Source organism: Cyanobacteria bacterium FACHB-DQ100 (assembly GCA_014695195.1).
GTDB lineage: Bacteria > Cyanobacteriota > Cyanobacteriia > Leptolyngbyales > Leptolyngbyaceae > Leptolyngbya.
The window spans coordinates 1-57671 of record JACJNW010000026.1; the positions used below are offsets into that span (position 1 = coordinate 1).

Genomic DNA, 57671 nt, shown 5'->3' on the forward strand with positions numbered 1-57671 from the left:
TCGCGCTGCAGATCAAGGGGCAATGCCAGCGCCGATCAACCATACAAAAAAGTGCCAAGCTTGCAGCCTGCAAAGAATCTGCTTGCCGTTTGAGGTCAGATCTCTGATGCAAGTCCCGTAATCACGCTCAACGATCAGTATTTGCGAGAAGCTATGACTATTCTGTATATCACTCAACCGGATGCCGTGTTGAGTAAATCGCACGAGGCGTTTACAGTTTCGCTCCGACAAGACGACGGGAGTTGGCAGAAAAAAGCGGTGCCAGCTCAAACGGTCGAACAAGTTGTTCTGATGGGCAATCCCCAGGTTACAGGAGATGCATTCGTGTATGCTTTGGAACTGGGAATGCCGATTCATTATCTGTCGAGTTTTGGTCGATATTTGGGCAGTGCGCTTCCAAGCTACTCCCGCAATGGACAATTGCGCTTAGCACAGTACGGGCTTTATCTCGATTCAGCACGGCGGTTGGCTTTGGTGCAAGCGATCGTGACGGCTAAAATTCATAACCAGTACGCTGTGTTGTACCGACATGGACAGGCTGACAATCCTTTGAAGTCGCGGAAGAAGCAGGTCGATGCTCAAACAACGATCGACAAAGTGCGAGGGATCGAGGGGATGGCAGCGCGGGAATATTTCGCGCTTTGGCAATCGATGTTGGGCAAAGGGTGGTCTTTTAAGGGTCGAACTCGTCGTCCGCCGACTGATCCAGTGAATTCGTTGTTGAGCTTTGCTTATGGATTGTTGCGGGGGCAGGTGACAGCGGCGGCGCACCTGGCGGGGTTAGATCCGCACATCGGCTATTTGCATGAAGTCCATCATGGTCAGCCTGCGTTGGTGTTGGATTTGATGGAGGAGTTTCGACCGTTAGTGGCAGATAACGTGGTGTTGGCGGTGTTGAACAATCGGGAGATCCAACCCAAAGATTTTACTGAAAGTTTGGGAGCGTATCGCTTATCGGATGAAGGGCGAAAGCGGTTTTTGCAGGCGTTTGAGCGCAAGATGAGTGATGAGTTTAAGCATCCGGTGTTTGAGTACCGCTGCACCTATCGACGTGCGATCGAGCTACAAGCTCGGTTACTGGCTCGTCATCTGCAAGAGAGTGTTCCTTACAAGCCATTGATGCTGCGATGAGCACCCTTTTCTACCTGATTATCTACGACCTGCCGGATAGCAAGGCTGCGAATAAACGGAGAACTCGTTTGCATAAGATGCTTTGTGGTTATGGGGAGTGGACGCAGTACAGCGTTTTTGAATGTTTTCTAACGGCAGTTCAGTTTGCGAAGCTGCAAACTCAAGTTGAAAAGTTGATTAAGCCAGATGAGGATTCCGTCCGGATTTATGTTCTAGATGCGGGAGCGGTGAAGCGGACGATGACCTATGGGTCAGAGAAACCTCGTCAGAATACGGCGATTATCCTGTAAGACTGCTTGATTGTGAGATGAGGCTGTGGAATGGGGCTTGTGTTCTGATTCATTTTGCTGCTCAGCTTCAGGACTGCTGTATGATGATGAGGCAGACATTTTTTGGCAAACCGAAGCGGGGGCTAAAACCCTGGGGGGTTCGCCAAAATCGCCAGAACCTTGAAAAATGAATAGTTTTGGAACTTTAAAGTCATTCACGCTGCTTCAGAATCTACAATTTTGGGTGGCTAATTTGACTTCGCTCAAGACCCTTGCCAAAATCGCTTCTGAAATGGTTGCGAAATCTGGCTTACAGAGGGCGGGGTCGCAAAGCTCTGAATCCCGGCAACGGGACTGAAACATTCGGTAGTACAAGGGGCTGAGAATTTAGCCTTAGAGTCGCAAAGCTCTGAATCCCGGCAACGGGACTGAAACTTCTGATCGGATGTCTGTTGCGCGAGAATTTGCTGGTCGCAAAGCTCTGAATCCCGGCAACGGGACTGAAACAATAATGGGCAGCGAGGCGCGAACTTCGGATCGTTAACTGGTCGCAAAGCTCTGAATCCCGGCAACGGGACTGAAACATCTATCTGTTAACACGCAGGCTCAAGAGCGCGGGTCGCAAAGCTCTGAATCCCGGCAACGGGACTGAAACAACTAACGAAACTGAATGAGCATTTATCGCTCAAACGTCGCAAAGCTCTGAATCCCGGCAACGGGACTGAAACATCATTAGTTAAAGCTGAAAATAATTTAGCTGCTGCAGTCGCAAAGCTCTGAATCCCGGCAACGGGACTGAAACAACTTTTAAGGAAAAGAAGAAAAAAGCTACATTTATTGGTCGCAAAGCTCTGAATCCCGGCAACGGGACTGAAACCTCTCAACTCACTTCGATACTTCTTCCATTCTTCCTGGTCGCAAAGCTCTGAATCCCGGCAACGGGACTGAAACTTCGTTAAGCTTTGCTGTGTAATCCACGTCCACTTGGTCGCAAAGCTCTGAATCCCGGCAACGGGACTGAAACACACACCCCCGATTGGAAAATACCCGCTGAATTGAGTGTCGCAAAGCTCTGAATCCCGGCAACGGGACTGAAACTTAATTATTTGGTAGGAACGATCGAAATCTATTTGGTCGCAAAGCTCTGAATCCCGGCAACGGGACTGAAACAATTATCCCAAGCTTTCAACTTTTGAATCACTTTTGGTCGCAAAGCTCTGAATCCCGGCAACGGGACTGAAACGAAGAACACTGAGCGCTCATCCTGTACAACGTACCCGCGTCGCAAAGCTCTGAATCCCGGCAACGGGACTGAAACTTGGAATGCAAATTGCAAAGCTTGAGAAAAACGATGTCGCAAAGCTCTGAATCCCGGCAACGGGACTGAAACTCTGTTTGCCGGATAACAAAACGGGCATCCTCTCCCACGTCGCAAAGCTCTGAATCCCGGCAACGGGACTGAAACTCCTTAAAGTCCTTCAGGCGGTACTGGAGAAGCTCTAGTCGCAAAGCTCTGAATCCCGGCAACGGGACTGAAACGCGTTTACCGTTGTAAAACCTGCTGGGACGCCATAGGGTCGCAAAGCTCTGAATCCCGGCAACGGGACTGAAACATCGTAATGGCTCCTAGGGTGATCGTTAGGACTTCCGTCGCAAAGCTCTGAATCCCGGCAACGGGACTGAAACTCGAGGACTAAAAGCCTTCCCGTACTTCTGAGAAGTCGCAAAGCTCTGAATCCCGGCAACGGGACTGAAACTTCTTGTCATATGTGGACATATAGATCAGCTTTCCGTCGCAAAGCTCTGAATCCCGGCAACGGGACTGAAACGCAACATAGCGAGTCTGAGGAATAAAGCGTAACAGTGGTCGCAAAGCTCTGAATCCCGGCAACGGGACTGAAACTCCTCAACTGGTGGCGATACCTCAGTTTGCGGACAGTCGCAAAGCTCTGAATCCCGGCAACGGGACTGAAACTCTAGCTCGATTGACTTTACGACTTTGCAAGGATCGAGTCGCAAAGCTCTGAATCCCGGCAACGGGACTGAAACATCTTGACTGAGCTTTTCTTCTGCTGCCTGCTGCATGTCGCAAAGCTCTGAATCCCGGCAACGGGACTGAAACCAGAAACCTGTTGGACGATGTAGCTTACTTTCCCGCGTCGCAAAGCTCTGAATCCCGGCAACGGGACTGAAACCTCCCACTCTGTACCAGAAACGATTACAGGAACAGTGTCGCAAAGCTCTGAATCCCGGCAACGGGACTGAAACACGATCTAGCTTATGCGGTTCTGCAACTGCATAAAAAAGTCGCAAAGCTCTGAATCCCGGCAACGGGACTGAAACTCGTTTAATGCGTCCCTCCCACGCAATTGGTCAATTGTCGCAAAGCTCTGAATCCCGGCAACGGGACTGAAACAACAAAAGGAAAGCGATGGCAAAGAGTAAGAATGACAAGTCGCAAAGCTCTGAATCCCGGCAACGGGACTGAAACACGGTAACAGCGATCTTTGAAACTTCTTCTAGTTGGCGTCGCAAAGCTCTGAATCCCGGCAACGGGACTGAAACCTGCTGATCGATCCGGTCGATCGCTGAATCGCTCCCCCGTCGCAAAGCTCTGAATCCCGGCAACGGGACTGAAACGATCCGTTTGAGAGGCGAGCCACGGAACTACATTTCCGTCGCAAAGCTCTGAATCCCGGCAACGGGACTGAAACATACTGCGAGGGCTGCAAGAAACAAGGGGAGAAACCCGTCGCAAAGCTCTGAATCCCGGCAACGGGACTGAAACAACTGGCTAACCCTTTTGGGACTCCTAGTAGTGATCAAGGTCGCAAAGCTCTGAATCCCGGCAACGGGACTGAAACTTCTTAGGTATACGAGATCTGGTCTACGATAAGCTCGTCGCAAAGCTCTGAATCCCGGCAACGGGACTGAAACTGACAAAAGATCATGTGCCTGCTCGACTGCCTCTCGATTGTCGCAAAGCTCTGAATCCCGGCAACGGGACTGAAACTTAGAGTTAATCACGGCAACATTCTGCGCCGCTTTTCCGTCGCAAAGCTCTGAATCCCGGCAACGGGACTGAAACACTTCTCTTTCACTATGGGAGATCGCTCCCTCATCTGGTCGCAAAGCTCTGAATCCCGGCAACGGGACTGAAACATGTGATGCTTTGCCCGCACTGTCTTCTGCGGGTTTGGTCGCAAAGCTCTGAATCCCGGCAACGGGACTGAAACCAAAGCGATCGCTTTTAGCTGTCTATCGTGCGGAGGTCGCAAAGCTCTGAATCCCGGCAACGGGACTGAAACGCACAATCCAAACCCCGTCACAGTGATCGATTCTGGTGTCGCAAAGCTCTGAATCCCGGCAACGGGACTGAAACAGGGGATGAGCTTGATCGCCTGCCTGCATTCACACGTCGCAAAGCTCTGAATCCCGGCAACGGGACTGAAACACGGTTGAATATTTGCCAATTGATGCGGGGGCGATCGCGCGTCGCAAAGCTCTGAATCCCGGCAACGGGACTGAAACACACGATCGCTTTCACAGAACTGATTGATCAGCAAAAGTCGCAAAGCTCTGAATCCCGGCAACGGGACTGAAACTCGTTAGCGCTGATATTCCTAAAACTCTCGATTATACTTGGAGTCGCAAAGCTCTGAATCCCGGCAACGGGACTGAAACAACGTTCTTGCGCCCCTCATCGATCACCCGTTGGCGAGTCGCAAAGCTCTGAATCCCGGCAACGGGACTGAAACTTTGAGTAGAGGAATTATAGGTAACACAAACAAACAGTCGCAAAGCTCTGAATCCCGGCAACGGGACTGAAACACGAGACATCTTCAGTACCAGGAAGATAAATTTCTCGGTCGCAAAGCTCTGAATCCCGGCAACGGGACTGAAACCAATCTTCCTTAATCATTAACAAATAACTAAATGGCGCTTGGTCGCAAAGCTCTGAATCCCGGCAACGGGACTGAAACTTTTTTATAAGTCTTGAATTCGTGCGCGGCTTTCAAGTCGCAAAGCTCTGAATTCCGGCAACGGGACTGAAACACGCATTTCAATCACGGCACGATAGCGATCGGGAGTCGCAAAGCTCTGAATCCCGGCAACGGGACTGAAACATTGCAACGGTTTGATCGACCGAGAAATCGATCGAATAGTCGCAAAGCTCTCAATCCCGGCAACAGGACTGAAGCAGACATTTGCAGTATGATCCCAATCGCTAAGCAGCACAATGTCTCGCCCATTCAAGGTTTCGTCACTTTTGGCATTTCTCGCTGTTGCTTAGAGGTGAGAATCAGCGATAGCCGCGATCGCGCTCTAAGTCGGCAATTACTTTCTCCCAGATCCACTGCTCTGGCTTGTCGGGATAGCGCTCCCGTCCATGTTTAATCAATCGCTCCACGGTTCGACGATCGCCCTGCACTAATCGATAAAGTTCATTCTGGGTTCTCACGGAGACTTTACGAAGATTCTCTCTTCGCCTTGCCGCCTCTTTCTGGATGGCATCGAAATTAATTTCAGACTGAGGAGTTGGAGCAGGCTCTACGGATTGAGCGGGTCGCTTCTGTCGGTTAATCTCCGGATTTGGTTTTGAGTTGATGAACTTAGGCTTGGATGGGGCTTTTAGCGTAGTGGACTGAATTGTGCTAAAAAATCGCTGTGCTTGAGCGCTACGCTCTGACTTTCCGGTGTGGCAGAGGTTGAGAACGGTTTTGGCTTGATGGTTGGTTTAGGTTGTGAGCCTAGCTGTTGAAGTAACCACCACAAAAACCACAGCATCAGAAGAGACAAAATAATTTCAGGCATTGGGAAGTCTGAACTAACACCATAAGCCTTCTCTAACATCAGGGAGGACTTTCCTGCTGTGATTTAAATTCAGTAGCCAGGGATTACTAGAAGCACGCCGCAAAGCTCTAAATCCCGAAAACGGAACTGAAATCAAGGATTCGCGCTTTATATCGCTGGACGGCTGATGTCGCAAATCTTTACTACTCAACTGCTGGGTACTGCTGCATCAAAAGTTCAGTAGGGAACCAGCCATGCTCAGCATGAAGAGTATGATGAACCCCTCTAATATCCGTTGCAGCTATCACCAAATTGGTTGCTTTTGCCCAATCAAACCAAGCGTGAAAGCCAGTAGGAAGGCTTGAGGGCAGAGCGTGAGGAGCAGGTAAAGTCCATCCCTCCGAAATTGCCTGATACAAATATCCCGCCGGATTCTGGATCGCTCGTCGCTTTTGCTGATGGTGCAGGTAGGAGATTGCTGGTTTTACTTGATCGGGAAACTGAGAAATTGCCCTTACTAAACTGGAAGGTAAGCGATAGCCAGGAGAAAGAGAGATTGCTTGAGCCACTGCATCTATGAGTTCTGGGAACAGTGCAGGTTGAATTTCTCGATGTTTCCCAGAACTGGGAGGAGGGGGGGTCTCTGCTTGAGAGCTTGCACCCTCCCTATCAGGCTCTGAAGCGCACTCTGTTTCTTCCACATCATCAGTATCTTTCAGGCTTTGATCGGTTTGTGCAACAACGGTTTGTTGTTCTGAAAAAGTCTTTGAAGAAGTTTCTGTATCTGTTGTGCGATCAATTGATGCTTCGACCTGATCACGGTTCACACATCGAGGTGTGATCAGATCGCACAAGTCTTCAGCAAAGCTTACCAACTGCTCATAATCAATGCGGTAGAACATGACTCGTCGGTATGATGTGACCCAGTGCTGAGCTGTTTGAATTAATCCCAACTTCTTGAGATTGGAGATCGCTTTTCTCAACCCGTACTCGCTCATCCAAGGAAACTGCTGCTGCCAAGCTTTGAGAGAGTTGTAGATCCACTTGATACCGTCAATGATCCACCCGGTTGTTTCCGAGTTGAGCGCCCAGTAGTGGATCTGTTGGAGAAGAGCTGCCTCATCAAACCCGGTCCCGGATCGTCCGAGCATTTGCTTCAGCAATCCGGCTAAGCGCGGTGGAATCGGGATGGAGTAAGCTTCGAGAGTTTTATGGCTCATAACCCGCTCCTTGCATGGGTCGATGATGCGTTAGCGAGTTCTGGGAAACTACTCGATCGAGCCGTCGGCTTGTTCCCCGAACCAGTTGCTTGAGCCTGAAAATCTGATTCTCTACCTGCTGACGCTCTTGTTCTAGCGCTTTTATCTGCTGCCCCCGAACAATTGCAGCTCGAACCTCGCCCACCGCTCCACGGCAAAGGTGCTTCGTCTTCACTTTGGGCTGTCCCGATTTTTTGCGATCGCCTGTCAGCCAGCGCAGTTGATAATAGGTGTACTGCTTACCGTTCTTCGATTTCGTGTACGTCTCGATCCAGCCATCTCGATTGATGTCACCTGCGATCATTACAGCTTGAATCGCTCCTGTTAGACGATCTCGTTCTTGCTGCAAACTCGTGAGTGCAATTAGATAATCAGGAAGCCAATCCAGTTCTGGGAATTCTTCGAGATTTAGCACCAGTGGAGTTCCCAGAACTGAGGGAAGAGCGGTCTGAAAACTCGGGCAACGATCGATGGCTTCAGAGGTAAAAATCTGCATTAAAAACTGACCTACGACAGCGGCAGGTTCCAGAATGAAGCGAGGGCGCGATTCCACAGCCTTACGCTGGAGCGATCGCGCTTTCTAAGACAATTTCAAAACAGCGCTAAAACGGTAATGCAGCATCATGCAAGTCTTTGGAGACCAGCACAATCCACAAGCCGTCGCCATAGCTCAGAGCAACGCTGCCAAAGCCGAAGCGTTCTTGGTCTCTTTCCCAAGATACGATCGACAAGAATGCAGAATCGAGACTGGGACTTCGAGTAAAGGCAATCAACGAGGGGCAAGGTGGTGTAGAACGGCAACCCTCGACGTAGCCTTTGAGATAGTGCGGATTGGTTTGAAACTGTGGATGGGGAACGCGGCGATTTAGCCCATCTCGATAACCAGCACTGAAAAGTTGATCTGGGGCAGGGGATGTCACTTGCCGGAGATGTCTTGGTATCATAGATCATGTGTCTGTAAACGACATTTAGAGGGCGATCGCTTAGTTTTCGAGGACGGGGCGATCGCTTTCTCATTGGCTCCCTCTGCATTTTTCAACCAGGCTTGGGACTGGCTAAGGCTGCATTATTTGCAACTGAATTCTCTGGATAAAGTCAGGTTCTATTAGACTGATAAGGCTGAGTCTTGAGAGAACAAATGCAAGCTCTATTAAAAACAGCGCAGTCTCGGCATTGATAAGCCGCTAATTTTCTCGCTGCTTGTGCCATACCTTTCCCCCTATGCTTCACTGTAGGTTTGTCGGATGGCTTCTTCCCAAAGCTCTTTCGGAGCGCGGCGCACAACTTGCAATAATCCGAATGTTTCCAAAGAGAGATCTAACAAAGCGAAGGCTTCTGCCATGCTGCCGCCTAAATACCCACTTGATAGCTCCAGGTGTCCAGGAGATCGCTCCATAAACTCGTCGAACGTGAGCGGGTTTGATTCCAGTTGAATTCGAGGATTTACAGCGTCAGGAATTGCGATGACTGATTGATATCGGTAGCCTGAAGGACTCGATTCACGATGATTCCACGTTAAAGAAACGCGATCATCTTCAATTTCTAGCTCATCACAGCTCTCGGCAAGTTGTCTGACTTCTTGGGCTGTCGTAAAGCCACCTCTGCCAAAGCTCAATTGGGCGGTTGTCGCGTGCTGATTCAGCCAATTCTCTAACGTTTCTAAATCTGAGGGGGAAGGCATCTCGTAACCTCCTATAAAACTCTGCTCGCTGCTGACAGTAATGCGCTTATTGCGCGATCGCGTTGCGAAATTCTCGAAACGCATCGACTCTTGAGGTTTGAGCCATCAAAACACATCGAGCCAACAGGTCAATGTCAAGATCAATGAGTGTCGGGAGTTCGCTCCGATCAATTCTTTCGTAGCCGCTGTCTCGCAGATGGTAGAGCGTAAAAACGCCATCTTGCCAGAACCAAACTTCAGGCACACTCAAAGCTTGATACCGTTCTAACTTGCTGGTTCCGCCACTGGTAAATACGACCTCAATTGATAAATCAGGCACAGGCTTCTTTTGCCCTAGCCAATAGGATTCATCTGCTTGAGCCGATGCAATTCCCTGCCGCTCCTGTGTCATTGAACCAGCAGGAATAAATTCAATTCCCCGCTCTGTAAGGAAAAGTTCGATAAGGAACCCAATGATTGTCTTGAAAAATTCGTGGTCTTCTCCAGGCATCAGAATCTCAATCGTGCCGTTGTAGTAGAACAGTCGCACACCCGGAGAGTTTTCAAAGCCTTGTTGAATCAGCTTGAACTGCTCCCAAGTGCGATCGTGATGAATAAGGTATTGGTCAGTGGTTCTGCTGAGTAGCTGCATTGCGAAAGTTTCCTCCATTGCTCAAAGCGATTTCGTTTGGCTTGGTCAAATCTTTCCCTCCTTCTCAGCCTGTTCGATGACTTGTTTAATTAGTCGTTCTAAGAAATTACTAACACTGCGATCTTCCAGAGCAGCTAAGCGCTCTAGCTTTTGCTTCAACTCCTCATCGAGATAGGTGGCGACTCTGGCTTTATCGGTGGGCACGTCAAATAAACACATCTCTGCTTCTCCATTGTCTACTTCAAACCAACTTTTAATCTAGGTAGATTACTTTTATTTACTTTATGCTACCATATTCGCAAGCGAACGGGAAACGAATCGCAGCGAATATCTTGACATCCCGTGACCTTGCCTGAATTTTGACGAAGGAGACTACGAACAATGACACAAACGTCTGCTCCGCTTGACCCCACAACTGCTGGAGTCTTCGATCGAATCGACCCTACGATCGCTCAAAATCGTTCTGACCTCCACTCAAAACCATCGGATACGAACGTCGCACCGCTCAAAAAACAAGACGGGTGCGACTCAGATAGCTCATGCGAATTGCCTGAATCGCCGCCCTCCGACGCTGATGACTCATCGAAGATTGAGCATTGGAAACCCGCAGACCCTCAATTCTGTAAAGAAATTGCCACGTACTACGGGCAGTCGAAACGCACAATTCAAAAGTGGTTTGTCGATTTACGAGAAATTGCGCCCTGGTTCAGTGAATCCGAGTTACGACTGGAGGACGATCGCTACACTCCGCTTGCCGTTGAACTGCTTGGAGAGCGCTACTTTGCGGGTTCAAAAAAGAAGTGGGCGCAAACATTACTGGATCGATCTGCCGATCAAATTGAAACATGGACTGCGGCTCAATCCGATCCAGCGCTTCATCCTGATGTGTTGCCTCCCCAAGATGCCCCTACCCCAATGAACGGATCTAATGAAGCGCTCTGGTGCAATCGTGGAATGGTTTTACATTTCGGCTCAGATCTCGATCTCCCGTCAATTCCTGGGTTAATCCCGATCACCGGAGACGCTGCTTATTTAGCTCAGATGCAGCAACGACTCCAAACCTTTGAGCAATTGCAGCAGCAAGCGATCGCACAAATGCACACTCAATATGAGCAGGCCCAAGCGCTCAATGCCCAGTATCACGAAGCGATGAGCCTCAGCGATCAGCTACTCCTGCAAGAGTTTCAACTCAGAGGAGTACAACTCGGCTACGCTGCTCTGCAAGTCAAACAAGAAGCCTTCAAAGCAACGATTCAGGCGGCGGAAGCTGGAACCCTATCCACGCCGGGAAAGCCTCAACCCGAAACGACTCGATCTTTATAAGCCTAATTCCGGATAAGGGATACTCGCTTCAGCATCGCAGATTTCACGAAAACGACAAGCTTTTGCTGGAAAAGATACATCGATGTTCCGCGCTAGTGCAAGGCTCCGTTATTTTGCGCTATCAACATCATTGCTGATGCCGCCTTTGGTTTTTTTGACTCGCATCGCCCGCCCAACAGAAGAGACTATACCTCGCTTTATTTGCACTACTTGTAAAGCAATGGTGCTCTACTTGCAAAGCAATTCAGTCCTATAAAAACACGCCCTTTCGTCTCATTGCTTCACCATGAATGCAGACACCCGCGCCTTGATTTCACAGCAATACCAGACGATCGAAACCGTGCGGACGCAGCCGATGGACGGAATGGCCTATTGCCAAAAATGGGTGCCTGTCTTCTACGGACTGTACCCCGGCGAATCGGGTTTCAAGTCCAAGTGCCTTGCAGAACTATCGCGGGTGACAGGCACGCAAGCAGACACGATTCGAGCCACCTGGGGCACCAACTTCCAGAAGACACCGGGGTATGCAGCATTACTGCTACGCACGACCGATTTGCTGAACCAAGTAATCGTCGGAATCCGGCTTCCACCCAATTTTCCAAATTAAACGCATGATTCCATAGCAAAACGCTTGCTCAGTCAAAATTGGTCATTTTTAATAGCTGCATGAGCGCTGCAGCCTGCAATATTGCAGACCTAGCGATGCAATCTCGCTGAAACTCAACGGTACTGTCTCTGATGCAGAGACGCAGATAGCCTGAACCCTCTCTGCAACGCGAACGCACTATCCCTGCAACCATTCCGAACCGACCATGAAATGGAAGCCCAGATCATACAATCCTGCCCCGATGATTTCATGCTTACGCCTGAATTTGAGCCCACGCGCAAGCAGTTGGCAATTCTCGCCGACTGCTCGGTGCGGACGATCGACTACGACGTGGCGTTGTTAAAGCACCTCGTGCCCAAAGAGTTCAAATACATCGCTGGGCAAGAGATATTCACCCACGAGCAAAAACGAGCCATCTTGGGCGTGCGCAAGCTGTTCAAGAAGTTCAACAACGCCGCCCAGGTCAGAGATCACATCCTTAGAAATGGAGTCCCTCTCGTATGAGACGTGAAGAATCCGCCGAATCTCTCGGGATTCAAATCCTGCGCTTAAACGCGATCGCCGAAGCGCTCGGCGTTCCTTATGACGCCATCGAGCTAGATGAACCGCTAATCGAAGAAATTGGGGTCATTGCCGCCTATATGAACGAACACGCTGTCAGTGACCCGGCGATGGCTATCCAAGCTGTGCAGCTGAACCGCAATGCCGCCAATATGCCGCAAACTTTCGGACAAGAGAGCCATCATCAAGCCGACATGGAGACCGTACATCAAGATGTCGCCAACCGCTGGGTAACCATCCAGGTCGCCAGCAACATCGGCTTAGGATTGGCGATTAACAACGGGGGCGTTGACCCCAAGTACCTAACCCCGGATCACCAGCAAGCCCTGAGCGATTCAGAAAATTTTGCCCGATCGATGGTCAACCAGCGATTCAAAGGCACAGCCACTTTTTTGAAGCAGGTGGCGACCGGCAGGCGGCAATTGGAAATGCCCGTGGTGCAGAATTCACCGAGGGTTATCTCGCAGGCCTCCGAAGCGGTGCCCTCATCAGCGCGATCCACCGCGCCGGACAAGCTCAAACCCAGCTTGCCTACTTGAAGACCGGACAGCACTTGTTCTATGGGGTCGTGCTGACGACGCTCGGCGCTGTCCTCTTCGTTCCCTCGATCGCGTTTTCGCTACCGGTTTATCTCAGCGGGGCTGCGATCGGTCTATTAACGCGATTTTGTTTCACCTCAACCGGAGAACAGTAATGGCACCGTACACACTGCACGCGCCCCTACAGCACCCTGAAATTCTCGATGCGCTGGAACTTCATGCCCTGAGCGACACCGGAAAATGCGACTTGATCAGCGTGCAGCCACAAGCGATCGAGTTGGGGAGGATTTGGTAAGGAACCCTAGGCATAAATGCCGGGGCTTTCAAGACTCCCCGACCCTTCGGGCGGGTTAAGAAAGCCGAACCTTACCAGCCTAAGCCTTTCGAGGACTACGTTTTCAAGGTCACGATACCTACAAATGCGTCGCTAGTTTGTAGCTCTATCGCTGGTTGTTAAACATCTGTAACGGGTTAAGGAAGTGCAGCCAGCACGACAAGCTTTGAAAACATTGGCGAAGCGAACATTACCCAGAAATGGAGACTTTCAATGTCCAACTTTGTATTTGTTCTCGATACTCACAAACGACCGCTAGACCCGATTCATCCGGGTACAGCGCGTCACCTTCTCAATACTGGGAAAGCTGCGGTGTTTCGTCGCTATCCATTCACCATCATCCTGAAAGAAGCTTGTCTCGATGTGCCCGTACAAGGCTTGGAACTCAAATTAGATCCGGGTTCCAAAGTTACAGGAATTGCAGTCAAGCGCGGCAACAAAATCATTTTTGGAGCCGAATTGCAACACCGGGGGCAACAGATTAAGGATGCGTTGTTATCTCGTCGTCAATTGCGACGTTCTAGACGGAATCGCAAAACCCGCTATCGGCAAGCACGATTTCTCAATCGGACTCGCCCCGATGGATGGTTGGCTCCATCGTTGCAGCATCGTGCCGATACAGTACTCACCTGGGTTAATCAATTCCGTAGACTTGCACCCATTACGAGCATTGCTCAAGAGTTAGTCAGATTTGACCTGCAACTGATGCAAAATCCTGAAATCTCAGGCGTGGAGTATCAACAGGGAGAATTGCAAGGCTACGAGGTGCGCGAGTACCTGTTGACCAAGTGGAATCGGAAATGTGCTTACTGTGGAGCGGAAAATGTACCGCTCGAAGTTGAGCATATTCAGCCTCGTTCTAAGGGTGGTTCCGACCGAGTTTCTAATCTGGCGCTTGCCTGTCATCCTTGCAATCAGAGCAAGGGAAATCAGGACATTCGAGACTTTCTATCGGGAAAGCCTGATCTATTGAATCGCATTCTCAAACAGGCTAAATTACCGCTGAAAGATGCGGCTGTGGTCAACTCAACCCGATGGGCATTGTTCAACGCCCTGAAAGCAACAGGCTTGCCAGTGGCAACCGGAACGGGCGGACAAACTAAGTTCAACCGCACCCGATTAGACCTGCCTAAATCTCACTGGCTTGATGCGGCGTGTGTGGGACAGGTTGAATCACTGGAAGTATTGACCTCGAAACCGTTGCTGATTGCAGCAAAGGGACATGGAACCCGGCAGATGTGCCGAACTGATAAGTTTGGTTTCCCGTCGCGCCATGTTCCCAGAAACAAGTTTGTTAAAGGCTTTCAGACTGGCGACATCGTAAAGGCGATAGTCACCACTGGAAAGAAGGTCGGTACTTATGTGGGGCGTGTGGCAGTACGCTCCACGGGCAGTTTCAATATCTCAACTGCTCAAGGATTGGTGCAAGGCATCAATCACAAATACTGCAATCCAATTCACAGAAAGGATGGTTATAGCTATGCGTTTTGAGACTCTGCCTGCTACCGCAGGCGCGGGAGGGGCATTCTCCTCCCCATGTGTGAACCCAGGGGTTTCCGCGCCCCTCCCGAACCCTCGGAGGTTCTGATGAACCCACCGATTATCCAAGATACGCCCCAAGACACCCATCCGAGAGCAGCACCCGCTGCGCCACATCCGCAATCTGAGCCGCCCGCGCCGAGCTGGTTTCGCTGGGGTCTGCTCAACCTGATTCGTCTACGATCGCTGCACTTTCATCAGGTGTTCTGGATACTAGCAGCAGCCACGCTGGTGTTTTTATTGGTGCAGCTCGCCAACAGTCGCGGCAGTACGAACAGCACCCGGATTTCCACCCCCGCTGCCCAAACGTTCAAAGACCTGCAACTGGCGCAGTCGATCCAGATTGTGCTGGGAAAACCCGTCAAAAACGAGGCAGGCGAACTCGTGAGCGTTTCTGAGCCCAAGCTGCGGCTGCAGGCGGGACTGCGGGTGAAGCAGTGGCAGGACGGCGAGCTGGTGGCGAAGCAGGCAAACATCACGATTTTGGCAATGCTCAAGGGCATGACTGATCCAACGCATCCCTGCTACCAAAAGTCCCGCCCAGACTGTCTGCAAATCGTCCGTCGCTTTAACGATCGCGATCGCGTTAAAGCCTCGAACAGGGAAGACCTTAAAGGATTAATGCGCGCCAGCCAGGTTGAGGAAAGCCTTGACCTGATTGCCCAGAGCGACCCGCCGCCCGCCAAGTTTGACGATGACCTCTATACCCTCGCCGTTGCCACGATTCGCTCAGCGCGCAGTGAGCTTCAGCAGCGATCGTCGGGGGGACAAGCCAAAGCCTTGATTGACGCTGTTGTAAATGGAGCAGAAACCGATGACTCCCGCTCTGAGCTTGGCGCATCCCGCCGTGAACGTCGCCCGTAACTTGATCGAAGCGTTTCTCCTGGAATTCGGAAAAAACTTTGAATCCTTTCTCACGCTTGCTGATTTACTCGATTTTCGCAGTGTGTTGTCGTGCTACTCGTCGATGCGGCTTGGCGCAGGGGAAGAACACTATACGGTTTTGCAGGCATTGCAAGATGCACCACCGCCAGAGAGCGATATTGAGTCTCCCATCATTGACGCAGCCGTGCAGTTTCTGTTCGACAACGATGCTGCACCAGCCGTAGCCGAATACTTGATTGGTCGCATTACCCAAACCATTGCCCAGCGCTTTTGATCTATGTTTCCCGCACCCTGCGGGAAGTGTTTGCCATGACGATTCCGTTTACGTCACTGAAGAGGTTGAGCATTTGATCATCATCTTCACAGCGCACAACGCCGGAGAGAACGATGCTCACATTCGGATCAACGCACTCATCAACCAGATTCAGCGCGGCATCTTCGCCGATTAATCGTTATTCATCAGGGTGCCTTGTCATGTCTCCTCTGCTTAAAAATCTACTCTCGGTGCTGTGTCTGCTCGGTGCCTGCGGGTCCGGTCTCAATGCCGCGCAGGTACAATCCGTGCTGCCAGCCGATGCGCCGATCGAGATTATGCAGGACGGCACGGTGCCGATTGAGCAGCAGTCCAACACGCTGGGCTTTGGACTATCGGGCTTGCTGTTTGTGCTGGCGATCGCCATGCAGCTAGAGACCTTGTTTCCGCGTGAAGGCAAGACTGTGGAGACCCCGTTGCCGCAAAGCCAACCGCCACAACCCGCAGAACCGTTGACGGCTGAGATCGCCGTGCAGCAAACGCCCGCAGCCAGCACCGCTCCTAATGCAGCAGCCACCACGCCGCTGATCCAACCCCCGATCGCGGTGACCCCGATAATTCACCCGATAATTCAGGACACGGATAGCTACGCGGTCGCAACCCCGCCTCCCCCAAGCGTTGTGCAGGCACCGGAAGACATTCTGACGAAATTCGCCGCCTCGCCGCTGGGACTTGTGTTTACCGCGCCGCCTGGCACCGGCAAAACCTGTACCGAACTAGGGTATCTAGCGAAATTGTTTGAGTTATATCCTGACGCGATCGTGCGGGTGGTGAGCCGCAAACAGGATTCGTTTCTGGGTCTTGCATCAGTGCCGCGCTGTGTCGAGCTGATTGACCCGGAGTTTGAGACCTTTTTCGCCGCGATTACCTGGGTTCACAGCATCTTGCATCAGCGGCTGGCCATGCCGATCAATCAGCGCGGCGGATTTCAGACGCAGCCGGTTCGCCAAGTGATCAGCGACTATTACAGCACCGCTAACAGCCTTACCCAGCAGCGCAAGTACCGCGATCGCTGGGAGGAAGCCAAAGCGAAGCTGGGGGACATCAACACGCTCGGTCGGGAGGTGAATGTGAGCGCGGTGATTGATACGCACTCTTTCAACACGGCCGCATTGGGTGTAAGCGATGGCAATATTCGGGACTGCTTGAACATCGCTGCACTGGGCAAGATTACCCGCGACGGAGCGGGACGGGAAGATGGCGGTTACGGATCGATTTACAAAGCCATCAATAACAAGCTGGTAGTCGATGACGACACGCTCCGGCAGCAGTTGTTGAAACGCGATTTACCTCCACTGCAGCAACAGAGCGATCGCACCGGGCAACCTGTGCTGTTTACAACAATGGGAACGCCACGTCTGCTGCTGCTGCCGGATTTGCGCTGGGCAGAAACCTACCAGCTGCCGCGCGAGGTGCTGAAGCGTTTGGCCAACAAACTCGGCACAACATTACCGGAGGAGAATGCTGCATAACCGATTATGTGGGGAACGCGCCCCGCCGCCTGAAAACGGCTGTGATACGAACCGTGAGTTTCAAAACACTGTAATTTTTTGAGGATACTGTGATGCCGACAAGACGAACAACGACGGTGCAGCCGCCCGTCATGAGCGCGCCGCAGCCGACCTCCTACGGAGGCGGTGAACAGATCTTGATGTATGCACCCGATGGGCACGGCGTTCTAGTAGGTGAAGACGCGATCGTGTATCGAACCTACCGCGATCTCAACCCCCACACCAATCCAAATGCCGTCATTGATTGGGCCTGGCAGGGCAGCTCAATTCTGTTCCGCCGTCCGATTCGCTCGATTACCGGCGGCGCATTGATTCTGATCGTGCTGATGGGGGGATGGAACCTGTTCACGGGCACCTTCCTGGTCGCGATCGGAGCCGCAAAACCCGTTTCACTTTCCCAGGTCAAAGATAAAACCTCGATCTCGCACGTGTCTTATGCGCTGGGGTCCTCGTTTGGGGCACCCATAGCCCGCGGCACCACCGCGACGCTCGTGAACTTCGCCAAGGAAACCACACCTCAAGTGGTGTGGGTCGAAGATCGTAAAACCGCACCGAAAGGTGACGACCTGGAGCAGGCGTTGACCGAAGTGCGCTACGTTCGTCACTCGGAGCGCTAGGAGGGGCGATGAGAAAAGGGAATTTGTTGATTTGCCTGATCTGCGGGGTAACGCTGCTGGCTGAATGGTCAGTTCCCGGACAACTGCTGTTTGGGTTCCCTTTTCTCACTGAACCCTGGCAAAATCTGGCGAAAGTGCCGGCATCCGCATCCAAGGTACGCGATCAGACGTTTGCGGAACTCGACAAGCGCCGACCGGCAATGCCGAGCGACCCGATGCTAACGCCGGCAGCACCAAAACCTGCCCTTGATAAAACAACGCTCGACCAGCTGCGAGGCACTGATGCACATCCCCGGCTACCTGCAAAAAGCACTCAATGAGGCAAATCCCGATGTGCGGGCGCAGTTGACGCTGGAGATTGCTCGATCGCGCCATCGCACCCTGTTCTGGCTAAACGTCTGGATGCACACCGAGTCCGGGGTCACTCTGCTGTTTACGCTGTTTACGCTGGCGGTATTGTCGATCGGCTCACTCAACCAGCGCACCACCGATTGGTTTCTCACCCTGAAGCTATTTGGCGGCGCAGCGGCAACCTTCTCCAAACCGTCACCCGTCAATACTGCCAAGTCTGCGTCGTTCGATCCAGAGCGGGGCAAGCGCTTACGAGTTGGCGATACGGTCGCAGGCTTTGAAATCACTAGCGGTTTCGGGCAAAGAGTTCATCCTGTGAACGGCAGCAAGTCCTTTCACAACGGCGTAGATGCCGCCCTGCCGGTTGGCACCGCGGTCGTCGCGCCATTTGAGGGTGAGATTGAACGGGTGACGAACGATCTGTGCGGCTGGGGACTGCGGTATTACAGTCCCTCGATGCCAGGGCATCGGGTAGGGCTGTGTCATCTATCTCGTCAACCGCAAGCGGGCCAAGTCAAAGCGGGAGCGACGATCGGGCGGAGCGGGGGGATGCCCGGTAGCAAAGGGGCAGGGAGTTCCACAGGTCCACACCTGCATTTTGCGCTGTTCGATCGCGATGGCAATCCGGTTCATCCCACGCAGGAACTCCTCACAAAATTCTTGAGGGCAAGCAATCTCAGCAGCACGCCTGTGTCAGGTTCACGCAAGGAGGAACGACGATCACGACTTACGAGCCAATCGACAAGGACGTGATTCGACTGCTGTACAGCCCTAACATCAAGCCGGGAATGACCTTCAAGCAGGTTCAGAAAGCACCGATGAAAGCGTCTGCTGAGTCTTGATTGCTGCACCAGGCATCAAAACCGAAGGATCACCCCGCAACCAGCACCCTCCCTAAACACAGCATTATTTGGCTCCCCAACTTTATGCGTTACACGCCTTATGACTTCAACAACATCAAACTGCTCAGCTTCGCCGCTGTATGCAGTTTGGCACTGGTTGGGCTAGCAAACACGAACACGGGGGTTGCTGTACTTCACAAAGTTCAGCAGGTGCCGGCGACGCTGACTCGGCTACTGGCAACTCCTACCGCTAAGGGCGCGGTGGCCATCTGTGCAGCTGAAGGAAACTGTACCGCTACTGGACAGTTGACTCGGTATGCTGCGGGCCATTCCGATCCCGGCAACGGGGCGTGGAATGTTGGACGCTTCAGTTCTCAGCATGGCGATAGTCCCGGCGAGGCAGACCAAAAACAACTGGCGCGTCTGCGATCTCAAGGGGAAAGGCTGTTGAACACGGCAAAACGCGAGAAGGTGTCCTTAAACGTAGAGGAAATCATTAATGCAGTTGATCTCGCCAATCAGTCCCCGCTCGCTGCTCTTGATCCGCAGGGCGGCTACGTTCACCGACTGAAGCAGTGTCGGCATCAAGGCAAACAAGGCAAGGCAGCCGTCTTATGCGCCCGGACCAGGAGTTATAGGAATCCGGTCACGGGTGTATTGGAAGCACCGGGCCTGGGCAACTCTCCCGCACGGGTGAACCGCGACCAGCAGCGGCGCATCGACGCGATTAGCGACGTTTTGGAAGCTGATCGATGAACGGTAGTCCCCCGTCAGTTAGATTGAAATGTCGCTCTTTAGGTTGAAACGTTTGTTGGCTAAGTTGAAAGTTTGAATTTATCTTGGCGTAGCAAATTTATCTCGCTCGTGCAATTATCAGTCATCGGAGGTGCATCAGCTACACTGAGAAAATGGTGTACGCAGCGTTAGATTCTGCTAAATCGATTGACAAACAGGCTGTAAATCCTGATACACAACTTCACTTCATAATTAAGAAAAGATTATTAGAACCTTAAGAGTAGTTGCTGTGCTCCAGAATTAATCCGAAAAAATAACACATCTCTAACCTTTGGACGAGTCGATGATTTGGGGGATCACCAACAATGAACAGTCGTGAGGAATGAGCAACGTCTAGCTAAAGGCATATTTCACTGTAACGATTGTTTATTTTTACATTTTACAAGCGACTAGGAAACGATGAGGCTCAATTTTGCGCTGTCATCATGAGCAAATAATTGCTGTCATTCTGCCCTACTTCGTCAGACTGATGGTACAAGTCATTTCTGGAAGTAGCAGACGAGATGAATCAGAATCGCCAATATCCCTTGCAATTGTATGCTGAGAAAAATGAGGGTGGTGAACGTCACGCCACTTGGCTAGAGCTATTTTTCGATCTAGTCTTCGTGATCGCGATCGCGGAACTAGCCCATGCGCTGCACGACCATTTGACGTGGGCTGGCATCGCCAGTTTTGCTGCACTCTTTGTGCCCGTCTGGTGGCTGTGGATCGACTTCAGTTACTACGCCGATCAGTTTGATGTCGATCGCGGCTTCTACCGACTAATTATGCTGGGTGTGATGTTTGGCGTAATTGTGCTGGCACTGGCGATCCCCGAAGTACTGGAGGGCAGTTCTGCCGTTTTTGCGACCATCTATACAGCACTGCGAGCGGTCATTATCTTCTTGTATTTCCAAGCCTGGCGCTTTGTCCCCGAATCACGAGAACTCACTGCCCGTTACACAACCAGTTTCTCCATTGCTTTTGGCTTCTGGTTAGTCTCGATTTTTGTGCCTGAACCGCTGCGCTTTGTTCTATGGGGCGTTGCCCTATTCATTGAAATTAGCAATGGACCCATTACCTACGCCACGATTCGCACGGTTCCTGCTCAGACATCCCACATGGATGAGCGCTTTGGCTTATTCGTCATCATCGTCCTGGGGGAGGCTATTCTGGCAGTCTCGACTGGGGTTGATGAGACAAACTGGCAGGGCACAACCGTTCTGGCTGCGCTGAGTGGATTCATCACGGCTGTGAGTTTCTGGTGGCTTTACTTTGAGCACGCCGATGCTTCTGTCATCAACTGGGCACTGCGAGGGGGTAGACGCGCCTTACTCCTTTCCTACATTTATGGCTACAGTCATCTGCTCGTCTTTATGGGCATTGTAGCTGCAGGAGTGGGTACGCAAGTGGCGATCGAAGCTACAGCAGCGGCGGAAGCTTTGTCGCTCCCGGTACGAGTTGAGCTGTGTGGGGGTATTTCCCTATTTATTCTTGGGCTCACTATCGTGCAGTGGGCTGCCCCGCAATCGCTCCCTGCTCAGGTCATCAGAGTACGGTTGTTAGTGGCATTGGGTTGTGCTGTCTTGATCGGCTTGGGCTATCTGGTTACTCCAGTTGTACTGACCATCATCTTTGCCGTTATTTTGGTCGGTCTAGCTAGCTTTGAATCCCAACGAACTCTACCTGTCTTTAAACAGGAAGATTGATCATCGTCCGGCTTTTAATACCCTTCCATCTCTTAACTAAGGAATCTCCCCCATGCCTAATCACTCTCAAAAAGTTTGGTTTATTACAGGTAGCTCTACGGGCTTTGGTCGATCGCTTACTGAAGCAGTTCTTCAACATGGAGATCGCGTCATTGCCACTGCGCGTAAACCTGAACAGTTAGATGAGCTCGTACAGGCATATCCTCATACGGCAAAAGCAGTTCGCTTAGATGTTACGAATCCTCAAGAAATTGATGATGCGATTCAAGCAGCAATTAATGCTTTTGGTCGAATTGATGTCGTTGTCAACAATGCTGGATACGGGTCAATTGGAGCAATTGAAGAAATCAGCAACGAAGCCATCCAGCGGCAGTTTGAAACGAATGTCTTTGGCGTTTTGAATGTGACTCGTGCCGTTCTGCCCATTCTGCGGCAACAGCAAAGTGGTCATATTCTCAATCTATCCTCTGTGGGTGGTTTTGTTGCCTTTGGTGCAACCGGGATTTACTGCGCAACGAAGTTTGCTGTAGAAGCGCTATCCGAGGCACTGTCTAAAGAAGTTGCTGAGATGGGGATCAAAGTCACCATCATCGAACCGGGGGCGTTTCGGACCGACTTTAACGGGAGATCGCTGGCAAAACCGGATCAATTGATGGATGAATACAAATCGGTGAGTGGTGGGTTTCTGCAATGGCTGGAAGAGATGGATGGCAAGCAGCCTGGTGATCCCGATAAAGCCGCAGCAGCGATGATTCAAGTCGTTGAAAGTGATAATCCTCCTTTACGGTTGGCTTTGGGAGCGGATGCCGTTAGCGTAATCGAGGAAAAACTGAAATCGATGCAAGCTGAATTAGATGCTTGGAGAGAGGTTTCGATCAATACAGCGTTTGAAGGGGCACAAATGGCAACAATCGGAGGGTAAGCACCGTTATGGCATCTCGCGAACGAGCCAGCCACACCCTACGGAACACTGCTGTTTCAAGATCAGACACCTGGATGATCAAAGCGATACTGCTATTAGCCAGTACTCTTACAGTCATGGCTGGGGCAACCATCGCGCCATCTCTACCGACGATGCAGAGCTATTTTAGTGGAACGCCGAATGTCGAATTTTGGGTCCGGTTGGTGCTGACAATGCCAGCCTTGTTCATTGTTATTGGTTCCCCGATTGCTGGACAGTTGGTAGACACCATAGGACGCAAATCACTGCTAATTGGAGCAGCTTTCCTCTACGGTCTGGCGGGTAGTTCTGGCTTTGTGTTGAACTCTTTATTCGCCATTTTGGTGGGACGGGCACTGCTAGGCTTAGCAGTTGCTGGAGTAATGGTGAGCGCTACGACTCTGATTGCCGACTATTATCAGGGGGACGAGCGCGCCAACTTCATGGGACTCCAAGCCGCCTTTATGGGGCTAGGAGGTGTCTTGTTTTTGACGGTAGGTGGCTTCATTGCGGATGTTAACTGGCGATTGCCATTCCTGATCTATCTATTTTCATGGGTACTACTACCGGCGATCGTTCTTTTGCTGTTTGAACCAACACGCAACAAACCGTCAGAAGATACCCCTTCTCAAACTGGCTCCAGAGCAACGTTACCCATCAGGCTGCTGGCTTTCATCTACAGTGCAGCACTCCTCATGCAGATTATCTTCTACCTGATTCCAGTGCAGTTGCCGTTTTATCTGCAACAACTCGCTCGTGCCAGTGCGACCCAAAGTGGGTTGGCGATTGCCCTTGCAACCTTGCTCAGTGCGATTGCTTCTATGAATTATGGCAAACTCAAACGTCATTTGAGCTTTATTAAGATTCTAGCGATCGCCTTTCTGCTGATGGGACTTGGTTACATCGGACTTGGACTAGTGAACTCCTACGAGTTAGTATTGCTGGTGCTCATTCCAACGGGTTTAGGGCTGGGACTGTTAATGCCTAATCTTACAGTTTGGACATCAACAGAAGCTCCAGATTCCCTGCGAGGTCGAGCATTAGGTGGACTCACAACCTTCTTCTTTCTGGGTCAGTTTCTATCGCCCGTTGTATCTCAACCCATCAGCAAGGGTATGGGGTTGGCGGTAACCTATGGATTGGCAGGGGTTATGCTGGCAGTTCTGGGAACCGTGCTGTGGATTTCCCAAAAGAGTATTTGTCGGGCGATCGAATCGCGGATTGGACGATAAAAAGACACAAAAACGGTAATGCTTGGAGAGCAAGCACCCTAAAAAATTGAAGAAGCAATTCAGTCAGACGTTTTAAGCTGAAAGCTAAGTCGGAGTTAAAAGAAATCTTCTAAGTCAGGAGCCATTAAGCAGAGTTCTATTATGGAAACAATTTCTGACAAACCATTTGATCCAACTGATCCCTATGTCCGTACCGCTCAGACGTTTCCCGTTTTGACGGAGGAGCAAATTGAGCGAGCCAAGTTGCTCGCTCAGGAGGAATTCTTGGCAAAAGGAACAATCCTGTTTGAGCGAGGGCAGCGGAGCGTTGATTTTTTTATTGTTTTGAAAGGCAATATTGAGATTTACGAGCATCGCCAAAATGGGGTGAATGTGTTTACGGTACACAATGAATATCAGTTCACCGGAGAAGTTGATTTATTCAATAACCGACAAATTCTGGTCGGGGGTCGTATGGGCGAGGACGGGCAGGTGTTGCGCTTTAATCGCCAGCAGTTTCGCAAGCTGATGATTGCCGAACCAGACATCGGTGAAGTCGTTGTGCGAGCGATTATCCTGCGCCGGGTGGGTTTGATTTCCCATCAACAAGGGTCTGTCGCACTCATTACAACCAAAGAGTCCGCTGACACGCTTCGGATTGAACGATTCTTACGTCGCAACGGCTACCCGCTGGAAGTGCTCAACTATGATGCAGCCTGCCAGGAAAAAGCATTTCTAGACAATGTTGACCTTAAACCAGAACATCTTCCAGCCGTCTATATTCATCTGGGCGAGAAGCTGTTACATAATCCCTCCAACTTTGAACTGGCTGAATGCCTTGGCTTAGTCGAGACTCTGCCACCCAACCATGTTTATGATGTAGCTATTGTCGGTGGCGGACCTGCTGGACTTTCGGCTGCCGTCTACGCCGCCTCGGAAGCCTTAGACGTGGTGCTGATTGAAACGGAAGCCCCAGGAGGGCAAGCTGGCACTAGCTCAAAAATTGAGAACTATCTAGGGTTCCCGACTGGAATTTCTGGTCAGGCGCTCGCTGGACGGGCACAGATACAGGCGCAGAAGTTTGGAGCCACGATCGCCCTTCCCTTTTCAGTCAGTGGGATTGATTGCCAAACCCACCCCTTTACCTTGACCTTAGACAATCAGGCAAAAATTCAGACTAGAGCGGTTGTAATAGCGTCTGGTGCCCGATATCGAACCTTGGATTTTCACCATGCTTTTGACAATGCAGGTGTTTACTATGCTGCAACGGCAATGGAAGGAAGTGTTTGTCAGAGTGAGCCAGTCATTGTTGTTGGTGGTGGAAATTCCGCCGGACAAGCCGCTGTCTTTCTATCTCGTCATGCCAGTCACGTCCATATTCTGGTTCGCAGTCAAGATCTAAAAGCGAGTATGTCTGACTACTTGGTAGGTCGCATCAAAGCTGCAGACCGCATTACGTTACATACCCAGACTGAAATCACAGCGTTAAAGGGCGATAAACATCTAGAGGAGGTGACTTGGTATAATAGCAGCACTGGCACAACAGAAACCCATGCCATTCGCCATATTTTTCTCATGATTGGTGCCGTTCCCAATACCCAATGGCTGCAAGACTGCTTAACGCTTGACGAGAAAGGCTTTGTCTGTACTGGACCTCAGCTTATCGAGCGTCAAGCTTGGAGGCTCCAACGACAACCGACAATCTTTGAGACGAGTGTTCCTGGTATTTTTGCTGCGGGTGATGTGCGTTCTGGCTCGGTTAAACGGGTTGCTTCGGCGGTTGGTGAGGGGGCCATTATTATCAGTCAGGTACATCAGTTTTTAAGCGAGCAGAACGGACGAGACCTCTCGAATCAGCAATTACCGATTCACTAGTAGCGATCGCCACTGGAATTCGCAGCATTGGACAAGCAATCGAGTCTTGGGTTGAACAGTCAGGAGCAAAGACAATTGTAATTGCAGGACAGAGACTATGAAAATCGGCATTATTGGCTCAGGTAATATTGGCGGAACACTGGGACGTCACTGGGCTAAGGTAGGATATGAAGTGATGTTTAGCTCTAGGAATCCGGCGGAGCTAAAGACAATGGCAGCGGAAGCGGGTGCCCAGATGGGTACAGTACAGGAAGCCTCGGCGTTTGGCGAGGTGATTCTGCTGGCAATTCCATTTGGTAAGGTTCCTGATTTAGCGCAGCAAATTGGACGGTTAGACAACAAGATTCTGATTGATGCCACTAATCCCTATCCGCAACGGGATGGGGATTTGGCAAGAGAAATAATTGAGGACCAGGCTCAAACGGCAAGCGGATATGTTGCCAGTCAGTTTCCAGGGGCTCACACCATCAAAGCATTTAAGTCCATCTACTACAAAGTGCTGGAAGAAAAAGCGTTTCGCTCTGGAAATGAACGAATCGCCGTACAAATTTGTGGTGATGATCAGCAGGCTAAACAAACAGTCAAACAATTGATTGAAGCGATCGGATTTACACCGCAGGATCTTGGAAACCTCAACAGTGGCACCATTTTTGAACCTAACGCACCACTCTACAGAAATAAGAACCTGGCGATCGTCGAGGCGGAATTCTTGTTGAGCCAGCCATAACGCTCACAGGCTGTTTGTGAATATCTTATCCAAATCAAAAGAAGAAAGCCGCTGTGTCCATCTCGACAAGTATGAATCAAAGCTCAATTGCCACTCAATCAAGAATGCAAGCAGCTTGGTATCAACAACAAGGCACAGCCAATGATGTGATTGAAATTGGTGAACTGCCAACACCTGAACCGCAAGCAGGCGAGGTGAGAGTCAGGGTTTATGCTTCTGGGGTTAATCCCTCTGACACTAAATTTCGCAGTGGTTAGGGTGGGTTGAGGATGGCTTTCCCGCGTGTGATTCCTCATCAAGACGGCGCAGGGGTGATTGAAAGCGTTGGTGAAGGAGTTTCATCGACTCGGATTGGGGAACATGTCTGGATATATGAAGCCCAACTAAGACAACCCTTTGGCACTGCCGCTGAATTTGTCGTTGTCCCAGATGCTAATGCAGTCCGTCTACCCGATAACACTAAGTTTGTAGAAGGTGCGTGTTTGGGCGTTCCAGCGGTGACGGCTCATCGGTGTTTATTTGCAGACGGAACGATCGCCAATCAAACAGTGCTCGTTACGGGTGGCGCGGGTGCCGTTGGGTACTACGCGGTGCAACTGGCAAAGTGGGCAGGTGCAACGGTAATCACAACGGTTAGTCGCCCTGAACAAGAGGAATTGGTGCGCTCGGTCAATGCCGATTACATCATCAATTACAAGACTGAAAATGTAATTGATCGCATTCAATCAATTGCTCAACAAGAACGTGGAGTTGATCGCGTTGTTGATGTTGATCTGAGCGCTAACCTTGACATTGCTGCCGCTGTTCTCAAACCCAACTGCGACGTCGCTACCTACAACACTGGCGATCCAAACAATCGTCCAGCCATTCCTGCCCAAACGTTTCTGGTACATGGCACGGTTTTACGATTTGTGCTGGTGTACATCATGCCTGATGCTGCAAAACAACAGGCAATTCAGGACATTACTGCTGCCTTAGAAGCGGGGGCGTTGCACCACAACATTGCCCAACGCTTTTCGCTGAGTGAAGTGGCAGCAGCGCATGACGCACAAGACAGCGGCAAGATGATAGGTAAGGCAATCGTCGAAATCAACACGGGACACTAAGCTAACGTGAGTTCTGCTTAGCGCAAAAAAACTTGACATCTATAGGAGCGTCAGTGCCGTGGTAGCAGCGCTTATATTGTAGGGAATTTATTTAGAGATATTTTGGTTTGCGTGGACGTTGTACAGTTCTGCTTGAGGCAGCAACGAATCTCCAGTATACTCTTCAGCAAAAGAGCCACTCGGTTCCTTCAAGCAAAACGCGCATAGACTTGCACAAACGAGAGCGCTAATTCCCATTGCTTGAAACAAAGTTTGCGCGTTGGAGAGGCTGAAAATCGTTAGGTAGACCACACCGCCAAAATTGCCATACGCACCCACGCTGCCCGCGATTTGTCCTGTCACTTCTCGCTTGATCAAGGGCACTAAGCCGAACGTTGCACCACACCCAGCTTGAGCAAAGTAAGCAGCAAGGATTGTAACGGCGATTGCCCAACCGATCGACCAGCTTGCATGAATTCCAGCAGCCATGAGATAGCTGATTCCAATTCCTGCGCTAATCGCGGTTAGCGTCCACTTACGACTGCCAAAACGGTCAGAAATTAGACCACCGCTGGGGCGAGAAAATAAATTCATGAATGGGTAAACAGCAGCAATCATACTTGCTGTCACATGATCGAGACGAAAAGTAGACTCAAAAAATGCAGGAAGCATCGAGACGACCGCGAGTTCTGATCCAAAGCTCACGACGTAAGCAAAATTGAGTAAGCCGACTTGTCGGTATTCATAACGTTCATTGAGTGGGTAGGTTTTGCGGTGGCTTACAACTTCGTGGTTAACCTGCCACGCTTTATAAGTTTGATAAGCAAACAGGACTGCGAGTAATGTCCAAGTAATCAGGAGTTGAGTTTGGTTGAAAAAGCGAACATTCGGTTGAGCTAAGCGCCACGCGAGTAAGCCGAGCGCGAAAATTAGACCGAAGTTAAAGGCGATCATTGCATAGAAGCTGTGGGCACTTGTGACCTCGATCGCGCCACTGCGTTTTGGCTTTTTGTAAGTTTTTCCGGTTGGGGTATCTTGGGCGGCTCGACCATAGATCCAGCCGTAGATTGCACAGACTACACCAACAAGCGAGATCGCGACTCTCCAGTTCGTTGCGCCTCCTGCTAGAAACGCGGTTCCAACTGCGACAAGCGGCAATGCAAATTCAGCGGCAAATGCACCGAAGTTTCCCCATCCGCCATAGATACCTTCAGCCATCCCAATTTCTTTGGGCGGAAACCATTCTGATACCATGCGAATGCCGACAACGAACCCTGCACCGACAATTCCCATAAGCAATCGGCTTAACACTAAGTGATTAAAGTTCTGCGATAGTGCCGTTGCAAAACAAGGTAAAGCAGCGAAAATCAGGAGCGTTGAAAATGTAATTCGAGGTCCATAGCGATCAAGCAACATCCCAATAATGATACGCGCGGGAATTGTGAGCGCTAAGTTACAGATTGAGATCGTTCTAAGTTGTTCGGGGTGAAGATCAAATTCACGACCGATCGTGGTTGCAAATGGAGCAAAATTGAACCATGCAACAAAAGTTAGAAAAAACGCGAACCAAGTTAAGTGAAGGACGTGATAGCGATTTGTTGAAGATTGACCGAACAGATGTCGGGAGGAAAGGAGATCTTTGAGCATTGTAAATTTTCCAGGTGAGGTACTAGTCTGCTCGTAATTAGAAATCAGGAGCTAACGGCGCGAAGCTTGTTTCAATAGGCTGAAGCATCAAGTTTGAGACTCTGCCATCACAAATTCAGGTATTGATATAGACGAAATCGGCTCGGCACCAACCGGAACCAGTTGAACTGCACAAGCTTTCAATTCAGGCTGTAGAGACTCAGGACAGGAAATCGGATGAGTCAGCGCATTCGATTCGGATTGAGTTGCCCAGAGCGCTCCCCAGTGCATTGGAACAAAAACCGTTCCAGGCACGATCGCACTCGTGATCAGAACTGGAAATTTCGCCTTGCCGCGATGCGATCGCACCTCAATCCAGTCATTGTTCTGCAAGCCTAAGCGAGTTGCATCATTTGGGTGGATTTCTAAAAATGGGTGAGGATGCATCTGTCGCAGCTTCTCGATGCGACCTGTCCGGGTTTGAGTATGCCAATGACCGTACAGCCTGCCAGTGGTTAGAACAAACGGATAATCGGCATCGGGAGTTTCTGCTAAACCTCGCGAATGATAAGCACCAAATCGAGCACGACCATCAGGGGTGGGAAAGCGATGATCAGTGTACAGTCGTTTCGAGGTTCGAGCAGAATGTTGACCTGCGGGATAAGGCCATTGAACCGCACCGTGTTGGAGTAATTCGTGGCTGAGTCCGGTCATGTCACAGAGGCGATCGCGGGTAAGTTGCACAAATTCCGCAAAAACCTCTGCCGCATTGGTAAAGTGAAAGGCTTCAGCAAAGCCTAAACGCCGACCCACTTCGGCAAAAATTTCCCAATCTGCTTTTGCTTGTCCCGGTGGATCACGAAATGCTGGAAGCAAGGTTACAACTCGCTCAGAATTGGTCATTGTTCCAGTTTTTTCGCCCCATTGTGCTGCTGGAAGTAAAACGTGGGCGTAGTTCGCGGTCTCGGTTGGATAGTAGGCATCTTGGTAAACCGTGAATGGGGAAGCCCGCAGAGCGGCTTTTGTCCGGGGGAGATCGGGCATACTCACGGCAGGATTCGTGGCTGCAATCCAAAGAAAGCGAACTTCTCCCAGTTCTAAGCCGCGAATCATGTCCCAAGCGGTGCGTCCAACTTGGGTTGAGATCTGACCTGGGGGTAAGTTCCAGAACTGTTCGACTTCAGCACGATCACTTGCATTTTTCACCCAGCGATATCCGGGTAAAAGTCCTGCAAGTCCTCCAACTTCTCGCCCGCCCATCGCATTCGGTTGACCTGTGAGCGAGAAGGGACCTGCACCGGGTTTTTCGATTTGACCTGTAAGGAGATGGAGGTTGATCAGCGATCGAGCTTTCGCTGTTCCCTCGCTCGATTGGTTTATGCCCATTGTCCAAAGCGATAAAACCCGCTTGGATTTTGCCCAATATCGAGCGGCGGTTTCGAGGGCTTCGATCGATATATTGCAGCGTTCAGCCACGACTTCAGGTGGGTAATGCTGAATTACATCTGCATAAGCTGGAAAGTTCGCGACACATTCATCAATAAAGGCATAATCAACCTGCTTCCATTGGTTTAGCAGGTAAGCAATGCCATTGAGAAGATCGATATCAGTACCGGGACGAATGGCGAGGTGGAGGTCTGCTGCTTCAGCAGTTGATGTACGACGTGGATCAACGACAATCATTTTGACATGACGATGCTGTCGATGATACTTCCGTAATCGGTTAAAGATGATTGGATGACATTCAGCAGTATTCGTACCAATGAGGAATGCACAATCGGTGAGTTCTAGATCGTCATAGCAGCAAGGAGGACCGTCAGACCCTACAGCTCTTGGTATAGGCTGTGACGGCTGAAGACATACATAAACGGGAATTTGAATCGATGTTATTCGTGCCGAGAAATCCCCGCATGAGTTTGTGAATGACATAATAGTCTTCGGTCATGAACTGACCGGAACCGTAAAGACAAATTGCTTCAGAGCCATAATAGGTTTTTGTTTGCTGAAGTTGCTCCACGATGCGATCGAGCGCCTGATCCCAACTTACCCGCTGAAATGGTTCGTCAAGACTGTTTCGCATCATTGGGTAAAGGAGACGCTGTTTGTCGATCGCTTCGGTCACGGTTGCGCCTTTGACACAAATCATGCCTTGACTTGAGGGGTGATCGCGATCGCCTCGAACTTTCCAAATTGGAGTCCCTTGACTATCGCGATGGATGGCTTTTCCTTTTTGAGCCGGGGGCGACACTTCTAAACCACACCCTACACCACAGTAAGGGCAGAGCGTTTTTGTTACGTCTGTCATTGTTAATGTCTCACTTAGCTTTGGGTGACTTCGTTGAGCAGTTCCGGTGGTACGAAATAATCAGTTTGTCTTGGTTTTGCTCCGAAGTGTTCGATCATCAAATTTCGCAAAATTGGTAAGAGATCATCACACGGAACACCGGATTGCACTCGCGATCCTAAATGAGCCTCGCTGCCAACTTTACCGCCCATCCAAATATCGACGGCTTCAACGACTTGCCCGTTTTTGCGGGCTTTGGTTCCCATTAATCCGATGTCTGCAACTTGCGGCTGTCCACAGGAGTTGGGGCAACCTGTCCAATGGATTCGCACGGGCTGTGGAACGGTTAATTCTGCTTCGAGGGCTTTGATTATGGCTAAAGCACGATTTTTAGTTTCAATCAAAGCGAATCCGCAAAATTGGCTTCCGGTACAAGAGACAAGCCAGCGAGAAACCGGATCAGGCTCAACTAGAAAGCGTTCTTGAAGTAAAGGTTCTTTTAACAACGCATCTAATCGCGAATTTGGAACATTTGGAATAATTAGATTTTGCTCAACCGTCAACCGCAGTTCACCACTTCCATAGACATCGGCCATTCGCGCAAGTTCAAACATTTCATGGGCATACAAGCGACCGATCGGAATATGTAAGCCAACATAGTTTAATCCCGGTTGCTTTTGCGGATACACGCCAATGTGATCGCGTTTGTCCAAAGTCATTTCATCAGCTTCGGCAGCAGACTCAAGCGATCGACCCAGTTGTTGTTCTAGCTCGGATCGAAACTTTTCAATTCCCCAAGCATCGATTAAATACATCAATCGTGATTTTTGACGATTGGCTCTCAGTCCATGATTGCGATACAACAATAGAACCGCTTCGCAGACGGCGACCACATCACCCGGAGAAACCCAAGCATTCAACGGAACAGCTTCTTGATACCGCTTGGGTGAGAACATACCGCCAACAATGACGTTAAAGCCGATTTGATCATGCTTATAAGCGGGAATAAAAGCAAGATCATTGGTTTCTGCATGAACTGAATTGTCGCGACATCCAGCGATCGCAATGTTAAATTTTCGGGGCAGGTTAGTGAAAGCAGAGTTCCCGGCTCCCATATGGGTAATCATGTCTTGCACTGCACGACACAAGCCGCGAGTATCAATCAATTCATCAGCTTCAAGCCCTGCAACCGGAGAACCAGTCACATTGCGAACATTATCTACTCCGGTTTGAACGCTCGTCATTCCCGCTTCTTCAAATCGTCGGAAGATATCTGGTGCATCTTCGATCCGAATGCCTCGAAGCTGAATATTTTGACGAGTGGTAATGTCGGCATTGCCCTCGTCGCCGTAGCGCTGCACAATCTCTGCTAAAACGCGCATATGGTTGCTTGGCATCACTCCGTTCGCGGTTCGCATTCGGAGCATGAATCTTCCAGGCGTGACTTCACGATAGAACAATCCCAGCACACGCAGTCTGAAATCTCGATCGGCTTCTTCGATCCCTTCCCAGCCTACACTCGCAAGCAGCTCTAGCTCTCGCTTTAGCACTAATCCGTCCTTCTCTGCCTTAATTCGTTCAAACTTATTCTGTGTTTTTGCAGGAGGAGCTTCGGTTGTTAAATTCTCAAACTGAGCGATCGTTTCCACGTCTGTCAAATTCTCTGATGCACTTGCAGTCTTAGAGATTCCAGTCATCACGTTTATCTCCACAGCAAAGCTAGCAAATTTACTAAAAGCAAATCTGTAAAACAATACTTCTAAGCAGCAATATTCTTTTGAGCGGTCCTGCTGATTAGGCTATGCAATTCAGTAAAGTGCTTCGGTAAACATAGCTACAAAGAGCAGGAAACTTGCCTAAATCTATCTTTAGGTAGGTTATTGTTAATTCGCAAAGTTAGAGTTCTAATTTTTGCTGGAAGGTTTGTATTGTTGAGGTGAGAAAGTTGGTTGTGTCCCAAAGAATGGTAGAGCAGGGAAGTTTAATTTTCTCTAGTCTTGCTCTAAATGACGATTGATTCCCTGTTGTTGAGTACAGTGCTACACAATGACTCAAGTAAATTGATACATTCAAGGTCTCACAGGAAGCCTTTCACTATAGCTCCGATCACATAAAAAACGTGGCGGTTAAACCACGTTCAACAATCCGTGTATCGAATTGATTAAAGCTCTCCAGCATTGAGTGGATTGCTCATCGGATAGAGTTCTACTTTCGTCATCGTACTGTGAGCCATTTTGCCGAACACTGGACATCTAGGGTGAACGCACATCTTTACGGTTGACGAGTTATTTTAGAGGATTGAGCTAACACCTTGAGCAGATAGTTGCTGTCCCAACCCGCCTTGAGTCGCTTTGCATGGATGCCGCCCTTTGCTGATTTTTCCTGAGTCAGCAAGTTGAGTGCTAGATGGCGAATCACCGCTAAATTTTCGCCACTGTAGCCGAGGGTAGAGCGGGCTTGGTCTTCTCGAAATCCCACATCGAGCATCCAATGCAGTTGATTTTCAATGCCCCAGTGACCGCGCACCGATTGAGCAAATCGCCGAGCATCCAGCGGCAAGCTGAGTAAGTAGTAGCGACGTTCACAAGTGGTCTTGTCCTCGATTTGACGTTCCGCTTCAACACAACCAATCGTTGTCAGCTTTGCCCAGTTCTCAGCTCCGATGAGATGTTCAGTTTGTCCCATCACCCAGTAGCGTCGAATCTCCTTGCGCCCATGTGCTTGGTCTTGCGTCTCATAGCAATCGTGTTCGATGCCTCGAAACAAGTGCTGACGGGCATGGTCAAACAGTTGCACAACATCCTCAAACAGATTGCCTTGGTTACCTTTGAGTGCTAGCACATAGTCCCCTTGTTGTTCCACAATTTGAGCCGCAATCGCAGTCTGGCAGCCCATTGCATCAATGCTCACAGTTGCCCCTGTAAGGTCTAGTACACTCAGTAATTCTGGAATTGCAGTAATCTCATTCGATTTTTCATTCACTTGGCGTTGCCCCAACACCAATCGATGTTGCACTGCCCAAGCACTCACCATGTGAATCATGCCTTGCTTGCCGCCGCGCTCATAGCTGCCCCGCAATGTTTTGCCGTCTACAGCAAGTAACTTCCCGCCACTGATCTCAAACACTGCCTGTACCCAGTTAAGAAAACACTGCTGCAAGGCTTCAGGTCGCAGCCGAGCAAACACACGCTCTAGCGTGTCATGCGGGGGGATACCGTTTGGAAGCTCTAGAAAGGTTGCCAACCACTCCTGTTTCGCAAGCCCATAGTTCTCGATCTCGACCCAACTCTCCGCGCCACAAATCACCGCGCAAATCGTAAGCATCACAATGTCAATTAATAAATGCTCAATGCTGTGTTGAACACGTGGGTCAGGCAACTCGCTGAAATAGCTTTTGAGGTCGCTCAGGCAGGATTCAGACATGAGGAGCTTTCAGATGCAGGACTGCTTTGAATCCTAAGCCTTCTCGTTTCGCCTCGCCTAACTGTTAAGAAACGTGTGCGTTCGCCCTGGCGCAAACTGCGGTCGATTCAGAAAACACTCCAATTCATGTTACTGAAATTCCGAGCGTTGGGAATTTGGTGATAGAGCAAATTGTGTGGAGGCATGAAAATCTTCAGCAAATTGTCCAAGAGGCATTAGACGACTTGCGGTTCAGTGCGTAGTTATTAGAGCAGCCAGAAATTTTTAATACTTGTGAGTCTAATATTCGTGTAAAGTAGAACAATTGTTCTATATTATGTACGATGATTTTACTCACTCATAAGCAGCAACGCCTTGCAGACTGGATTGCGGATTATATGCAGGAGTTCGGCTACAGTCCGCTTATTGAGGAAATGAGAATTGGATTAGGCTATACCTCTTCTGCACCCGTACAGTCGCTTCTCGACATATTAGAGCGCGAAGGGGTCGTTGTTCGAGTTAGAAAATCGGCTCGAACGATTCGCTTTACTGAACAATGGCTGAGGCAACAACAGAGCAACCAAACTGCTCCATTATCACTACGACTTCCGATCGTGGGTACGATCGCGGCTCACAGTTTGGTTGAAGTTGTCTCTGACAATGAAATTGAGTGGCTTGATTTTCCACTATTTCCTGGAAGCAAGCCTTCAGGCATTGAGAAGTGGTTTGTTCTGCGAGTTTGGGGCGACAGCATGATTGATGCTCTGATTGACCACAACGATCTTGTGATCCTTAAACCAGAGCCGAATGCTGACGCAGTTAAGAACGGCGCGATCGTTGCAGCCAGAGTAGGGACACAAACCACGCTGAAATATTTTTATCGCGACGATGAACACGTCACCCTCAAACCTGCAAACCCAAACTACTCTGATACTTCTGTTGCTGAAACAGAAGTTGAAATTCAAGGTGTTTTTGTGGGATTGATTCGAGGATTGCTAGAAAACTAACTCTGCTGAGTTGAATCACAAGACGAATCAGAGTCAACAAAAACCTTTAATAATCTATTAGGACTGCAAGCAGCTGACAGAGCATGGATTTGGTACTAAAGCTCGGAATCAAACAGATCTTCGCTATCGTACCACTGCTCTTTCGGCGTTTGATTAGACGATTCGCTTGCAGAGGTCAGGTCTGTCTCAGAATTATTTGAGTTCGCGATCGGAGTTGTTGCGATACCCGTAGCAGTCAGTTGCTCGATGTTGTTCATCTCCATTGTTCGATTAGCGGCAAGAAGAGAAAGTAATTGTTGAGAGGGATGGGCTGCCATTGCTCCTACTGATCCTTCCGGTGGTGAGTTTTGGTCAATCCCGAAAGTCGATTGAAGATAAGTAATCTGCTGCCGCAGTTGATGAATGGCATCTTGAGCAATCCGCTTCATTTGAGCATCAGAGAGCGATAGTTCTCCTTGTTCGCGACGAAGCTGATACGCGATCGGCATCCAATACGCCCGCAGCGCCCACAGCAGCATTTCCTTATGTGAGTACGATTGATGACGTTCGTTCTTGATGCAATCCAGCAAAATCCCATCGGGACTTTCTGCCGCAACTTGAATTCTGACTCGGTAATCAAACTTTCTCGTAGACATTCAGTCATCCTCAACGTGCAACCGTCATTCCTTCTGTCAGTCTACTGACTTTGCCACCCAATAGCTTGAAGACACCAAATGCATCCGAAACTCGGCAAGCGAGAACCGGATCAATTGGAGTCGTTAGCGATCGATGAATTTGATCTTGTAGATTCATTGCCCACGACACTTCTAAGTCATATTGAGCGAAAAAATCTTCCAATTCGTCTTTGAAATACAAAGCTGTACCTCCAGAAATAATCACTTCGTCAAACTCGTAGAGATCTTGCCCCAAGGTTGACTTCATCCAATCCAGTAAATCACGGAGGTATCGATTTCGAGACTGCGCGATCGCGTCTTGAAGCTGCTCCACTTTGCGATCGACTTCGGCTTCGGTCACGACCATTCGAGCAATGCGATCTAATCGTTTGGAATTCTGTTGCGCTTCAAAAATGTACTCAGTCAATCGTCCAGCATCTTTCGCATCAAGATTTAGAGAAGCACGCGCCACGATCTCATCAATCAATTGCTCAAATCCTAATCGAATGCCGTGACCGCTTTGCGGTGTACCTTGCTTGAAGGGTAGCAATGACGCATCTCGCTGACCGATCATCGTGACCAGAATGTTCTTGTGATTAAACGACTGAGGTGCATCGTTGCGCCGACTTTGGGCAAGTCCGGCTCCTTCTGGCTTCACTTCTAGCAGTAGCGGTGAAACAAAGTAGCGCCGCCCTCGGAAATTAAAGCCAGCGAGATTATGCTCCAGCAAATCATGAAAAGCTTTACGGTCTTGATATTCCTTGTAGGGCAGCAGAGCTGAAAGCGCGATCGTGAATTGTTCGGGTAGGTTTGCGGTTTCTGCGATCGCGCCAATGATTGCTAAAGCTTTGTAAGCTGCAAACTCGTACTTACTCAATCCGGTCGGTACTTTCCCGCGCATCTGCTGTGCTTTCATGCCCAAAACATAAATCTTGCCGTTGAACAGCTCGATGAAGGCATCATTTTCCGGTCTGCCTCCAGAAAGTCCGGTATCGATTAGATCATCGGGGGAAATTTCCAGAAACTCCGGTCCCATCAATAAAAGTTCAGTGTTGCCCTGCGACCAACGTTTCCAGAACACTTTACTTTGAGAGGTTCCGGTGTCGATCGTCAAAATGATGTCTGGCTGTGAATCAATCATCATATTTTCCTTGGATTAAATCTGCTGTGGTAGATGCCTAGATTCAGCTTTTTTGCTCTCGAATCCTTAGACCAACCAGAGGTAGTCACCGATAGCTTTGAGTTGAGTGGTGACAGTTAGAAGGTCGAATGAAGGTAACAAACGCTTAGTAGAGTAGAGCAATTGTTGTCTTTTCACTACCCTACCGCGAATCAAACTCAGTTTCAAGAGCGAAAAGGTATTTAGTAGGTAAATTAAGGCAAAAAATAGATAAATGAAGTTCAAAAATAGGTAACAGACGTAAAAATAGAGTTAAAAACCAAGTAGGATTGAAAGCTATAGGCGTTTGACTCGATGAACTCAGCGAAGCTTCGATTTTGAGTCATTCGAGGCGAAGAGCAAGCAGTGTTTTTGATATCAGAAATGAGGACTTTATCAACGAAAATAAGGGAAATGCGATCAATGCCGAGACAGCGAAAATCGCCGACTGGAGAATTGAGAACGCTGGCAGTTCCGGTGTACATGAGTTCAACAGAGCGGCAAAACTTGGGAGAGCGAGCAGGCTCACTGAGCCTGAGTGAGTATCTATTGATGGCGGGATTAGGGCAGCACGTTCCCCAGCGGCGGCAACCGCTTCCAGTTCCCGAACTCAATCGATTGACCTACTTAGAGTTAGAGAAAATTGGTCGCAATCTCAATCAAATTTCTAAAGCTTGTCATGTTGCTATTCGTGACGGGCGAGGCTGCAATGTGAACAGCGATGAAATAGAAGCGATCATTGCAATGATTCGACAGCTTCGACTCGAAGTGATTGCTGCAACGATCGACGTAGAAACTGAAGATGATGAGTTGTGATCGGTAAAATTGTTCAAGGCAAAAGTTTTCGCGGTCTTCTGAATTACTTACACGGTAAGGAAGGAGCGCAATGCGTCGGCGGTAATATGGCAGGCGAAACGCCGCGCGAATTAGCCGCAGAATTTCGAGTGGCAAGAGCATTAAATCGTCGTCTCAAGAAGGCAGTTTGTCATGTCTCTTTGTCTTTACCTAAGCATGAACGGTTAGACAATGAGCAATGGTTAGCGATCGCGGCAGATTACATTACAGAAATGGGCTACGAGAACTGTCAATATGTGGTGTATCGGCATCACGATCAAGACCATGATCATGTTCACCTCGCAATCTGTCGGATTCGGATCACAGATGGCAAGACAGTTAACGACTCCTGGGAGAAACGTCGAGCCGAAACACTGATCCGATCGTTAGAGCAGCAATATCAGCTTGAGAGTGTTCAGCCGAGTTGGGAGAAACTCGAAGCGGCTCCGACAACAGGAGAAATGCGGCGGTTCGAGCGAACGGGAGAACTGCCAGTACGAGTCCGGCTGCAAGCTCAGATTGATCAAGCGGCTGACGAAAGTTTGTCGATCGCACAATTTATTTATGAGCTAAAAGATCAAGGGATTGGGATTCGGCTTCGCATTGCTCAAAATCAACGCATTACAGGAATTAGCTATTGCTTCGATGACATTGCCTTTAGCGGCAGCAAACTCGGTCGAGCTTACACTTTTCCAGGACTTCAAAAGCACAAGGGACTCCACTATGACCACGCCACAGAATTTGAGGCAACTTGCCAAGCAGCAGACACAACCGCACCAAGAGCAGGGATTGATGCAGCCATTGTTGCAGAGTTTGAGCGAATCGCTGAACGCCTTGGAAGCTCGATTACACAACCTAGAGACAGAGTTGATCGAAACCAAGCAGTATCTGAGTTTTCTACAACAGATTCATCAAGAACTGGTCAACTGCCAACGGTGCTTAAGTCAGCAGAACCAGAATCAGCAACAAACGAACATCGAATTATCCCAGATCAATCAGTATCTATCCCATCAGACTCAAATCGACAGCAACCAGTTAGAGCAGCTAACTCGCATGAGTCAAGAATTGGCGTTGCTCAAGAACGAGACGATCGCAGTGGGGCAAAATCAGGCAGTGATTCACCGATCGTTCCACGACTTCAACCAATCGTTTCTAGTTTTGCAGGAGCGACTGACCAATCTCGAAGACAGGACGGGACAACGATTAGCAACACTGACGCAACAAACCGAGCGGATTCACCAAACGATTCCGAACAAAACAGCGTTTCCTCTGAAGCTATTTCTGAGCGGGGAAGTCGTGACGTATCGCGGGATTCTGGGAACGCTGACTTTCTCCGGAGTGCTGATGGCAGCGATCGTTTGGATTCTGCTACAGCTTCTACCGTCAGCCAATCAGAATCGAGTTCATCAACTGGTGAACAGCAGCGAGATCCGACTCGAACGACTCGAACAGGGACAGCAGCAAATTCTGGACAAACTGGGGATTCAACCACAAAAGAAATAAAGCTCAACGAAGATCAGCAGCGGTGGAAACGCTACAGCTTCGGCGTTCAAGCTAGCAATACCGTGAAGCTGAATCAACTCGTGGCAAGACGGGCATTTGAAGATGGGCAATCCCCGCAGGCGATCGCACGAATGTTAGTTTACAGCCCATTTGTGCAAGAGATGGTTGGAAAACACAGGAGTTCAGAGACAATTCAAGCCTACATCCGTCAAACCGTTCATGAAGCCTGCCAGAAAGAGCAACAGCATCAGCGGAAGCTGCAAAAGCAGCGAGCATTCAACTTGGAAACTTAATTGCTTGTGGAGGTTGGAGATAATTCTGCTGTGCGTCTGTATTGTTAGGTAGGATTAGATACCAGAAAAATGAGAAATTTAAAGTTGTGAAAGATAGAGGCGAAAAAAGAGTTGCGCTTGTTACTGGTTCGACATCTGGGATAGGGATGGCGATCGCACAGCGGCTTGCTGAAGATGGCTTTGCGGTTGCTTTTCATTCCAAGTCTTCGGTGTTAGCTGGGCGGTCATTAGCGGAAGCGTATCTCGGTGCATCTTATTTTCAAGCTGATCTGTCTGACCAAAGCCAGTCTCGTGGTTTGATTACTAATGTTTTGTCGCATCACGGGCGGTTAGATGTCTTAGTCAACAATGCAGGGATTAGTGCGACGATTTCACACTCATCTCTGAAGGAAGCCTCACCGGAGATCTGGCGAAATCTCTACGAGGTCAATGTCATTGCTCCTTGGACACTGATTGCAGAGGCTGAAAACGCGCTACGTCAGGCATCAAGTCGTGAATGTCCTAGCTGCATTCTCAATATCAGTTCTCATGCTGGTATTCGTCCGAAAGGGGCCTCAATTCCGTATTCCGTGAGTAAAGCCGCTCTAAATCACATGACAAAGTTGCTCGCATTGAGTCTTGCACCATTGATTCGTGTGAATGCAATCGCGCCGGGTTTAGTTGAAACCCCGATGAGCAAGGATTGGACAGCAGCACGAAAGCTTTGGGAAGAACGATCACCGATGGGTCGTGGGGCACAACCAGAAGAGATCGCACAAGTAGCTTCGATGCTAGTTGGGAGTCACTATCTTACGGGCGAGATTTTGATTTCAGACGGAGGGCTAAATCTCACTTGACAGCTTAAATCTATGACTATCAACCTGACTGGAGCCGATTATAAAGATTTTAGTATCGAAAGCAAATTGTGCTGTTGTAGCTGCTTGTGTGCTTAGGGAGTTGAAGAGCATTTATCCTATTTCAACTCCCTGGCAGGACTTTTTTGGTGGTACTGATTGCGCTGGCTGAACTTCTGAAGCTTGCGGGTTTTGACGAGCGGTTGCATGAGTATGCGCTTGCTGCTTATGGGTCTGAAAATCTTGCTGCATAGCAGATTTTGCTTTATCGGACAAAGCCTCACCATCGACAAAGGCTCTCGCAACTTCGGTGATCCGTTTAAGGTAGTTCGGTGCTCGTCCTAATTCCCCAGCAACTCGATGCCACTTCCAGAGTGATCGCAATGTCTGTTTGTCGCCTCGATCGTATTCTCCAGCTTTTACTTTGTCGGAATGATGCTCAATTAGAAGTCGATCGTTCCAATCCTTTCCCTGCGCTGGAGTCATCCGCGTAATACCGGGAAGCATTTCTGCGAAACGCCACGCCATCTTCTCACCGGGTTTGTCTGCGTCGAATGCGGCGATTACCTGTCCACCTTGATCAAGAATTTCCTGAAGAGCAGTTGTTGGAATTGCGCCAGAGCCATCGGTTGATAAATAAATCGATACGGTTGTTGCGTCAGGTGACTTTTCTTTTTCCAACACTGCTAGAGAAATGGCATCGATCGGTGATTCAGTCAGAACAACACGATTAACTTCGCCATTTGCTGATCTCAACCAGAACCACCCGTTTTCACGAGAAGAACCAGGAGCTAATCCATGAAAGGCGTGTTCTGAGTCGCGTGTACCGCGCAGACTTGCACCTGTAACTTCGTGGCGCGACCATGCTTGATCGTTGTGCTGGTCTCCATACCGTAGAAAAACTGCATTACGATGATCATCTGCATAAATTAGCCCTGTCTCATGGAAGCGATCGATCCAGGTTACGGGCAGTCCTCGCGTTTCAATAAGGTACTGTCGTACTGCTGTCCAATGTTCTTCATTGCATGGCGGTAATTCCAGCGAACGAGGTTCTTTTTGCGTCAAGGATGATTGAGCTTGGACAGAAGCGGGTAGCGTTTGTCCTGAAAGCCACTGAACTGCTTCTTTGAACTCAACTTTGCGGACGTGCATAACTAAATCGATCGCGCCTCCACCTCCTTGGTCAGCTAACCAATCCATGAATTTGCCGTCATTGATGCTGATGATGTGTCCTGCATCCTTCCACTTGTTTTTGTCACGTCGATCTTTCTGAAGACCCAAACTGGCTGCTACGGCTTCTAAATCAAAATTTCTTACCTCTTTAGCGAGTGCTGAAATGTCGATCGAGCTTGTTTGATTAGTATCTAAGCGAGGTTGAAGGAAGTGAGCAGAAGAGCCAGGTTGATCCTTGGCAATGGTAGTTTGAACTTCCGAATCACGTTCTGTTGAAGTCAATGTTTCAGGGATTTGTGAGGTCGTGTAATCGCTTTCCCAAGTTGGGTCGTGTCCTTGAACATCTACCTGATAGTCCCTCTCGACTTCAGAATAATCGTTTACATCAAAGAGAGTGGTTTCTACTTCAGTGCTAGTTTCAGATGCTTGCTCTGGTTCAGAGGCTTGACTCGATTCGGTCTCTAGTGAATGTCCGCTCGTTGATAACTCAGTGTGAACGAATGCTTCTTCTGGCTGGTGTATTCCTTGATTGACAATAACGCTGTGCCCTTGTGATTCTAAATAGGTTGTGAATCGCTCGATCGCTCCTGACCAGGCTGGAATTGATATGAAGGGGATTCGTCCAACAGTTCCGCCAGCATCTCGGCTTGTTAAGGTTAAATTTAATGCGGTCGCGATCGTATCCGCATCCTCAAAGTAAGCCGTGTAAAAATCACCAGAAGCAGAGCGCTGAAAGACTAAAGCATCGGGATGTTGGTCTTTAACGCTCAGGTAGTCGATCGCAAATGCAGCAAGATCGGTGCGATCAATCTTGTTATTGACGGACTCCGGTGTTTGTAGAGTTGCATCTTCTGTTTTTGCCTCAGTTTCCGATGATTGTTGATACTTCTCGATCGCGGATTGGACTGCTAACCCTGTATTTCTTCGTCCAACAACGGGTTCTAAGATTTCGGCTAACCGCTCCTGTAAGAGTGAATGAGAAGTATAGGTATAAAAAGCCCTTGTGATTGCATTGACTTCTTCTGACTCTAAACGAATGGTGTTGCCGTCTCCGAACTCAAGCAGTGAGTTATCTTGCCTTGTTTCAACTACATTCCTTGGGTCTTCTGCTACAACTTCGGTAGGCTGGACTGGTTGAACCTCTCTTGCTTGACGAGCTGCCTCTGCAAATCCTTGATCGAGAATGTTGCGGGAAAACAACTGAGCAAAGCTTTTATCGTATGATCTCAACTCCCCACCCCTTACTGGATTCTGCACCGCTACTTCCCGTAGAGTTAGATCTCCTGTTGGGGCTAGATTAAAAACCATTTCAGTATCGATGAAAAGATCACCGTAGCTATCTTCTAGCCAATGAATGAAATGAATAACCCCATCGTGCCGCTCGATCGTCAGTGGAATGTAAGGAGCGTTTTCAATTTGCAGATAAAACTCTGAATCTGCCATCACTGCCTCACTCAGCCCAGCTTGCTCCAGAAATCTTGCAACGTTTTTCTCTGCTCGTCCAGACTGATATTTTGTAGCAGCGACTCGAAGCGATGCGGGATTCTCCGGTTCCAGCATCGGTTGCGGTTGGCGTGAGAAATCATCGAGATGTGGCTCAACCAGAATCAGTGGAATGGTTTGTTCAGGTTGGGAGTTTGCTGTCTGCTGTTCTAATTTCTTTGGTGTGGCAAGCTGTTCTTGCTGAGTTTGATTGTGAACGGGTTGTACGATCGTTAGCTCTGGCAATTTGATATCTAATAAATCTCGCGCTTGGTCTTTATAATCGAAGGCTGCCAACGTCCATCGCTTCTGCTGAAGGATGACTGAGAGAACTTGATCAATACGCTCTTCTGGCACAATCAATTCCATTCGCTCATGAACTGAGTAAAACTCGTTGCCTGCGGCTGCAATAATGTCTGAATCCAGGGAATACTGGTCTCCGGCTCCGGACTTCAGCGTTTGCAAAACAAATCTAGTTGCACTGCTATTGCCTAATCGCATGGATGCCTGAGTGCGAACTGTAAAGAGTTCATCTAATGTTTTGACTGATGCTTGATACTGGGTTGCATCGGTGAGAAATGCTTTTACGTGAGCGGGTTCTTTGAATGCAACAGGTTCCGATCGGAGTGCCTCTTGAATGTCGAATCCCGCAGGCATAATTAGTCCTTGGACGACATCGCCGCGATCGTTCGTGTAATTCAGAAACCTTCCGTTTGGATACTTCTCGTATGCTCGAATTGGATTGCCCGTAAAAATCTGCATCTCGGTGCGCTGATTCTGCTGTTGGCGCAAGTCGAAGGCTTCGTAGATATCTTCTCCACTCCAGTTCGTTTCCTGCCGCATTACTTGCGTCATTGCATCCTGCTTACCGCGATTAAATTTTGAAAGCGGGATCGTTAATTGTTGACAGCGATGATCGACTAGAACTTGAACTTTCCAGTTTGTGGGTGCGATCGGGCTTCCTTTTTGTCCTTTCTGACTGATGCGCGAAACAACGCCATAAAAGACATTTCCTTCCGGTGACACAACTCTTACAGGTGTGCCTGGTGGTGTTTGTCTCAAAACTTGTGTGAGATGCCGCATTTGGTCGTTAAGCTTGTCGGTGAAACGATCTTTTGCACCTGGTGTGCTTTTCGTCAGCAGCATTTCTCGACGATACGATCGCGTTTCTTCTCTCAACTTGGTTAACAATTCTTGCGATCGCTGATTAGCAATTTGAGCGACGGCTTCAAAATCATGGTCAGCCACATTCTCAACCGGAGGTAAATCAAGACTTTGCCGGACGGCATCAATCACCTGAAGTTGACTAAACGGCTTGACCGGAACCTTAGCATTAACAACTTCTAGGGAAACTGCACCTGTAAACTCACTTTTAACGCCACTATCATCGGGAATGGCCTCCATTTGCGCGATCGTTTGAGCATCTAAATCAAGTTGATCCGCTTTTAAGACGCTTTCACCCATTGCTTCTTTTTGAGCGATGAGTTCTCTTGTTTCGTTTTCAATGAGTGTGTAAAGTTCTTCTTGCTCCTGAATGGTGAGCAGAGGGATGCGCCCGGTTACGCGTTTAATCACAGCAATCTCAGAATCATCACTGCCGACCTCTAACGGGTAACTCAATTTTGCTTGTAATTCATAATCCTCTTCGAGAAGTTCCCGAACGACTTCTTCACCGTAGACGTTCATGAAATCTACGACGTTTGCAACAGACATCTGCGATTCACGCGATGCGGTGACATTAGCGTTGAGTTCTGCCATTTTCTTTGCCAGCAGTGCCCCTAACCGTTTCTCGGCAGGCAAATCGCTCATCAACAAATCAAACCGGGGTTTGACAACTTGCCCGTAGCGATCAATGCGTCCGAACAATTGCATAACGAGATTGATGTCTCGTTCCGCTTGTGCAATAATCAGCCGTCGCGGTCGCTGATCTGCAAACTTTTCGGAAGCGTGAAGGTTGATTCCTGTAGCTCCAGAGCGATTCAGAATAACAGCATCTAAATCCCCTCGGTTGAACTGGTTGATAATATCGACTCGCGCCTGTGGGCTGGTTTCGCTACTAGAGCGGAGTCCATAGCTCATTCCTCCCGCATGGCTATATTCAATAATGTGGCTGCGTCCGGTGATTTCATCGACTCGATAGCCTTCTTGAGTTAATCGCCAACGGATGTAATCGATCGAGCTAAGGGGAATGCTAGACAAGTCAGTTTCGTCGATTAACTCTTGAGCTTCTTCATAAGCAGCAACGGCATCAGATCCAATCTCTTCATCGGTTAAGCGACGGCGAGTTTTTTTGCCCCAGCGGTCAGTTTCAATCACGTCTCTGGAGCGTTCTAAATATCGCTCTAGTACGTTCCCAAAAGTGATACTAATTGATTGCCCTGGTTCAATGCTATTTTCCTCGGTGTACCATTCGATGAAACTACCCATCGTGTTGGCAACCCCGATTAAGGGCTTTTCGCCTCGTTCAATCGTTGCGATCGCTTCTTGTACTGCGACTTCTGCTTTCTGTGCCAGTAAGCTTTGATCGATCGCATTGTGCATTAACGAGGTGAAATTTGTAGATCTCGCTCCAGCCGCTCCGGTCGTGCCATCCTCACTCAAAGCTTTAGCTTCAGCTTTCAGACGTTTCTTAAGTTTATTTACGCCTGCTTGTTTGGCATCGTCGAAATCGTTGATTGCTCTCATTACAGCAGAAATGCCTTCTGCAATATCTCGATCGACTGGAACTATTTTCGCTGTAAAAGAGATACCTTCCATCGAGCGGCTGCGCCGGAGCATTTGTCCAGAGGCAACAAATTTTGTCGCAAACATCTGCTGAAGTGGAACCCCACCCGCTTTGAGAATCATTTCTAAGCTGTAGAGATTATTGACAGCATATCGAGCGTCACTACGCCGCGCATAAAGATCGACAACACCTGCATTTTTAATCGCAGTTGCAGACATGAAGGTTGCTCCAGCGCTCTTATCAACCAGTTCTCGGGCAAATTCGGCACGACTGGAATAAATGCCACCATCATCTTGAGATTTATCGCTTCTCCCTCCAGCTTCGTGAGCTTCATCAAAGATAAAAACAGCTTGAGGCGCGATCGCGCGAAAGAACTCCCGCCGAAATGGTTCTTTCTGTTGCACAGTTTGAAGCTGTGTGTAGGTCGTAAAGATTGCATCGTAGTTGCCGAGTCCCTGCTGCATAATCTGTCGCATTTGCTCGGTTTGAGTGGCAGCATCACCTGTTAGTAATTGCCTGCCGTCTTCTAAATCGAGAGTTAATTTGTTGTCGGTTGCGAAGACGCGCATTCTGGGCTTACCGATGTCTGCTAAATCTGTCAGCATCGACGTATAAAGATTCGCCTTTTGCGTCACGAACACTGGAATATGACCTTGACGGGCAGCATCGACAATATTGGCTGCACCAAAGCGTCCTTTGCCGTTTCCAGTCTTGTCACCATTCAGAAAGATGTTGCCGCGATCGCGTTGATGGAAAGCAAGCGCGATCGCATCGATTTGCTCTGCATAAAGATACTGCCACATCTGTTCGGTAGAGTCATAGCCTAACCGTTGGCAGACAAACTCATCGATATCACCAACCGCTTGTTCAAGATGATCGAGAGCAATTTGAGCAGCGGTTGCCATATTCGTTGGAATCAGATTATGTGCCGATTGTCCCTTTGATCGAGAAATGTAAGAAACATCAAAAGTTTGAGTTGCTACGATCGGTTCAGTGGAATTGTTAGAAGATTGTTCTACCATTGCTTGATTTCCATTCGTTTCAATGCTGGAAGTTGTTGCTAAAAATCTGCGTTCATGCCGTAAGTCAGGGTCGCTAACCAGTTCTCTAATGTGATTTTGTTGTGTTCGTTCAGCCACACTTTCTGCATTTGTGGCTCGGTCGTGGGTAGCGTGATCGGAAAATCTATCGATAGCTTTTGCATTAGGGTTTCGTTGCGATCGATTAATGTCTCTGCCCAGTCGTCCATCCACTCGGGCAGCGGAACGAGTTCCCCAGTATCTTGCTCGGTTAGTCTCGGTGCTTCCTGATATGACAAAAGATTGTTGAGTACGATCGTCAATCTGCGGTGTGTTTGTTCCTGTGTTTCTTGAGTTTGTTCCATCCAGCTTTGAATCAACCACACGATGCGTTCTGATAGAAGCGCTTTGTATTGCGATCGTGTCATTTGCCTCATTTCGGCTGGAAGTCTGATGATGAACAATTCCGAGTCGTTCGACTGCGCTGGTCTCCAGATCTGGGGATGTTTGGTGTAATTGTTCATCGGGAATTAACTCCTTGAGTTGAGAGAATGACTTGTAGATGCCTGGAACATCAGCAGCAGGTAGAATTCGTTGAGATTGCCCTCTTCCTTCAATCACAATCAAATCAATTGGAAATCCTGCGCCTTGCTTGCGATAAAGTGAACCCCAAATAGAAAAATGCTGTATAACCTTGTATTGCTCATAAAGGGTGGCGTAGAAGCTTCGAGATTCAAGCGTGTTGTACCGCCCAGATCTTCTTTCCTCGTCGTCTCCGAGTTTGCCACCTAGAATGAGGACAGCACGACCGTCATTTTTAAGGGATTGCAAGGCGAGTAGCGCGATCGCTTGATCAACTTGGATAGTTTTTCTGGGACTGCCTAGAATTTGAAATCGTTTCGTCTGACCTTCAACTTTGACCACACCAAACGGCGGATTACAAATCACGCGATCGTGCAGTTTTCCTGGTTGATACTCGGCTGCATCACATCTTGTGACGGTAAAGCCTTGTGCCCGAAGATCGGCGGCTCGATCAACATTAATTTCATTCACTGTTACGTTTGCAGGATTTGCTGCAATTAACAATGCTCCATGTCCGGCTGTAGGCTCATATACCGTTGTTCCCGCATCAATTTTTGCAAGTACCGACGCAAGAAACGCGATCGGAATTGGGGTGCTATATGCCTGCTGAAGCACGCTTGTAGATGAGCGAACATTTAGAACGGGTTGACGACTGTGTAAGTTGACCAAACGATCATAAGCTTCGTAAGTTGTTGCTGATGTTTCAACGATTTGCCGAGCTGCTCGAACAATTCCGGCTTCAACCGATTCATCCACCAATTTCGCTAAGGCTGTTCCAGGTAAAACAGGCTGATGAAGAATCAGAGAGGCCTGCTGACGAGCAGCGACGATCGTTGAAAAGTGACCTCCTTCCATGAAATGGTTTGCAAAATAACTAACGAGTTGTGGATTGCTCACCGCTCAGAGCCTCCCAAACGAAATCTTTACTAATGGGCTGAAAATGCTACAGAAACACTCCGAGCAGCACCGCACAAAACCGAATGCCTGAAGGTAAACGACACAACGCAGGGATTGGAGAAAGTAGGACTGCAAGACCAAGGTAAAGCATCATCAGATGAACTTTGTGAAACACAAGCATTACTGCTGCGATCTCGACAAACGCAACACAAAAAATTAACTCAAGTGATCGAGAAAGTTTGGTTAAATGATTTCGCATTGTTCTATTTCCTCTGGTTCAGTTGTTGAATTAACAGGTCTATGGTTTGAACTTCGTTGCGATCGCCCTGGACTTGTGCAATTTCTTTTGCTTTTTGATACTTCTGCAAAACATCTTGAGGACGGTTTAGCCCTTCGAGCGCGAGACCCTGATGAACGTCCACTTTCGTCATTGGGGCAAAGCGCAACGGCTTGAGTGTAGTCTTTCAGGGCTTTTTCGTAGCTGCCGTTTTTCTCGTAAAGATTACCTCGCCGCAGAAACTCATCCGCAGTTTTAGGTTAAGAAATAATCTTTTCTGGCGGTGCATTTCCTTGCTCAATTCCGATCCAAATGAAAAGTGGAAATGCAACCACCATGCTGATCGCGCATAGTTTGAGAAAACTAAACATAACGCCTCCTAGCTCAACTCCATTCCAGACGCCTGCTTTTGATTGGAACGACTTTTCTCTTGGGTCGCATCCTGCTGACGTTCAGCGGTTTGCAGTTGATCGGCTAGGCGATCGAAATGAGCGAAATCATTTGGCTGTAACCTCGACATCACGCGCCCATCGTCTCGACGATACACCACACCTCGACCATCGCGCTTATCAGTGATTTTTAGGAAATTATCTTCACCGATCTCAAACTTAAATCGACCTTTCTCTTTATCCCAAACTCTGGCATTTTGAGAATGGAGAAAGGCTCGAACCGTTTGCTCCACGCGCTGAGTTTTTGCACCGTATCGCGCCTCGACATCTAACTCTCCAATAGGCGTAAGTGATTTATCCTGACGCATCTGCTGAAAGCCTGCTTGATGTGCGGAGGTTAAACGATCACTTTTCGAGAGAATTTGAATACTTCGATGTTGGATTCCAGGTATAGGAGACTTTGTTGCTTTGAATCGCATCAACTCTCCAGTTGCATCGTTGACAATATAGATATTTGCTCCCTTTAAACTAACTTTGAAATTGCCCACTTCATACGTTTTCTCGCTGGTGCGAAGATGTCCACGATCAAAAAGTTCTAACGATGATCGTGCAATGCTTTGATCTCGCATTGTTTCTGGACGAGAGGCTAACCAACTCATTGTTTCTCGTAAACCTTGCCCCAATCCTTGAACAACTTGCTGTTTCCAGTTTTGATGAGTTGCCTGAAGAAGCTGTTTCGTTGCTCCATCGGGAAGTTTAGTGGCTTCTCGTTGGGCAACTGTGATCGCAGGCAAAGTGTTTTCACCATGGGCTGACATGGGCGTAAGATCAGCCGTTAAATCGACTCGATCTTCTGAATGAGATTGAATTCCTTCAATTAGATTTGAGCGCTGGGGCTGAAGCCGTTGAAAAGTTTCCCAATCATGTCCAGTCGATCCATAGTCCCAAACTTGTCCCTCTCTCACCGTTAGAACTAACTCATCATTTCCGCGCATGACAGTTAAGCCGTTTGCATCTTGAGTAATTTTGTAGTCGGCGATTGCAACTGTGTCGTACAACGGCTTTTCATCACCTAGAGGATTCATTAGGAACTGTGCCGTGTGTGCGATGTCTTGGGCTTGAAGATTCTGAGCTTGCCAATCTAGACTTAGATCTTCTGGTGGCGGCTCATTTGACTCCATGCACCATTGAAGCTCCTCAGCTTGCTTGTATGCCTCACTGATTTCATTAAGAGCCGTAGGAATATCGTTCGGAGCGATCACTAGAATTTGTCCTTCACGAGTCGTTTGAAGCACAGTTTTTTCTTGAGATGCAACGATCAGGGTGCCGTTGTCTGCAATGTCGATAATGGTAAAGTTCTTAGACTGATAATGACGGTTTTCAGTTGGCGTTGTAACTCCTTGTAGATCTAAAACAGATTGGGCAAGAATCCTAAGCTGTTGCGCTTGCTGTAGTTGCTGTTGCTGCTCAGTTAAACTAGACTGTGCTTGCAAGCTTGTCGCTTCCGTATTTCGAGTGCGTTTGTCAGTGATTGTACTTTGATTACCTAAATTGTTTTTCTCAGATCGACTTTGCTGTTGAATCTGAAATGCGATTTGATTTACGGTTACGATTCCGTCGCTTTCTTCACGAAATAGAACGGTATCACCATCCTTGATTTCGATCGCTGGAATCTTGCCTTGATACTTCTTCGGATCAACGTCGTCTGTTACGGGTCTTTGCAGTGCATCAAAAATTGTTTTGAGTCGATCAGGAGTCAACTCATTGCGAAATTCTCCTCGTGCCATCTGCCCATAAATCAAACGTCGCCCCATTTGGATTCGCATTGTTTTGGGTGGTTCTGATTGTTGAGCGCGAGAAGAGCCTAAAGCACTAATCATTCCGCGTGTAGCTTGCGCGATCGCACTCAACAATTGAGCTTGATCTTCTTGCATTGCCTGTGCTTCTGTTGGACTAACGGTAAAGGCCATGATTAATCCTCCTCGTGTAGCAATCCTTGGAGCGCGATCGCTTGAGCCACTCCTTCAACCCGATTCACCACATACTCTCCGCCAACTTGAAAGACAGCCGTTTCTCCGTCGAAGCGGTATTCAACAAACGGTGGCTGATAATCTGGCTCACAGTAGCGAAGGTAAACAACTTGTCCTTTCTCAGAGCGAATGTAGGGAATGTCATCAAATAACACTTCGACAACAGTTGGAACGTAGCCTGGAGGTAGAAGTGGTAGATGTCTAGCACGAATGAGTTCAATAACAATCTCTGGTTCTTTGGCAAGAACTGAGATTGCTGCTTCGGATAATTCCCACTCTTGTAATAGAGCTTGAATGTCCTGCGTTTTGAATGTTTGTACCATGTTAGTTTCTCTCGATGCTTCAGAAATTAATACTCGGTGTAATCATCTGCGTTATACGAATCATCAGCCACTGTGTCTTGAGCATCTATGTTTTGATTATCACCATCGAATTTGTCTGTAGAAACTTCATTACTCGATTCAAGCGGAAACTGGCTTTCTGCGATCTGTTGCCGTTTTTCTGCTTCTGCATCAAGTTCGGCTTCTGTAATTTGCAGCGCTGCCATTCGCTCAGTTAGGCGATCTCTCACGCTCTCTTGCCATAGTTTTTCACTCACTTGTTGAAGCTGATCCTCACGTTTAGGAATCTTCAGCTTGAGCTTTAGAGGAACTGAAGCTTCTCCCTGTCCCTTGTATGCTGGATTAATGAAAACGCATTCACCCTGATCGAGCTTGAGAATCTCATCGACAGTCAGCAATGAAACTTTCTGATATTGCTCGTTCCGACTTGTGCTGCGCTGCATGCCATAGCTGTGAGATCGCGTATATAGCCGAACTTCTTTTTCGCCTAAATAGCGTGAGACCAGAGCAGCCGTTTCATCGTCGCGTGGGTTAAAAAATACTTTTGTTCCACAGGCAGCAAAGATTGCTTTTGATAGTTCTCGTCCGTAAGTATGTTGCAGTTGAGCAAAATTTTGATAACCCAGAATTGGACAAAGCCCATAGGAGCGAAACTCATTAATCCATTTTGGTAAGCCATCTAAATACAAGGTTGGCAACTCATCTAAACTCACGACTAATGGTTCTTTTCGGGGTTGAGAAAAGTTTCGAGCAACAATTAGATGAAGCATTGCAGCGAGTAGGGGCGCAACGACATCGCGTTTCTGTGTATCCACTTGGAGAAATAGAATTTGCTTTCCAGCCAGGTCGAGCGGAATGGTGGTTTCTCCGGCGAAACTGGCAATCAGATCTTTGCCAATGAATTTATCGAAGGTGCGTTGAGCCGTTGCAACAATTCCTGCAACTTGTTTTTCGGCATCTTCTGAGGACAGTATTTGGCTAAAGCTTTCAAGCGTCCAAGTTGGAATTTTGTTTGCTTCTCCGGCTTGTCGAATGCGAGTTGGTAGATTAGGAAGATTTAGAATCTTCTTTGCCATGAGCAGATCAGGGTACAGCGTTGTTTTCGCCAACAGCATTACCGCTTCAACCAGTTTTTGCCCAGCACTAGAGAAGAAATCATTTTCGCTGGCATTGCTACCGCGACGAGTGTTTTTATAAATGACTTCGGCAAGCTGTCCTGCCATAAGAGAGTCTGCCGAATCGCGCACAAAGTCTAGCGGGTTACAAACCCCGGTGTAAGGGAAACCAGGTGCAAAGACATGAACGCGATATCCTTGCGCCGCAGCGTAGGCAGCGTGTGCCTCGATTTGTGCGCCCTTGAAATCGTAAACCACGATCGCAAATCCTTGCGCGATCGCATCTCGGATCATCGGATCAATAATGCTGTAAGTCTTGCCGCTATTAGGCGCACCGCAAACAGCAATACCCTGCTGCATTTCGGGAACTTCTAACGTTCCTGCTCTCAGTGTGACTCGATTATGTTTTCTTTGATTCCGTTGTCGATGCGCGATTGTGCTTGCGACTCGCTTTTCTGCACGACCGCCGAGCCGCCCCGTTGAAATTTTGCCTTTCTTAGAATTCAAGAGATTCATACTAATGCTGAAAAGACATAATCCAAGTAATAACAGTCCCATTCCCGACTTCATCAAAGCTTGGGTTGTATTGAATAGCGTTGTTGATGCAGCATGACTAATCTCAGCGATATTGCTTCGATTGTTTTGCCTAACATTGACATTACTCATACCTTTTGGGTAGCACTTGAATTTCTACAATTTCATATCCTTTACCGTTGAAAGCAAACGTCAATTGCTTAATCTGTTTGTCGTTTAACTGATTAATCTTCAAGGTTGGTAGCCCGTTCCGAATTATGGAAGACGGTTCGATGAGAGAAACTTTGCGAGGAAGTTGCGGCTTAAGGTAGTGGTCAAGGACTTGTTGATATCGATCTTTAGCCGTGGAAACATAGCCCAAGAATTTGCAACCTAATGCACCACATAAAGGATTTTCTTGTGGATGGGTCGCCTCGTTCGCGCTGCGTGTATCAATGAGAAAAAGCGGCTTGGATTGCCCGGATTGAAAAAGCTTCCAAACCTTCATTCGTCCAGCGTCACCAGCAAAGTCAGGACTTAAGTTCTCTTTAATAACTTGTTGCATCAGACCTGGAGGTGCAGATCGAGCCGCTTCTTGCCAACCCGTTTCAGTTGATGCACTTTTCATTGCAAGAACTGCGATCGTACCCGCAAGAATTAGACTCACAAATGCCATCAATCGAAATCTAAGCCGCATAACTCTCTTCTCCTACTGATTGGCTTTCCCTGAACGAATTCCTAGCTGTTGCAATGCCCAAGCTTCCTCGTCAAACCAGCGATCGCTACTTGAACGTTTGACTTGTTGCTCAAATGCGGTTCTACCGATGCGTTTGATTTCTCTTTGATAGCGTTTTAGGGTTAGTTGACGTGCAACCGTTTGCGGAACTGCACTTGCTAGTGCTAATCGATCGCCGGTCGGATTGTAGAATTCTCTTCGACAGCTTTTGTTAGCGATCGAGATAATCAAATCGCTGGCAATTGGATCGCCTTGCTCGTAGGCAGCGAGTAGATAATAGCTCTTATCTTGCGCTGCGGTGGAACCAATCAGTTCAGTACGAGCCACTTGAGCTTTAGGAATACAGGAATTGACAGCCGCAGGAATATTGTTTGATTGAGCGAAGGAAGGCGCGACTTCAAGGATTATCCACCCAACAAATAGCAGTACCCCGATTCTGAGAAACACTGATTTCTTGAAAAACTTGTGCATCATACCTTAACTCCTGGCTAACGACTACAACTTGAGATATTTTCTTGGATCGACTGCTGTTCCACTAAAGGGCTGTCCTGGTGTTGCACCAGTGCGAACTTCAAAATGTAAGTGTGATCCTGTGCCAACGCCCGTATGTCCACTTCGAGCAATTACTTGTCCTTGACCAACAGATGACCCTACCTGAGTCGTCATTGTGGACAGGTGAGCATAACGAGTTTGCATTCCGTTGCTATGCTCGACGATGACCACATTCCCGTAGCCCTCTGCCCAACCTGCATAAATGACTTTACCGCCGTCTGCTGCACGAACTGAGGTTCCTCCAGGTGTGCCAAGATCGAGTCCGCGATGAAAACTGCTGCAACCCGCGCAGGGACTCTCACGCGCTCCAAAGCCGCTAGTAATGGGATACCCTTGTGCAGGATTAATTAAGCGCCCAGATGATTTTACGTTAGCTGATTTAACGCAATCACCATTGCGCTTGGCAGCGGATTTGTAGTTTCTAGCAAGTTCTTGACCGTAAGTTTTGAGTGTTAATCGTCCGTGTCCATCAGTTGCATTGCCGTCAATTGGAGCATACGGACCGCCAAAGTGAATTTGCCCGATTCGCTCGATTAAGCGATCGCCGGAAAAGCCTTCGCGTTGAGCCTGTTGAATATTGCGAGTTTGATCAGCCTTGAAAATGCTGTCTTGAGCCGAAGCTGGAAAGAAGCGGGTAATTTCTGCTTCGCTGATCGATGCCCCAGAATCTGCTTTGGCGAGAAAGGCTGCTCCACTTTCTTGTCGTCCAATCAATGCCCGCACATCGGAGCGGTAGGACATATATTGATAGCGTCCTAATCCTCGTCCGCAATTCCCATCGCCATCGCAGACAAAGCTACCCGCCGATCCATAGTTCCCTTCAATGCTCGAAAATGCTCCGGCAAGTGCTTTGAAATCAACATTGCCTGCCCCAATTCCACAAATTCCTTCACCATCGTCAAATGCTGCTTCTTGATAACCTGGTAATGCTTCTGCGGGAATTCCCATTGCCCTAGCTCGATCGATGACTCCTTCAGGAATCGATGCCCCACTGGACGCACCGCCTTGAGCGTCGAGTAAGCCTGTGAAGATGGGTTGTTTCTCGTGATAATTCAGAAATGGAACTGGACCTAAAAAGTAAGGTGTACAGCCCAAGTCAGGCAATCCATGTTTACAGATGCGGAAATGTAGTGCCGTAGAAACTGTGCCCGTTGATTCATCAACCTCCCAAACCGAAACTTTGAATGCGTCTCCGAAGGGATGTCGCCCGGTCGGTTCTTTCCCACCATTGACTGCGCCTAAAATGCCAGAGCCGCCTTTCACTTTCTGATATTTGCCAGAGATCCATTGCTTGCCGTAAAGCGGCGGTGCGCCAGCAAGTTCGATGTAAGCGCAGCTCTCTTTGCAAGCGACTTGAAAGCCTTCGCGATCGCTGCCTGAAATCGTATTGCGTCGATCGCTTTCTGCTGTTCCGTACACGACATCGACGATGCCGATCATCCCCGTCACTTGGACAGGATTCGGCATTTGAGCCAGTGGCACATTTCCTAATCCTGGTACTTCTGAGATTAAGCTATTTTCCCAATTGGCTAAATTCTGTAGCGGAACGTTCTGTAGATTGGGAATGTCCGCGATCGAGAATTGCTCAAGTTTCTGCCCAAGCTGCCCTAGACTGAGTCGCCCAAACTCAGGATTCGCGCTCAAAATTTCTGCGATCGTGCTGTCCGAGTTAGGATTAAACCCAGGTGTTCCCGGAAACTTTTGGCTAAACAGTGCTGAAATTGCGGGAACTTGACTCAACCGATAACTATCTAAGCCAGGAATTGCAGTGACTAACTGATCAAGAGTTTGCTGTGTTGCAGCCTTGAAGTTGGATAGGGCAACTTGTTTTAGATCGAGCCGAGTGAGTTGAGCGATCGTGTAGAGGTTGAAAAACTGAGGATACAGACTCGTTTGAAAGTCTCCTAGCTTCAAATAACTATCTGCGGTTTGTCCTGCTCTCCAATGGCGAGAAAGGTCATACCCCAAGGCTTCATTCAAGTCTGAAGGCGCAGTGAACTCACCATCTTTGAGAATGGGTGGAAGCGAATGAAGCGTAATCTCTGACCAATCAGGAATTCGAGCATATTGCCCATCCCACTCAACCGAAGCAATCGGTAGTGTTCCCTCAACATCTGGACTAGCGGCAACGCTTGCTGGAAAGAGTAGCGTAATGCAGACGATTGCAAGCCCAATGATGAGTGATTTTAGAATCGTAGTTCGTCGGATTCCACCCGTGCTAATCATGGTTCGATTTCAATGACTATACCGACTGTGTTTTCAATCCCATTTCAACGAGCCGTGCGATTAGCTGTTGAGAAACACCCACTTGTCTTGCAGCATCAGCAACCTGGACTCCGTTTCTAACCAGAGTGATTAAAGACTCTAAGCGATTCCACAGCGCATCCCGCCGCGAAATCAATCGCCGCGCCGCAGCAACTTGTAAGCCTTGCTCGATTAACTCTGCTCCTGAACTTCCTCGAATGCGAGTGGCAACAGATGTTGAGGTTATTCGGTTCGGCTGAATGGCGATCGCAGAATAACGAGGACTGCCAGAATTTGGGAAGGTCAAGCGAAAGGTGTAAAGATTGCGATCGCTCATCACCGTTAGCAAAGTTGTCGCTGTCGCAGGCAAGTTGGGAAACTTCAAACGCTGAATTCGACGTAGATGAATGACGCTTGCAGTGCATGAGTTTTGCCGATTCGCGTTTTGGCAGATGGCATCATCAAAATCGAGTGTGACCTGTGACGGATCATCG

At 48.8% G+C, this 57671-nt stretch carries 49 protein-coding genes, 2 pseudogenes and 1 CRISPR repeat array (1 of these 52 running past the window's edge); of the genes and pseudogenes, 27 read left to right on the plus strand and 24 right to left on the minus strand.

What is annotated here, in order from left to right:
* The first annotated feature begins 153 nt into the window (after positions 1–153).
* Together cas1d and cas2 are read left to right on the plus strand one after the other, a co-directional pair.
* Positions 154–1131 carry a type I-D CRISPR-associated endonuclease Cas1 gene (cas1d, locus tag H6F51_10420; GenBank protein ID MBD1822902.1) on the plus strand — a complete coding sequence of 326 codons (978 nt, stop codon included), beginning with the start codon at positions 154–156 and terminating at the stop codon, positions 1129–1131.
* Positions 1128–1421, plus strand: coding sequence for a CRISPR-associated endonuclease Cas2 (gene cas2, locus H6F51_10425; protein ID MBD1822903.1), 294 nt, complete (start codon positions 1128–1130; stop codon positions 1419–1421). Before cas1d ends, cas2 begins: the two co-directional genes overlap by 4 nt.
* Positions 1422–1722: 301 nt before the next feature.
* Positions 1723–5602: direct repeats of the CRISPR family, unit length 37 nt; unit sequence GTCGCAAAGCTCTGAATCCCGGCAACGGGACTGAAAC.
* A 101-nt stretch (positions 5603–5703) separates the two neighbouring features.
* Here cas2 and H6F51_10430 read toward each other — a convergent pair.
* The 8 genes from H6F51_10430 to H6F51_10465 form a co-directional block, all read right to left on the minus strand.
* Positions 5704–5862, minus strand: a complete 159-nt coding sequence (locus tag H6F51_10430; GenBank protein ID MBD1822904.1) for a hypothetical protein — start codon at positions 5860–5862, stop codon at positions 5704–5706.
* Positions 5863–6032: 170 nt separating this feature from the next.
* The gene (locus H6F51_10435; GenBank protein MBD1822905.1) at positions 6033–6254 is read right to left on the minus strand and encodes a hypothetical protein; all 222 of its coding nucleotides are present in this window, start codon (positions 6252–6254) and stop codon (positions 6033–6035) included.
* Positions 6255–6397: 143 nt separating this feature from the next.
* Positions 6398–7414 (minus strand): hypothetical protein, encoded by a 1017-nt coding sequence (locus tag H6F51_10440; GenBank protein MBD1822906.1) that lies wholly within the window; start codon positions 7412–7414, stop codon positions 6398–6400.
* Positions 7404–8006 (minus strand): hypothetical protein, encoded by a 603-nt coding sequence (locus tag H6F51_10445; GenBank protein MBD1822907.1) that lies wholly within the window; start codon positions 8004–8006, stop codon positions 7404–7406. The genes H6F51_10440 and H6F51_10445 overlap by 11 nt, the downstream gene beginning before the upstream one ends.
* Before the next feature lie 49 nt (positions 8007–8055).
* Positions 8056–8397, minus strand: a complete 342-nt coding sequence (locus tag H6F51_10450) for a hypothetical protein (protein MBD1822908.1) — start codon at positions 8395–8397, stop codon at positions 8056–8058.
* A gap of 275 nt (positions 8398–8672) precedes the next feature.
* Positions 8673–9134: a hypothetical protein gene (locus H6F51_10455; protein MBD1822909.1), complete on the minus strand. Its 462-nt coding sequence runs from the start codon at positions 9132–9134 to the stop codon at positions 8673–8675.
* 46 nt (positions 9135–9180) lie between these two features.
* On the minus strand, positions 9181–9783 hold the full coding sequence (locus H6F51_10460; GenBank protein MBD1822910.1) for a Uma2 family endonuclease: 603 nt from the start codon (positions 9781–9783) through the stop codon (positions 9181–9183).
* A 27-nt stretch (positions 9784–9810) separates the two neighbouring features.
* Entirely contained in the window at positions 9811–9984 is a 174-nt protein-coding gene (locus H6F51_10465; protein MBD1822911.1) for a ribbon-helix-helix protein, CopG family, read from the minus strand.
* Between the two features lie 162 nt (positions 9985–10146).
* Between H6F51_10465 and H6F51_10470 the strand changes: the two genes are divergently transcribed.
* The 21 genes and pseudogenes from H6F51_10470 to H6F51_10570 all read left to right on the plus strand — a co-directional run bounded on the left by H6F51_10470 (position 10147) and on the right by H6F51_10570 (position 27529).
* A complete protein-coding gene (locus H6F51_10470; protein ID MBD1822912.1) occupies positions 10147–11088 on the plus strand; it encodes a hypothetical protein in 942 nt (313 codons plus the stop codon).
* 286 nt (positions 11089–11374) lie between these two features.
* Positions 11375–11695, plus strand: a complete 321-nt coding sequence (locus H6F51_10475; GenBank protein MBD1822913.1) for a hypothetical protein — start codon at positions 11375–11377, stop codon at positions 11693–11695.
* Between the two features lie 210 nt (positions 11696–11905).
* Complete coding sequence (locus tag H6F51_10480; protein ID MBD1822914.1) at positions 11906–12199, plus strand: hypothetical protein; 294 nt, start codon at positions 11906–11908, stop codon at positions 12197–12199.
* Positions 12196–12795: a hypothetical protein gene (locus H6F51_10485; GenBank protein MBD1822915.1), complete on the plus strand. Its 600-nt coding sequence runs from the start codon at positions 12196–12198 to the stop codon at positions 12793–12795. The genes H6F51_10480 and H6F51_10485 overlap by 4 nt, the downstream gene beginning before the upstream one ends.
* The gene (locus tag H6F51_10490) at positions 12792–12950 is read left to right on the plus strand and encodes a hypothetical protein (GenBank protein MBD1822916.1); all 159 of its coding nucleotides are present in this window, start codon (positions 12792–12794) and stop codon (positions 12948–12950) included. The genes H6F51_10485 and H6F51_10490 overlap by 4 nt, the downstream gene beginning before the upstream one ends.
* Complete coding sequence (locus H6F51_10495) at positions 12950–13090, plus strand: hypothetical protein (GenBank protein MBD1822917.1); 141 nt, start codon at positions 12950–12952, stop codon at positions 13088–13090. The genes H6F51_10490 and H6F51_10495 overlap by 1 nt, the downstream gene beginning before the upstream one ends.
* 252 nt (positions 13091–13342) lie before the next feature.
* On the plus strand, positions 13343–14620 hold the full coding sequence (locus H6F51_10500) for an HNH endonuclease (protein MBD1822918.1): 1278 nt from the start codon (positions 13343–13345) through the stop codon (positions 14618–14620).
* A gap of 96 nt (positions 14621–14716) precedes the next feature.
* A complete protein-coding gene (locus H6F51_10505; protein MBD1822919.1) occupies positions 14717–15532 on the plus strand; it encodes a hypothetical protein in 816 nt (271 codons plus the stop codon).
* Entirely contained in the window at positions 15483–15827 is a 345-nt protein-coding gene (locus H6F51_10510; protein ID MBD1822920.1) for a hypothetical protein, read from the plus strand. The genes H6F51_10505 and H6F51_10510 overlap by 50 nt, the downstream gene beginning before the upstream one ends.
* On the plus strand, positions 15811–16002 hold the full coding sequence (locus tag H6F51_10515) for a hypothetical protein (GenBank protein ID MBD1822921.1): 192 nt from the start codon (positions 15811–15813) through the stop codon (positions 16000–16002). Before H6F51_10510 ends, H6F51_10515 begins: the two co-directional genes overlap by 17 nt.
* Positions 16003–16159: 157 nt before the next feature.
* A complete protein-coding gene (locus H6F51_10520) occupies positions 16160–17338 on the plus strand; it encodes a hypothetical protein (protein ID MBD1822922.1) in 1179 nt (392 codons plus the stop codon).
* Positions 17339–17430: 92 nt separating this feature from the next.
* Positions 17431–17994, plus strand: coding sequence for a hypothetical protein (locus H6F51_10525; protein MBD1822923.1), 564 nt, complete (start codon positions 17431–17433; stop codon positions 17992–17994).
* An 8-nt stretch (positions 17995–18002) separates the two neighbouring features.
* Positions 18003–18314, plus strand: a complete 312-nt coding sequence (locus H6F51_10530) for a hypothetical protein (protein MBD1822924.1) — start codon at positions 18003–18005, stop codon at positions 18312–18314.
* A complete protein-coding gene (locus H6F51_10535; GenBank protein ID MBD1822925.1) occupies positions 18277–19098 on the plus strand; it encodes a M23 family metallopeptidase in 822 nt (273 codons plus the stop codon). Before H6F51_10530 ends, H6F51_10535 begins: the two co-directional genes overlap by 38 nt.
* 173 nt (positions 19099–19271) lie before the next feature.
* Positions 19272–19943: a hypothetical protein gene (locus tag H6F51_10540; protein MBD1822926.1), complete on the plus strand. Its 672-nt coding sequence runs from the start codon at positions 19272–19274 to the stop codon at positions 19941–19943.
* Positions 19944–20485: 542 nt separating this feature from the next.
* A complete protein-coding gene (locus H6F51_10545; protein MBD1822927.1) occupies positions 20486–21670 on the plus strand; it encodes a low temperature requirement protein A in 1185 nt (394 codons plus the stop codon).
* Between the two features lie 52 nt (positions 21671–21722).
* The gene (locus H6F51_10550; GenBank protein ID MBD1822928.1) at positions 21723–22592 is read left to right on the plus strand and encodes an SDR family NAD(P)-dependent oxidoreductase; all 870 of its coding nucleotides are present in this window, start codon (positions 21723–21725) and stop codon (positions 22590–22592) included.
* Positions 22593–22600: 8 nt separating this feature from the next.
* The gene (locus H6F51_10555) at positions 22601–23842 is read left to right on the plus strand and encodes an MFS transporter (protein MBD1822929.1); all 1242 of its coding nucleotides are present in this window, start codon (positions 22601–22603) and stop codon (positions 23840–23842) included.
* A gap of 141 nt (positions 23843–23983) precedes the next feature.
* Positions 23984–25696, plus strand: a complete 1713-nt coding sequence (locus H6F51_10560; GenBank protein MBD1822930.1) for an FAD-dependent oxidoreductase — start codon at positions 23984–23986, stop codon at positions 25694–25696.
* A gap of 97 nt (positions 25697–25793) precedes the next feature.
* Positions 25794–26423 carry an NAD(P)-binding domain-containing protein gene (locus tag H6F51_10565; protein MBD1822931.1) on the plus strand — a complete coding sequence of 210 codons (630 nt, stop codon included), beginning with the start codon at positions 25794–25796 and terminating at the stop codon, positions 26421–26423.
* 104 nt (positions 26424–26527) lie between these two features.
* Positions 26528–27529, plus strand: a pseudogene (locus H6F51_10570) (NADPH:quinone reductase).
* Between the two features lie 87 nt (positions 27530–27616).
* On the opposite strand, the gene H6F51_10575 reads toward H6F51_10570, so the two are convergent.
* The 4 genes and pseudogenes from H6F51_10575 to H6F51_10590 form a co-directional block, all read right to left on the minus strand.
* Positions 27617–29155, minus strand: coding sequence for a NarK family nitrate/nitrite MFS transporter (locus H6F51_10575; protein MBD1822932.1), 1539 nt, complete (start codon positions 29153–29155; stop codon positions 27617–27619).
* Between the two features lie 87 nt (positions 29156–29242).
* Positions 29243–31439: pseudogene (locus H6F51_10580) on the minus strand (nitrate reductase).
* 14 nt (positions 31440–31453) lie between these two features.
* Positions 31454–33115 carry a ferredoxin--nitrite reductase gene (locus H6F51_10585; protein MBD1822933.1) on the minus strand — a complete coding sequence of 554 codons (1662 nt, stop codon included), beginning with the start codon at positions 33113–33115 and terminating at the stop codon, positions 31454–31456.
* Between the two features lie 574 nt (positions 33116–33689).
* Positions 33690–34841 carry an ISAs1 family transposase gene (locus tag H6F51_10590; GenBank protein ID MBD1822934.1) on the minus strand — a complete coding sequence of 384 codons (1152 nt, stop codon included), beginning with the start codon at positions 34839–34841 and terminating at the stop codon, positions 33690–33692.
* A gap of 323 nt (positions 34842–35164) precedes the next feature.
* Here H6F51_10590 and lexA point away from each other — a divergent pair, with 323 nt between their 5' ends.
* Positions 35165–35827 carry a repressor LexA gene (lexA, locus tag H6F51_10595; protein MBD1822935.1) on the plus strand — a complete coding sequence of 221 codons (663 nt, stop codon included), beginning with the start codon at positions 35165–35167 and terminating at the stop codon, positions 35825–35827.
* A gap of 95 nt (positions 35828–35922) precedes the next feature.
* Here the strand turns inward: lexA and H6F51_10600 are convergent, their stop codons facing one another.
* Positions 35923–36462, minus strand: coding sequence for a hypothetical protein (locus H6F51_10600; GenBank protein ID MBD1822936.1), 540 nt, complete (start codon positions 36460–36462; stop codon positions 35923–35925).
* Positions 36463–36472: 10 nt separating this feature from the next.
* On the minus strand, positions 36473–37621 hold the full coding sequence (locus H6F51_10605; protein ID MBD1822937.1) for a ParM/StbA family protein: 1149 nt from the start codon (positions 37619–37621) through the stop codon (positions 36473–36475).
* 441 nt (positions 37622–38062) lie between these two features.
* Here H6F51_10605 and mobC point away from each other — a divergent pair, with 441 nt between their 5' ends.
* The 3 genes from mobC to H6F51_10620 are packed head-to-tail and all read left to right on the plus strand — an operon-like array spanning position 38063 to position 41105.
* Positions 38063–38455 (plus strand): plasmid mobilization relaxosome protein MobC, encoded by a 393-nt coding sequence (mobC, locus tag H6F51_10610; GenBank protein ID MBD1822938.1) that lies wholly within the window; start codon positions 38063–38065, stop codon positions 38453–38455.
* Positions 38452–40269, plus strand: a complete 1818-nt coding sequence (locus tag H6F51_10615) for a relaxase/mobilization nuclease domain-containing protein (protein MBD1822939.1) — start codon at positions 38452–38454, stop codon at positions 40267–40269. The genes mobC and H6F51_10615 overlap by 4 nt, the downstream gene beginning before the upstream one ends.
* Before the next feature lie 53 nt (positions 40270–40322).
* Entirely contained in the window at positions 40323–41105 is a 783-nt protein-coding gene (locus H6F51_10620; GenBank protein MBD1822940.1) for an SDR family oxidoreductase, read from the plus strand.
* Positions 41106–41216: 111 nt separating this feature from the next.
* Here H6F51_10620 and H6F51_10625 read toward each other — a convergent pair whose 3' ends face one another.
* The 10 genes from H6F51_10625 to H6F51_10670 form a co-directional block, all read right to left on the minus strand.
* Positions 41217–48938, minus strand: coding sequence for a strawberry notch C-terminal domain-containing protein (locus tag H6F51_10625; GenBank protein MBD1822941.1), 7722 nt, complete (start codon positions 48936–48938; stop codon positions 41217–41219).
* 88 nt (positions 48939–49026) lie between these two features.
* Complete coding sequence (locus H6F51_10630; protein MBD1822942.1) at positions 49027–49239, minus strand: hypothetical protein; 213 nt, start codon at positions 49237–49239, stop codon at positions 49027–49029.
* On the minus strand, positions 49224–49496 hold the full coding sequence (locus H6F51_10635; protein ID MBD1822943.1) for a tetratricopeptide repeat protein: 273 nt from the start codon (positions 49494–49496) through the stop codon (positions 49224–49226). The genes H6F51_10630 and H6F51_10635 overlap by 16 nt, the downstream gene beginning before the upstream one ends.
* A gap of 140 nt (positions 49497–49636) precedes the next feature.
* Positions 49637–51616 carry a hypothetical protein gene (locus tag H6F51_10640; GenBank protein MBD1822944.1) on the minus strand — a complete coding sequence of 660 codons (1980 nt, stop codon included), beginning with the start codon at positions 51614–51616 and terminating at the stop codon, positions 49637–49639.
* A gap of 2 nt (positions 51617–51618) precedes the next feature.
* Positions 51619–51999: a hypothetical protein gene (locus tag H6F51_10645; protein MBD1822945.1), complete on the minus strand. Its 381-nt coding sequence runs from the start codon at positions 51997–51999 to the stop codon at positions 51619–51621.
* 26 nt (positions 52000–52025) lie between these two features.
* Complete coding sequence (locus H6F51_10650; GenBank protein MBD1822946.1) at positions 52026–53798, minus strand: type IV secretory system conjugative DNA transfer family protein; 1773 nt, start codon at positions 53796–53798, stop codon at positions 52026–52028.
* Positions 53791–54342: a hypothetical protein gene (locus H6F51_10655; protein ID MBD1822947.1), complete on the minus strand. Its 552-nt coding sequence runs from the start codon at positions 54340–54342 to the stop codon at positions 53791–53793. Before H6F51_10655 ends, H6F51_10650 begins: the two co-directional genes overlap by 8 nt.
* Positions 54343–54354: 12 nt before the next feature.
* Complete coding sequence (locus tag H6F51_10660; GenBank protein MBD1822948.1) at positions 54355–54855, minus strand: hypothetical protein; 501 nt, start codon at positions 54853–54855, stop codon at positions 54355–54357.
* Positions 54856–54876: 21 nt separating this feature from the next.
* The gene (locus tag H6F51_10665) at positions 54877–57159 is read right to left on the minus strand and encodes a M23 family metallopeptidase (GenBank protein ID MBD1822949.1); all 2283 of its coding nucleotides are present in this window, start codon (positions 57157–57159) and stop codon (positions 54877–54879) included.
* A 16-nt stretch (positions 57160–57175) separates the two neighbouring features.
* Positions 57176–57671, minus strand: the 3' portion of a protein-coding gene (locus H6F51_10670) for a hypothetical protein (GenBank protein MBD1822950.1). It continues 155 nt past the right edge of the window; 496 of the gene's 651 nt are visible here — the last part of the coding sequence; the start codon falls outside the window, past its right edge; the stop codon is at positions 57176–57178.

Excerpts from the sequence above, each read along its gene's own strand:
- cas1d (MBD1822902.1), top strand. The coding sequence starts at position 154 with ATGACTATTCTGTATATCACTCAACCGGATGCCGTGTTGAGTAAATCG.
- cas2 (MBD1822903.1), top strand. The coding sequence starts at position 1,128 with ATGAGCACCCTTTTCTACCTGATTATCTACGACCTGCCGGATAGCAAG.
- H6F51_10435 (MBD1822905.1), bottom strand. The coding sequence starts at position 6,254 with ATGTTAGAGAAGGCTTATGGTGTTAGTTCAGACTTCCCAATGCCTGAA.
- H6F51_10440 (MBD1822906.1), bottom strand. The coding sequence starts at position 7,414 with ATGAGCCATAAAACTCTCGAAGCTTACTCCATCCCGATTCCACCGCGC.
- H6F51_10450 (MBD1822908.1), bottom strand. The coding sequence starts at position 8,397 with ATGATACCAAGACATCTCCGGCAAGTGACATCCCCTGCCCCAGATCAA.
- H6F51_10455 (MBD1822909.1), bottom strand. The coding sequence starts at position 9,134 with ATGCCTTCCCCCTCAGATTTAGAAACGTTAGAGAATTGGCTGAATCAG.
- H6F51_10460 (MBD1822910.1), bottom strand. The coding sequence starts at position 9,783 with ATGGAGGAAACTTTCGCAATGCAGCTACTCAGCAGAACCACTGACCAA.
- H6F51_10465 (MBD1822911.1), bottom strand. The coding sequence starts at position 9,984 with ATGTGTTTATTTGACGTGCCCACCGATAAAGCCAGAGTCGCCACCTAT.
- H6F51_10470 (MBD1822912.1), top strand. The coding sequence starts at position 10,147 with ATGACACAAACGTCTGCTCCGCTTGACCCCACAACTGCTGGAGTCTTC.
- H6F51_10475 (MBD1822913.1), top strand. The coding sequence starts at position 11,375 with ATGAATGCAGACACCCGCGCCTTGATTTCACAGCAATACCAGACGATC.
- H6F51_10480 (MBD1822914.1), top strand. The coding sequence starts at position 11,906 with ATGGAAGCCCAGATCATACAATCCTGCCCCGATGATTTCATGCTTACG.
- H6F51_10485 (MBD1822915.1), top strand. The coding sequence starts at position 12,196 with ATGAGACGTGAAGAATCCGCCGAATCTCTCGGGATTCAAATCCTGCGC.
- H6F51_10495 (MBD1822917.1), top strand. The coding sequence starts at position 12,950 with ATGGCACCGTACACACTGCACGCGCCCCTACAGCACCCTGAAATTCTC.
- H6F51_10500 (MBD1822918.1), top strand. The coding sequence starts at position 13,343 with ATGTCCAACTTTGTATTTGTTCTCGATACTCACAAACGACCGCTAGAC.
- H6F51_10505 (MBD1822919.1), top strand. The coding sequence starts at position 14,717 with ATGAACCCACCGATTATCCAAGATACGCCCCAAGACACCCATCCGAGA.
- H6F51_10510 (MBD1822920.1), top strand. The coding sequence starts at position 15,483 with ATGACTCCCGCTCTGAGCTTGGCGCATCCCGCCGTGAACGTCGCCCGT.
- H6F51_10525 (MBD1822923.1), top strand. The coding sequence starts at position 17,431 with ATGCCGACAAGACGAACAACGACGGTGCAGCCGCCCGTCATGAGCGCG.
- H6F51_10530 (MBD1822924.1), top strand. The coding sequence starts at position 18,003 with ATGAGAAAAGGGAATTTGTTGATTTGCCTGATCTGCGGGGTAACGCTG.
- H6F51_10535 (MBD1822925.1), top strand. The coding sequence starts at position 18,277 with ATGCACATCCCCGGCTACCTGCAAAAAGCACTCAATGAGGCAAATCCC.
- H6F51_10540 (MBD1822926.1), top strand. The coding sequence starts at position 19,272 with ATGCGTTACACGCCTTATGACTTCAACAACATCAAACTGCTCAGCTTC.
- H6F51_10545 (MBD1822927.1), top strand. The coding sequence starts at position 20,486 with ATGAATCAGAATCGCCAATATCCCTTGCAATTGTATGCTGAGAAAAAT.
- H6F51_10550 (MBD1822928.1), top strand. The coding sequence starts at position 21,723 with ATGCCTAATCACTCTCAAAAAGTTTGGTTTATTACAGGTAGCTCTACG.
- H6F51_10555 (MBD1822929.1), top strand. The coding sequence starts at position 22,601 with ATGGCATCTCGCGAACGAGCCAGCCACACCCTACGGAACACTGCTGTT.
- H6F51_10560 (MBD1822930.1), top strand. The coding sequence starts at position 23,984 with ATGGAAACAATTTCTGACAAACCATTTGATCCAACTGATCCCTATGTC.
- H6F51_10565 (MBD1822931.1), top strand. The coding sequence starts at position 25,794 with ATGAAAATCGGCATTATTGGCTCAGGTAATATTGGCGGAACACTGGGA.
- H6F51_10575 (MBD1822932.1), bottom strand. The coding sequence starts at position 29,155 with ATGCTCAAAGATCTCCTTTCCTCCCGACATCTGTTCGGTCAATCTTCA.
- H6F51_10585 (MBD1822933.1), bottom strand. The coding sequence starts at position 33,115 with ATGACTGGAATCTCTAAGACTGCAAGTGCATCAGAGAATTTGACAGAC.
- H6F51_10590 (MBD1822934.1), bottom strand. The coding sequence starts at position 34,841 with ATGTCTGAATCCTGCCTGAGCGACCTCAAAAGCTATTTCAGCGAGTTG.
- lexA (MBD1822935.1), top strand. The coding sequence starts at position 35,165 with ATGATTTTACTCACTCATAAGCAGCAACGCCTTGCAGACTGGATTGCG.
- H6F51_10600 (MBD1822936.1), bottom strand. The coding sequence starts at position 36,462 with ATGTCTACGAGAAAGTTTGATTACCGAGTCAGAATTCAAGTTGCGGCA.
- H6F51_10605 (MBD1822937.1), bottom strand. The coding sequence starts at position 37,621 with ATGATTGATTCACAGCCAGACATCATTTTGACGATCGACACCGGAACC.
- mobC (MBD1822938.1), top strand. The coding sequence starts at position 38,063 with ATGCCGAGACAGCGAAAATCGCCGACTGGAGAATTGAGAACGCTGGCA.
- H6F51_10625 (MBD1822941.1), bottom strand. The coding sequence starts at position 48,938 with ATGGAAGGAGGTCACTTTTCAACGATCGTCGCTGCTCGTCAGCAGGCC.
- H6F51_10630 (MBD1822942.1), bottom strand. The coding sequence starts at position 49,239 with ATGCGAAATCATTTAACCAAACTTTCTCGATCACTTGAGTTAATTTTT.
- H6F51_10640 (MBD1822944.1), bottom strand. The coding sequence starts at position 51,616 with ATGGCCTTTACCGTTAGTCCAACAGAAGCACAGGCAATGCAAGAAGAT.
- H6F51_10645 (MBD1822945.1), bottom strand. The coding sequence starts at position 51,999 with ATGGTACAAACATTCAAAACGCAGGACATTCAAGCTCTATTACAAGAG.
- H6F51_10650 (MBD1822946.1), bottom strand. The coding sequence starts at position 53,798 with ATGAGTAATGTCAATGTTAGGCAAAACAATCGAAGCAATATCGCTGAG.
- H6F51_10655 (MBD1822947.1), bottom strand. The coding sequence starts at position 54,342 with ATGCGGCTTAGATTTCGATTGATGGCATTTGTGAGTCTAATTCTTGCG.
- H6F51_10660 (MBD1822948.1), bottom strand. The coding sequence starts at position 54,855 with ATGATGCACAAGTTTTTCAAGAAATCAGTGTTTCTCAGAATCGGGGTA.
- H6F51_10665 (MBD1822949.1), bottom strand. The coding sequence starts at position 57,159 with ATGATTAGCACGGGTGGAATCCGACGAACTACGATTCTAAAATCACTC.